This is a genomic window from Rhizobium etli 8C-3 (assembly GCF_001908375.1).
GTDB classification, from domain to species: domain Bacteria; phylum Pseudomonadota; class Alphaproteobacteria; order Rhizobiales; family Rhizobiaceae; genus Rhizobium; species Rhizobium etli_B.
The window spans coordinates 113,977-171,647 of the sequence record NZ_CP017244.1 but is presented as its reverse complement, the minus strand read 5'-3'; the positions used below and the strand labels follow the sequence as shown (position 1 = coordinate 171,647).

The 57,671-nt window shown below is 58.9% G+C and carries 54 protein-coding genes and 1 pseudogene (2 of these 55 only partly in view); 23 read left to right on the top strand and 32 right to left on the bottom strand.

Going from position 1 to position 57,671, the window contains the following annotated elements; all coding sequences use genetic code 11:
* The 6 genes from AM571_RS25650 to AM571_RS25625 form a co-directional block, all read left to right on the top strand.
* Positions 1-943: the 3' portion of an ABC transporter substrate-binding protein gene (locus AM571_RS25650; RefSeq protein ID WP_237358636.1), read on the top strand. 98 nt of this gene lie to the left of the window's left edge; the window shows 943 of its 1,041 coding nt (coding positions 99-1,041); the start codon falls outside the window, past its left edge; it ends in the stop codon at positions 941-943.
* Between the two features lie 17 nt (positions 944-960).
* Positions 961-2,010, top strand: coding sequence for an ABC transporter ATP-binding protein (locus AM571_RS25645; RefSeq protein WP_074063870.1), 1,050 nt, complete (start codon positions 961-963; stop codon positions 2,008-2,010).
* On the top strand, positions 2,007-2,876 hold the full coding sequence (locus AM571_RS25640) for an ABC transporter permease (RefSeq protein WP_074063869.1): 870 nt from the start codon (positions 2,007-2,009) through the stop codon (positions 2,874-2,876). The genes AM571_RS25645 and AM571_RS25640 overlap by 4 nt, the downstream gene beginning before the upstream one ends.
* Entirely contained in the window at positions 2,869-3,669 is an 801-nt protein-coding gene (locus AM571_RS25635; protein WP_074063868.1) for an ABC transporter permease, read from the top strand. Before AM571_RS25640 ends, AM571_RS25635 begins: the two co-directional genes overlap by 8 nt.
* A gap of 8 nt (positions 3,670-3,677) precedes the next feature.
* A complete protein-coding gene (locus AM571_RS25630) occupies positions 3,678-4,574 on the top strand; it encodes a 5'-methylthioadenosine phosphorylase (protein ID WP_074063867.1) in 897 nt (298 codons plus the stop codon).
* 414 nt (positions 4,575-4,988) lie between these two features.
* Positions 4,989-5,417 carry a CHRD domain-containing protein gene (locus AM571_RS25625; protein ID WP_196776379.1) on the top strand — a complete coding sequence of 143 codons (429 nt, stop codon included), beginning with the start codon at positions 4,989-4,991 and terminating at the stop codon, positions 5,415-5,417.
* A 397-nt stretch (positions 5,418-5,814) separates the two neighbouring features.
* Here AM571_RS25625 and AM571_RS25620 read toward each other — a convergent pair whose 3' ends face one another.
* Positions 5,815-7,266 (bottom strand): acetamidase/formamidase family protein, encoded by a 1,452-nt coding sequence (locus AM571_RS25620; RefSeq protein ID WP_074063865.1) that lies wholly within the window; start codon positions 7,264-7,266, stop codon positions 5,815-5,817.
* Positions 7,267-7,591: 325 nt separating this feature from the next.
* On the opposite strand from AM571_RS25620, the gene AM571_RS25615 reads away from it, so the two are divergent.
* Positions 7,592-9,907 (top strand): acetamidase/formamidase family protein, encoded by a 2,316-nt coding sequence (locus tag AM571_RS25615; RefSeq protein WP_074063864.1) that lies wholly within the window; start codon positions 7,592-7,594, stop codon positions 9,905-9,907.
* A 115-nt stretch (positions 9,908-10,022) separates the two neighbouring features.
* On the opposite strand, the gene AM571_RS25610 is transcribed toward AM571_RS25615, so the two are convergent.
* Positions 10,023-10,649, bottom strand: a complete 627-nt coding sequence (locus AM571_RS25610; protein ID WP_074063863.1) for a gamma carbonic anhydrase family protein — start codon at positions 10,647-10,649, stop codon at positions 10,023-10,025.
* Positions 10,650-10,679: 30 nt separating this feature from the next.
* Positions 10,680-11,060: a nuclear transport factor 2 family protein gene (locus AM571_RS25605; RefSeq protein WP_074063862.1), complete on the bottom strand. Its 381-nt coding sequence runs from the start codon at positions 11,058-11,060 to the stop codon at positions 10,680-10,682.
* Between the two features lie 90 nt (positions 11,061-11,150).
* Between AM571_RS25605 and ftrA the strand changes: the two genes are divergently transcribed.
* The gene (ftrA, locus tag AM571_RS25600) at positions 11,151-12,140 is read left to right on the top strand and encodes a transcriptional regulator FtrA (protein ID WP_074063861.1); all 990 of its coding nucleotides are present in this window, start codon (positions 11,151-11,153) and stop codon (positions 12,138-12,140) included.
* A gap of 121 nt (positions 12,141-12,261) precedes the next feature.
* Here ftrA and AM571_RS25595 read toward each other — a convergent pair whose 3' ends face one another.
* From AM571_RS25595 to AM571_RS25585, 3 genes are all read right to left on the bottom strand, one after another.
* Positions 12,262-13,287 carry an ABC transporter permease gene (locus AM571_RS25595; RefSeq protein ID WP_074063860.1) on the bottom strand — a complete coding sequence of 342 codons (1,026 nt, stop codon included), beginning with the start codon at positions 13,285-13,287 and terminating at the stop codon, positions 12,262-12,264.
* Positions 13,288-13,329: 42 nt separating this feature from the next.
* The gene (locus AM571_RS25590) at positions 13,330-14,871 is read right to left on the bottom strand and encodes a sugar ABC transporter ATP-binding protein (RefSeq protein WP_074063859.1); all 1,542 of its coding nucleotides are present in this window, start codon (positions 14,869-14,871) and stop codon (positions 13,330-13,332) included.
* A gap of 79 nt (positions 14,872-14,950) precedes the next feature.
* Positions 14,951-15,913, bottom strand: a complete 963-nt coding sequence (locus AM571_RS25585) for a sugar-binding protein (RefSeq protein ID WP_022713742.1) — start codon at positions 15,911-15,913, stop codon at positions 14,951-14,953.
* A 337-nt stretch (positions 15,914-16,250) separates the two neighbouring features.
* Here AM571_RS25585 and AM571_RS25580 point away from each other — a divergent pair, with 337 nt between their 5' ends.
* Positions 16,251-17,360, top strand: a complete 1,110-nt coding sequence (locus tag AM571_RS25580; protein ID WP_074063858.1) for a LacI family DNA-binding transcriptional regulator — start codon at positions 16,251-16,253, stop codon at positions 17,358-17,360.
* 299 nt (positions 17,361-17,659) lie between these two features.
* Here AM571_RS25580 and AM571_RS25575 read toward each other — a convergent pair whose 3' ends face one another.
* The 3 genes from AM571_RS25575 to AM571_RS25565 all read right to left on the bottom strand — a co-directional run bounded on the left by AM571_RS25575 (position 17,660) and on the right by AM571_RS25565 (position 20,476).
* Positions 17,660-18,577, bottom strand: a complete 918-nt coding sequence (locus AM571_RS25575; protein WP_074063857.1) for a sugar ABC transporter substrate-binding protein — start codon at positions 18,575-18,577, stop codon at positions 17,660-17,662.
* Between the two features lie 79 nt (positions 18,578-18,656).
* Positions 18,657-19,421, bottom strand: coding sequence for an ATP-binding cassette domain-containing protein (locus AM571_RS25570; protein WP_074063856.1), 765 nt, complete (start codon positions 19,419-19,421; stop codon positions 18,657-18,659).
* Positions 19,418-20,476, bottom strand: a complete 1,059-nt coding sequence (locus AM571_RS25565) for an ABC transporter permease (RefSeq protein WP_196776378.1) — start codon at positions 20,474-20,476, stop codon at positions 19,418-19,420. Before AM571_RS25565 ends, AM571_RS25570 begins: the two co-directional genes overlap by 4 nt.
* Positions 20,477-20,575: 99 nt before the next feature.
* Between AM571_RS25565 and AM571_RS25560 the strand changes: the two genes are divergently transcribed.
* On the top strand, positions 20,576-21,463 hold the full coding sequence (locus AM571_RS25560) for a GntR family transcriptional regulator (protein WP_074063854.1): 888 nt from the start codon (positions 20,576-20,578) through the stop codon (positions 21,461-21,463).
* A gap of 475 nt (positions 21,464-21,938) precedes the next feature.
* Here AM571_RS25560 and AM571_RS25555 read toward each other — a convergent pair whose 3' ends face one another.
* The 6 genes from AM571_RS25555 to AM571_RS25530 all read right to left on the bottom strand — a co-directional run bounded on the left by AM571_RS25555 (position 21,939) and on the right by AM571_RS25530 (position 28,411).
* Positions 21,939-22,688, bottom strand: a complete 750-nt coding sequence (locus AM571_RS25555; protein ID WP_074063853.1) for a ribonuclease activity regulator RraA — start codon at positions 22,686-22,688, stop codon at positions 21,939-21,941.
* A 21-nt stretch (positions 22,689-22,709) separates the two neighbouring features.
* Positions 22,710-23,873: a mandelate racemase/muconate lactonizing enzyme family protein gene (locus tag AM571_RS25550; RefSeq protein ID WP_074063852.1), complete on the bottom strand. Its 1,164-nt coding sequence runs from the start codon at positions 23,871-23,873 to the stop codon at positions 22,710-22,712.
* Positions 23,874-23,906: 33 nt separating this feature from the next.
* Complete coding sequence (locus AM571_RS25545; protein WP_074063851.1) at positions 23,907-25,004, bottom strand: ABC transporter ATP-binding protein; 1,098 nt, start codon at positions 25,002-25,004, stop codon at positions 23,907-23,909.
* Positions 25,005-25,014: 10 nt separating this feature from the next.
* Complete coding sequence (locus AM571_RS25540; RefSeq protein WP_074063850.1) at positions 25,015-25,905, bottom strand: carbohydrate ABC transporter permease; 891 nt, start codon at positions 25,903-25,905, stop codon at positions 25,015-25,017.
* Positions 25,902-26,858: a carbohydrate ABC transporter permease gene (locus tag AM571_RS25535; protein WP_074063849.1), complete on the bottom strand. Its 957-nt coding sequence runs from the start codon at positions 26,856-26,858 to the stop codon at positions 25,902-25,904. Before AM571_RS25535 ends, AM571_RS25540 begins: the two co-directional genes overlap by 4 nt.
* A gap of 74 nt (positions 26,859-26,932) precedes the next feature.
* Entirely contained in the window at positions 26,933-28,411 is a 1,479-nt protein-coding gene (locus AM571_RS25530; protein ID WP_074063848.1) for an ABC transporter substrate-binding protein, read from the bottom strand.
* A gap of 208 nt (positions 28,412-28,619) precedes the next feature.
* Between AM571_RS25530 and AM571_RS25525 the strand changes: the two genes are divergently transcribed.
* The 4 genes from AM571_RS25525 (at position 28,620) to AM571_RS25510 (ending at position 33,190) form a co-directional block, all read left to right on the top strand.
* Positions 28,620-29,330 (top strand): GntR family transcriptional regulator, encoded by a 711-nt coding sequence (locus AM571_RS25525; protein ID WP_074065569.1) that lies wholly within the window; start codon positions 28,620-28,622, stop codon positions 29,328-29,330.
* 50 nt (positions 29,331-29,380) lie between these two features.
* A complete protein-coding gene (locus tag AM571_RS25520) occupies positions 29,381-30,547 on the top strand; it encodes a mandelate racemase/muconate lactonizing enzyme family protein (RefSeq protein WP_074063847.1) in 1,167 nt (388 codons plus the stop codon).
* Positions 30,548-30,611: 64 nt separating this feature from the next.
* Complete coding sequence (locus AM571_RS25515; RefSeq protein WP_074065568.1) at positions 30,612-31,973, top strand: mandelate racemase/muconate lactonizing enzyme family protein; 1,362 nt, start codon at positions 30,612-30,614, stop codon at positions 31,971-31,973.
* 17 nt (positions 31,974-31,990) lie between these two features.
* The gene (locus tag AM571_RS25510; protein ID WP_074063846.1) at positions 31,991-33,190 is read left to right on the top strand and encodes a mandelate racemase/muconate lactonizing enzyme family protein; all 1,200 of its coding nucleotides are present in this window, start codon (positions 31,991-31,993) and stop codon (positions 33,188-33,190) included.
* A gap of 276 nt (positions 33,191-33,466) precedes the next feature.
* Here the strand turns inward: AM571_RS25510 and AM571_RS37990 are convergent, their stop codons facing one another.
* From AM571_RS37990 to AM571_RS37980, 3 genes are read right to left on the bottom strand one after another with little or no spacing between them, the layout of a single operon-like run.
* Positions 33,467-34,087, bottom strand: coding sequence for an amidase family protein (locus tag AM571_RS37990; protein WP_250638072.1), 621 nt, complete (start codon positions 34,085-34,087; stop codon positions 33,467-33,469).
* Positions 34,051-34,245, bottom strand: coding sequence for an amidase family protein (locus AM571_RS37985; protein WP_250638071.1), 195 nt, complete (start codon positions 34,243-34,245; stop codon positions 34,051-34,053). The genes AM571_RS37990 and AM571_RS37985 overlap by 37 nt, the downstream gene beginning before the upstream one ends.
* 58 nt (positions 34,246-34,303) lie before the next feature.
* A complete protein-coding gene (locus AM571_RS37980; protein ID WP_250638070.1) occupies positions 34,304-34,621 on the bottom strand; it encodes an amidase family protein in 318 nt (105 codons plus the stop codon).
* A gap of 802 nt (positions 34,622-35,423) precedes the next feature.
* On the opposite strand from AM571_RS37980, the gene AM571_RS25495 reads away from it, so the two are divergent.
* Positions 35,424-37,568, top strand: a complete 2,145-nt coding sequence (locus AM571_RS25495) for a TonB-dependent receptor (protein ID WP_074063844.1) — start codon at positions 35,424-35,426, stop codon at positions 37,566-37,568.
* Between the two features lie 30 nt (positions 37,569-37,598).
* On the opposite strand, the gene AM571_RS37975 is transcribed toward AM571_RS25495, so the two are convergent.
* From AM571_RS37975 to AM571_RS25450, 10 genes and pseudogenes are all read right to left on the bottom strand, one after another.
* Positions 37,599-37,961, bottom strand: a complete 363-nt coding sequence (locus AM571_RS37975; protein WP_250638069.1) for an ABC transporter ATP-binding protein — start codon at positions 37,959-37,961, stop codon at positions 37,599-37,601.
* Positions 37,958-38,278, bottom strand: coding sequence for an ABC transporter ATP-binding protein (locus AM571_RS37970; RefSeq protein ID WP_250638068.1), 321 nt, complete (start codon positions 38,276-38,278; stop codon positions 37,958-37,960). The genes AM571_RS37975 and AM571_RS37970 overlap by 4 nt, the downstream gene beginning before the upstream one ends.
* 60 nt (positions 38,279-38,338) lie before the next feature.
* Positions 38,339-39,002, bottom strand: a pseudogene (locus tag AM571_RS25485) (FecCD family ABC transporter permease).
* 50 nt (positions 39,003-39,052) lie between these two features.
* Positions 39,053-40,213 (bottom strand): ABC transporter substrate-binding protein, encoded by a 1,161-nt coding sequence (locus AM571_RS25480; protein WP_074063843.1) that lies wholly within the window; start codon positions 40,211-40,213, stop codon positions 39,053-39,055.
* Positions 40,210-41,442, bottom strand: a complete 1,233-nt coding sequence (locus AM571_RS25475) for an MFS transporter (RefSeq protein ID WP_074063842.1) — start codon at positions 41,440-41,442, stop codon at positions 40,210-40,212. The genes AM571_RS25480 and AM571_RS25475 overlap by 4 nt, the downstream gene beginning before the upstream one ends.
* Positions 41,439-43,319, bottom strand: a complete 1,881-nt coding sequence (locus AM571_RS25470; protein ID WP_074063841.1) for an IucA/IucC family protein — start codon at positions 43,317-43,319, stop codon at positions 41,439-41,441. Before AM571_RS25470 ends, AM571_RS25475 begins: the two co-directional genes overlap by 4 nt.
* Positions 43,316-44,458 (bottom strand): NAD/NADP octopine/nopaline dehydrogenase family protein, encoded by a 1,143-nt coding sequence (locus tag AM571_RS25465; RefSeq protein WP_074063840.1) that lies wholly within the window; start codon positions 44,456-44,458, stop codon positions 43,316-43,318. Before AM571_RS25465 ends, AM571_RS25470 begins: the two co-directional genes overlap by 4 nt.
* On the bottom strand, positions 44,455-45,465 hold the full coding sequence (locus AM571_RS25460) for a cysteine synthase family protein (protein ID WP_074063839.1): 1,011 nt from the start codon (positions 45,463-45,465) through the stop codon (positions 44,455-44,457). Before AM571_RS25460 ends, AM571_RS25465 begins: the two co-directional genes overlap by 4 nt.
* Before the next feature lie 11 nt (positions 45,466-45,476).
* Positions 45,477-46,841 (bottom strand): Y4yA family PLP-dependent enzyme, encoded by a 1,365-nt coding sequence (locus AM571_RS25455; protein ID WP_074063838.1) that lies wholly within the window; start codon positions 46,839-46,841, stop codon positions 45,477-45,479.
* Positions 46,838-47,260: a ParB N-terminal domain-containing protein gene (locus AM571_RS25450; protein WP_074063837.1), complete on the bottom strand. Its 423-nt coding sequence runs from the start codon at positions 47,258-47,260 to the stop codon at positions 46,838-46,840. Before AM571_RS25450 ends, AM571_RS25455 begins: the two co-directional genes overlap by 4 nt.
* 124 nt (positions 47,261-47,384) lie before the next feature.
* Here AM571_RS25450 and tnpB point away from each other — a divergent pair, with 124 nt between their 5' ends.
* The 3 genes from tnpB to AM571_RS36625 all read left to right on the top strand — a co-directional run bounded on the left by tnpB (position 47,385) and on the right by AM571_RS36625 (position 48,414).
* Positions 47,385-47,519, top strand: coding sequence for an IS66 family insertion sequence element accessory protein TnpB (tnpB, locus tag AM571_RS25445; protein WP_081377206.1), 135 nt, complete (start codon positions 47,385-47,387; stop codon positions 47,517-47,519).
* 322 nt (positions 47,520-47,841) lie between these two features.
* On the top strand, positions 47,842-48,075 hold the full coding sequence (locus AM571_RS36630; protein WP_155774538.1) for a hypothetical protein: 234 nt from the start codon (positions 47,842-47,844) through the stop codon (positions 48,073-48,075).
* Between the two features lie 126 nt (positions 48,076-48,201).
* Positions 48,202-48,414, top strand: a complete 213-nt coding sequence (locus AM571_RS36625) for a hypothetical protein (RefSeq protein ID WP_132549384.1) — start codon at positions 48,202-48,204, stop codon at positions 48,412-48,414.
* Between the two features lie 441 nt (positions 48,415-48,855).
* Here AM571_RS36625 and AM571_RS25425 read toward each other — a convergent pair whose 3' ends face one another.
* Positions 48,856-49,758, bottom strand: a complete 903-nt coding sequence (locus AM571_RS25425; protein WP_074063835.1) for a LysR family transcriptional regulator — start codon at positions 49,756-49,758, stop codon at positions 48,856-48,858.
* Between the two features lie 109 nt (positions 49,759-49,867).
* On the opposite strand from AM571_RS25425, the gene AM571_RS25420 reads away from it, so the two are divergent.
* Genes AM571_RS25420 through AM571_RS25405 form a run of 4 tightly spaced genes read left to right on the top strand, consistent with a single transcriptional unit; the run spans position 49,868 to position 53,605 of the window.
* Complete coding sequence (locus tag AM571_RS25420) at positions 49,868-50,950, top strand: 4-oxalomesaconate tautomerase (protein ID WP_074063834.1); 1,083 nt, start codon at positions 49,868-49,870, stop codon at positions 50,948-50,950.
* Between the two features lie 47 nt (positions 50,951-50,997).
* Positions 50,998-51,999, top strand: a complete 1,002-nt coding sequence (locus AM571_RS25415; RefSeq protein WP_074063833.1) for an ABC transporter substrate-binding protein — start codon at positions 50,998-51,000, stop codon at positions 51,997-51,999.
* A 15-nt stretch (positions 52,000-52,014) separates the two neighbouring features.
* Complete coding sequence (locus AM571_RS25410; RefSeq protein WP_074063832.1) at positions 52,015-52,845, top strand: ABC transporter ATP-binding protein; 831 nt, start codon at positions 52,015-52,017, stop codon at positions 52,843-52,845.
* Positions 52,829-53,605 (top strand): ABC transporter permease, encoded by a 777-nt coding sequence (locus tag AM571_RS25405; RefSeq protein WP_074063831.1) that lies wholly within the window; start codon positions 52,829-52,831, stop codon positions 53,603-53,605. Before AM571_RS25410 ends, AM571_RS25405 begins: the two co-directional genes overlap by 17 nt.
* Before the next feature lie 397 nt (positions 53,606-54,002).
* Here the strand turns inward: AM571_RS25405 and AM571_RS25400 are convergent, their stop codons facing one another.
* Both AM571_RS25400 and AM571_RS25395 read right to left on the bottom strand, forming a co-directional pair.
* Positions 54,003-55,607, bottom strand: a complete 1,605-nt coding sequence (locus AM571_RS25400; protein WP_074063830.1) for a GMC family oxidoreductase — start codon at positions 55,605-55,607, stop codon at positions 54,003-54,005.
* A gap of 198 nt (positions 55,608-55,805) precedes the next feature.
* Positions 55,806-56,597 carry an alpha/beta fold hydrolase gene (locus tag AM571_RS25395; RefSeq protein WP_074063829.1) on the bottom strand — a complete coding sequence of 264 codons (792 nt, stop codon included), beginning with the start codon at positions 56,595-56,597 and terminating at the stop codon, positions 55,806-55,808.
* A gap of 142 nt (positions 56,598-56,739) precedes the next feature.
* On the opposite strand from AM571_RS25395, the gene AM571_RS25390 reads away from it, so the two are divergent.
* Positions 56,740-57,207, top strand: a complete 468-nt coding sequence (locus AM571_RS25390; protein ID WP_074063828.1) for a MarR family winged helix-turn-helix transcriptional regulator — start codon at positions 56,740-56,742, stop codon at positions 57,205-57,207.
* Positions 57,208-57,225: 18 nt separating this feature from the next.
* Here the strand turns inward: AM571_RS25390 and AM571_RS25385 are convergent, their stop codons facing one another.
* A protein-coding gene (locus AM571_RS25385; protein WP_074063827.1) for an SDR family oxidoreductase crosses the window boundary here: on the bottom strand, positions 57,226-57,671 show its 3' portion. Its footprint extends 343 nt past the window's final position; the window shows 446 of its 789 coding nt (coding positions 344-789); its start codon lies beyond the right edge, outside the window; its stop codon occupies positions 57,226-57,228.

Below are 57,671 nucleotides of genomic sequence, written 5' to 3'. Positions count from 1 at the left end.
TGGCGACGCTGTCAAGAAAGCAATGTGGGAGCCGGCGGCGGCGGAGCTGGGATATACCGTGCGGGAGGAGACCCAGAGCGATGGCTTTGCCGCACTCAAGATGCAGGTCACGTCCGGTGCGGTGACGACCGACGTCATCCATCTCGGCTCCCCAGAGGGTGCACAGGCCGCTGAGCAGGGCATGCTTGAGCCACTCGATTACACGATCATCGACCCCCAATCGCTGCCACCTGGCGCCGAGTCCAAATATTGCTATCCCTTCACCTCTTACGGCACTGTGATGGCTTGGAATACCAAGGCTATTGGTACCAATCCTCCAGCCAACTGGGCGGAATTTTGGAATGTCGAGAAATATACCGGCAAGCGTGCGCTTCGTGCCAATGCGCAAGACCTAATCGAAATCGCCCTTCTTTCTGAAGGCGTGGCGCCGGCTGACATCTACAAGCAGCTCAGCGCCCCTGGTGGCCTCGACCGCGCCATCGCCCGGCTTGAGGCACTTAAGCCGAATATAGCGGTCTGGTGGACATCGGGCGCGCAGTCGGCTCAGATCCTGAAGGACGGGGAAGCCGATTTGGTCGTAACCTGGAACGGTCGTGCGGAAAGCGTCAAAACCGACGGTGGACCGGCGGATTTCAAGTTCCAGGGCTCGGTGATTGGAACGGATTGTCTCGCTGTGCCCAAAGGTGCCGCAAATCGCGAGGCAGCGATGAAGTTGATCGCAGCGATGACAACGCCGGAGCGGGAAGCCAAACTGACCGACTACATCGCCTACGGCCCCGTCAATCCGAAGGCTTACGAACTCAAGCTGATCTCCGCCGAGAAGATGAAGCTGCTCGCCACGGCGCCGGGCAATGTCGACGGTTCCGTGTTCTCCAATGCCGAATGGTGGGTCAAGAATGGCGAAACGGCCCAACGCGCTTTCGACGAGATGATCAGCCGCTAAGCCCGATAGGTGTGACAATGAGGGCAATCTCGCTCCCGATTTCCATCGCAGACCTCCGGAAGACCTACGGGAACTATTTGGCTCTCGACGATGTCACACTGGATATCGCCGCTGGCGAATTCCTTACCTTGCTGGGCCCTTCGGGGTCCGGAAAGACGACGCTGCTGATGGCGCTCGCGGGTTTCGTGCGGCCGGAAACCGGCGCGGTGACGATAGGTGGACAGAACGTAACCCGCCTGCCGCCCAACAAACGGAACATCGGCATCGTCTTCCAGAACTATGCTCTATTTCCACATATGAGCGTCTCGAGGAACGTCGAGTACCCCTTGAGGCTGCGTGGCGTTCCTAAAGCACAGGCCCGGGAGCGAGCGGAGGCGGCGCTTGTCAGGGTGAAGCTCTCCGGATTCGGGGCGCGCGACATCGCCGCGCTCTCCGGCGGCCAGCGCCAACGCGTTGCCCTGGCGCGCGCCCTTGTCTTCGAACCGCGCGTCATGCTGATGGACGAACCCCTATCGGCGCTCGACAAGATCTTGCGCGAGCACATGCAGTTCGAGATCCGCAAATTGCACGACGACCTCGGTGTCACCACAATCTATGTGACACATGACCAGCGCGAAGCGCTGACCATGTCCGACCGTATCGCGGTGATGGACGCCGGACGCATAGAGCAGATCGGGGCGCCACAGGACATTTATCGTCGACCGAGAAACCGCTTCGTGGCGGATTTCATGGGGGAGGCCAACATCGCGCCGACGAACAATCTCCAGGGCGCGGGCGCGGCGCGCATGCCGCGCGAACGCCTCGCAATGATCCGGGCGGAGTATTTCGAACTAGAACCGGCCGGCCTTGAGGAGGATCGGGTCGAAGTGACCGGGTGCCTCACCTCCAAGGCGTTCAGAGGTGAGAACTGGCTGCTGAACCTGGAAACCCCCATGGGAGATCAGTTCATGCTGAGTCTGGCGGCGAACCGGGCCGCCGGCTGCAGCGAGCTCAAGATCGGATCCAAGCTTCGCGCCTATGCGGAATTCGGCCACGTTCATCTTCTCGAAGGGGAGCGCTCCTCATGAGCGATCCCGGTCTCTTGCGTGAACAAAGGCGCGAGCGCCTTTTCTTCGTCGGCCTTGCCTGGCCGGCGATTGTCATCGTCGGCGTCTCGGCCATGGCGCCGATTTTCTGGATCCTCGGACAGTCTTTCCAGACGGTAGCGGGTGAGGCGACGCTCGGCAACTACGATAAAATTCTGTCGAGCGGCCTAACCTGGTCTTCTCTCGGCACCACTCTGGCGTTGTCGCTATCCACCTTGATCATCTGCGTGGTTCTGGGCGTTCCGCTGGCGCTAGCGTTGGCCAGTGCCAATCGACGCGTCGCAAACCGCGTGCTGATACTGATCATGTTGCCGCTGTGGACTTCGATCCTGGTGCGGACCTATGGATGGCTGGTGCTGCTGCGGCGAGATGGGCTGGTCAACTCAACGCTGGCTTGGCTCGGCGTGATCGACCAGCCGCTGCCGCTTGTCTACAATTTCACCGGGGCGTTGATCGGCATGACGCATTACATGTTGCCGCTCTTCGTACTGCCTGTTTATGCCGCCATGCGCGACATTGATGGCAATGTCGTGCGCGCCGCGGCGAGCCTCGGCGCGGGGTTCTGGCGCTGCGTTGCAACGGTCATACTGCCCCTCGCCTCGGGCGGCCTGACGTCTGGCTCGATGATTGTCTTCATCTACACACTCGGCTTCTTCATCACGCCGGCGGTACTTGGCGGCGGCAAGGTCAACCCCATCGCGATCCGCATCGAACGGACCTTATCGACATTCCAGGACTGGGGAGGTGCCAGCGCTCTGGGAATGCTGCTTCTGCTCCTCATTCTTATTGCCGGCTGCATGTTCGCCGCGATCCGCCGGCTGGCCCGTGAAAAGGTCCACTATGCTTGACGCCTATCAAGACAGCCGGCTTGCACGTGCCCTGATCTGGACGGTCGCGAGCCTGGTGCTCCTGTTTCTCATGCTGCCGACACTGATCGTCGTGCCGCTGTCCTTTTCCGCGTCCGATCTGCTCGAGTTTCCACCAAAGGATTGGTCGCTACGCTGGTACGAGACCTTCTTCGGCTCGGCCGTCTGGATGGCGGCCCTGAAGACCAGCCTTATGCTTGGTACGTTGACTGCCGCAATCGCCGTTCCCGTTGCCTTCCTGGCCTCGATCGCCATCAACCGGCTGGGCTCACCGCTCGCAGGAGGCGTCTACGGCTTTCTCCTCACGCCTTCGGTGACACCGGGAATCCTGCTCGCCATCGGTTTGTTCATCGTCTTGGCAAAACTCGGCCTGATCGGATCCTTCGTCGGCGTGCTTGCCGGACATGTGACGCTCGCCATTCCGGTGGCCATCGTGGTTTTGCAGCCGGCAGTGAACCGGTTCGACTGGCAGCAGGCGCAGGCGGCGCGAAGCCTGGGCGCCGGCTGGCCGAGAGCGATCGGCGGAATCATCGCGCCACAACTCGCCCTGAGCCTCGTCGCTGCTGGACTTATGGCCTTCCTCACTTCTCTCGACGAAGCGGTGATCTCCATTTTCGTCGCCAGCGGAGCGAACACGACGCTGCCCAAGTTGATGTTCATCTCGCTGCGGGATCAGATTGATCCCACTATCGCGGCCATTTCGACGTTGTGGACAATCTTCGTCGGGGCCGTCGTCCTGATCCTCAATGTGCGCTCCAACGATGCCTCAAAGTGAATGTGACAATGCCTGACAGACAGACAACCGCACCTATCCCCTCCGTCAGAACCGCTCTGATCACCGGGTCGGCCAATTGGGGCCTCGCCTTTCCGGAGGATGTGGGCATGGCCGGCGTCCGCGTGCTGGCGCGCGACCTCGCCTTCGACACACCTTATGGCCGGACGGAGAACTGGAAACTCCTCGAGTTCGACGCCTCGCTGACGGCGGAAGGGCGCACGAAACAGGTTCTGTGCATGTATTCCCATGGCAATCCGCGTGACCACATAGATCATTCTTGCCATCGACGCGCTTTTTCGGTCCTCATGCAGTCGGGCGTGCGTCGCGTCCTCTCCTGCTCGACGATCGGTGCCGTCAACAAGGCCATCCAGCCCGGCGACATGGTGATCAATGCAGATATCGTTGAACTCACTCAGACACCCTACTCCCTGCTTGAGGGTCGACAGCGGTTCGACTGCTCCGGAAAACAACTTGTCTGTCCGCAATGCGCCGCGCTGCTGGCGCAAACTGCGAAACGGCACTGGCCGGCTTCGCGCCGCATCCACGGCGTGGAACTAGGCCTCGTCGCCGCCCACTCATACGGGCCCCGATTGACCAGCCCGGCCGAAGCGATGGCCTTCCGCTCCATGGGCGCCGACGTAATCAACCATTCAATCGCACCTGAAGCCACGCTATCGCGCGAGATCGGCGCGTGCTTTACGCCCTGCGCCTTCGTCACGGCCGGTTTCAACGACTACATGGACCGAAATCGCGGTCAGCTTCTGCAGGACGACGTGATGCCGAGTCTGTCGGTGATCGCATCACGTGTGGCGCTGGAAACCGTCGCTCGGGTTCCCGATGATGAAAGCTGCATCTGCCATAAGCTGAAGTCACCCCAGCCCGCGGAACGATACGACCGTTTCTGAGCTCGCAACGGTGATGGGGCTGGGCTGCTTGAAGATGACCTGATGGCAATCGCCTTCACACCATCGGCATAGTGCTATCGCGGGAGAAATATCTCGGTGCCAGCACCGCCGGGCAGATTAAGTACCGCTCCTGGGAGCCGCCGTCGCATAATGTCCAATGTCGCCAGAATTCCTTTTCGAGGATCGACACGAAATTTGTTAACGGTGCAAAACGACGTAGTCGGTAAGTCTGCATCTCGGTTGTCCGACACAGACGTGGCAAGGGAGGACGCTAGCTCAGGCTGGAACTTCATCTTAGACGTATTAATAGTTTCGTCGGAACGCTCAGCGCCCCTGATCCGCTCGGCCGGCGGAACCCGAATCATTCTCAAGAGTTGAATGGCCGCCTGCAATACACGTGCTTCTTGGGAGGATATGATGATCCGGAAGAACTCTCTCATTACCGGCCTCACTGTGCTTGCTGTCATCGTTGCGAGCCCCGTTTCGGCCGAGACATTGAAATTCAAGGCTGACTTGAGAGGATCGAGTGAGGTGCCGCCTAATGACAGCGCGGGCAAGGGAACTGGCGACATAACCCTCGATACCGCCACTAAAAAACTGACATGGACTGTGACTTCCAGCGGTCTTTCTGGTGATGCCACTGCAGCGCATTTTCACGGTCCGGCGGCTGCGGGTGAAAATGCTGGACCGGTGGTCGATATCTCAAACGCCCTAGCTTCGGGATCTGCGGAAATCACCGATCAGCACATGACGGACTTGCAAGCCGGAAAATGGTATCTCAACATCCACACGGAGAAATTCCCTGACGGAGAGATCCGCGGGCAGGTGGGAAAAGCGCAATAGACAGCGCCACGTCGCTTCTCAAAATGTCGGGCGCGCCAACAGACATCGCGCGCTGCGGGTGTCCGACTGAACACGAAGCTTGCCTATGACCGTAATGGATCGAAACAGATAGTTCGGCTTCGCTACCTGACATAAAGACAATCCGCGGCTGATTGCGCCTTTGCAGCCACCGTGATGATTGCGCAAAAAGCCTGCCCCGAAGGGCAGGCCAAATCCACGTTAAGGAGTGGAGGGGGAATAACAATCGCGGAGGTTGGGCCGTTCAGTGTACACGTCGGGGCGGGCACCGCCGGCGCCTAGCGACCAGATTGACGGGGAAGGCTACCCACCGTACTTGCTCGACCACTCACTTCCAACAATCTTATGCGATGAGATTCGTTCGCTTCCCCAACACGTCTCAGGCGGCGCGGGCGCTGAAAATGTCCTTCTTCACCACCGCATGTACCCCCCAGTTTCCATCGACGACCTGGGTAATGCCGAAGTCTACTCCGATCGACATAAGAGAAATTGCTTCGTCCTCCGTGAGTCCTTTAGTTGTCATGAGGAAATGGCGCATCTTCCGGAACGCATCGCGCAGCGCTCTGTCGACGGACGACTTAGAATAGATGTCGCTCTGAGCGCTCGGTCCCAGTTCCTCGAGATAGTTGGCGTAGGAAAACCCGTGCACGAGCCAGTCGGTTTGCGTCTCGAGCATGGGGTAGTTGAGCTCCTGGAGCGGTGTGCCGGCAAGGTCCGCTTTCTTGTGCAAGATGAGCTGGAATGTACCGGTGAGCGAGCACTCGATCGCTGTGCCGCACAATTCGCTGTCGCCTTGGCTGGCATGAGGATCACCGACCGAGAGCAGCGCGCCGTCGACAGAGACCGGGTAGTACATCGTCGCGCCCTTGCCGATGCGCCAGTTATCGATGTTGCCGCCGGTGTAACTCGGCGGGATGGTGTCTACGAAGTCCGCTTCCTTCGGCGCCAGTCCAATCGTACCGAAATGCGGGCGAATAGGCAGTCTCACCCCCTTCAGCACGTCAAAGTTTCGATTGGTCAGGCTGTGGTCGACGGGAACCCCGGGATAATCGATCGTGTCATGTCTGACGCCAAACGGATCGGTCTGCGGCACCCATTGAAAATTGTAGACCGCTTCGGCCCAACTTTTACCGCCGGCGATATCGACTTCGTAGATGGTGACGACCTCGCGCTTGGTTCCGCCAAGGAGGTCATTGTAGTGAAAGCCCCAATTGGCCGCCGCGTTGGAGCCATATGACTTGCCGCTGAACTTGGGATTGCCGGACGGACGCGGCACGCAATCGAGAATCCTCACCTCCAGTATGTCGCCTGGCTCCGCGTTGCGGACATAGACCGGGCCGGTCATGATGTGCACACCCTGCCCCTCACCAGAACCTTTCTTGTACTTTGCCGGGTCAGTAGGGCCGGCACCGCGGCGGTCGACGCCCTTCTTCTCTTTCGTCCAGAGATAAACGCTCTCTGCACCCTCGTCGCCGTCGATCATGCGCTCCAGGTCGTCGCTTGCATGGTGGGTGAGCGCCTCGATCGTGACGATGTCGCCGGAACTGACCTCGATGCGCGGCTTCAGCGATTTGCTGAAGTAGCCCCAATGAACGGTCTCGGCGTTGGCCGGCAAATAGTGATAGGCGCGTTGGGCAGGCAGCTTCGATATCGTGGCCTGCGCCAGTGCGGGTGTGACCAGCGAGATGCCACCGGCGCCCAGCGCGGCCAGTCCGCTGGCCGCGAACAGGCCACTCTTGAGAAAACCGCGGCGCTCGGCATTTAGATCTTGCTTCAACTTCTTATGGTGAAGTTCGAAATGCGGACAGCTGGCATCATCGCCTTTGCACATGAAAAAATCCTTGTGTTTTGGTGGAAGGAATGTGCGCGACAGTATGCACCACACGCCCCACCGGCAATCCCACCTAACCGGCCACGAAATTCATCGGGTTACGCTGCCTGTGTAAAACATGTAATTATTTCAATTCGTTAACAGAACGCTCGCAGTTTCGACCAAGCTTGTGCTCCACCTATTGACCGCGTAAAGTCAAGAGATTGTTCGCATTGCGCACAAAGACTGTGGTCGGCTTCGGGATATAGTCGAACTGCGGCGGAGGGACGCCCGTTGTCGCGCACGGCGGCAGTTCTAGATTGGCCAACAGGGACGCTCTTCTCTTATGTTTGTGACACCGCGCTCGATCGACCAACTGCCCCTCGCTCACCGTCATAAGGCGTGGCTCGACTGGTTTGAGGAGCTATCCCTTTCCGCGTCGGTCGACGATCAGCCGATTCCGAGAGGCACCATGCGCCTGCGGGCAGCGAGCGCCACCACGCGCCTCGCCGACATCTCCGGCACACCGCAGCGTATCGTGCCTATGCGCCAGAGCCACGGGGTCCTCTTCGCGCTTATCGTTGCCGGGCGCGGGCGCCTTGTCGCCCCGCAACAGGCGGTCGATCTCGCGGACGGCGACATGATGGTGCTGGGTACAGCCGACGACTGGTCGTTGACCTTCCGCAGCGACTTCCGTGCGTTCCTGCTACAGGCGGCCGTCGGTCCGCTGGAGGCTCGGCTTGGCCGCAACGGCATCCGCTTACCGAAAGTGCTAGGTAGCACCGTTGTCGCTGCGGTCGCGAAGTCCGGATTGCGAACGCTGGGCTCAAGTCTCGAGACTTCCGGTGCCGCCGATCTGACCGCCGCCGGCGTGGCCTTGACGGAGCTCGTAGCAAGCGCCCTTCTGGGCGAGATACGTGAGCCCGCTGGCAGCCTGACCGGGGTGCAAGCGGCGCATTTCCGGCGCGTCGCGGCGGCGATCGACGCCCGTCTGTCGGACGCCGATTTAGCCTTGGCTGTCATCGCGAGACTAGAAGGGCTTTCCGTTCGTTACGCACAAAAACTGTTTGAGGCACGTGGGGAAAGCTTCTCCGATTATGTGCGCCAGCAGCGCCTCGAACATTGCCGCATAGACCTGGCAGATCCCAACCATGCACATGAAAGCGTGGCCTCGATCGGACAGCGCTGGGGCTTTCGCGATCAATCACATTTCAGCCGCGCTTTTGGCGCGACGTTTGGAATGAGTCCCAAGCAGGTGAGGCACGCTCGGGCGCAGACGGAGGAAACTTATCCGCTGCGCGGCAAACCGGGCGGCCGCAAGGTGGCGCCGGCGCGCAGCGCCCAGATGCTTCTGGCGCCCATGGATCGTCCACCAACCGCAATAGCTCGCGAACGCTTCGACCATTGGCATTTGCCCGCAACTGCGGAAACCGTGCATTGGGGCTTTTTCAGCCGTTCGCTGCCGCCGGTGCTGCGCGTAGATCCGGGCGACACAGTCACCGTCGAGACACTCACCCAGCACGCCGGCGACGACTGGCAGCGGATGGTGGCGGGCGACAGCGGGGCCGAAAGCGTGTTCGAATGGTCACCCGAACGCAAGCTCGTCGACCGTCGCGGTGCAGGTCCGGCCAACGCTTCGATTTTCGGGCGCGGCGCCGGCGAGGGATTCGGCGTTCACATCATGACCGGCCCGATCTATGTGCGCGGCGCCGAGCCGGGCGACGTGCTCGAGATCGAGTTCGTCGATATTCGGCCAAGGCCGAGCGCTACATTCCCCGGCAAGACTTTTGCATCGAACGTATCGGCATGGTGGGGGTTTCAGTATCACGACCTTCTGAACCCGGACGCCAAACGCGAAACGGTGACGATTTTTGAAATCGACACACAGTGCCCGACCGCCGCGCGGCCGCTGTACAGCTACGAATGGCAACCGCAGACTGACCCATTCGGCGTTGTCCACCCGACGATCGACTATCCGGGTGTACCCGTCGACCACAGCAAGGTATCGCACCGCGACTTGAGTGAAAGCACCGTGCGCATACCGGCGCGCATGCATTTCGGGTGCGTTGCCGTGGCTCCGCGCGAGGCCGACCTGGTCGATTCCATTCCACCGGGCTATTTCGGCGGCAATGTCGACAATTGGAGGATCGGAGCCGGTGCGAAGCTTTATTTGCCCGTTGCGGTTCATGGCGCACTACTCTCGCTCGGCGATGGACATTTCGCGCAGGCGGACGGCGAGATCAATGGCACGGGACTTGAGTGTTCGCTGACGGGCGACATCCTTATCAAGCTCCATAAGACAGGTGACGCGTGCCCAGCTTTCCTGCGCGGTCTTAACTCGCCGCTCATAGAAACCGAGCGCAGCTGGGTGATACAGAGCTTCAGCCACCCCAACTATCTCAAGGACCTGGGCAGCAACGCGCAGTCTGACGTATACAAAAAATCCACCATCGATTTGGCGTTGCGCAATGCCTTCCGCCAGACGCGCCGATTCATCATGCAAACATACGATCTCACGGAAGACGAGGTGCTGAGCATCATGTCTCTGGCCGCCGATTTCGGCATCACGCAAGTCGCCGACGGAAATTTCGGCGTGCATGCGACAATTGACAAAGCTGTGTTTGGGCAGCGGCATCACAGCCGGCGTACCGCTCGCGGCTGACTTTTCGAGCCGCCTGCTGATATTCGGAAGTGAGTTGTAGGACCTTTGGGCCGAACTCCCCTGGGAGGCACCCGACCCGGCCCGAGAGCAAAGGACACTGCTGCCTGCGCCGGTGCTACTGTGGCGCGAGGCCCGACACTCCACTCAAGCCCTTTTCGGCTCGATGAACTACAAGAGCATCGGACAAGCGTGACGTAATCGTTTTCATCACATCGGGCGAGCTTCTATCGACGTTATAGACGAAGCCAGGAAAATCCAGTGTCTTCTGGAGCGCCCAGATGGCTTCGTGCTGATCCGGCGGAAGAACTTGCACTGGGTCACCGACAGCGACCCATCCGATTGGCACCGTCGAGCCTGGCTCCAGCCGCGTTCGCAGGTGTACGGTTCCGTTGATGCGGACTTCCGACCCGCTTCCGATTTGTGCCCCGTGAAACACGGCTGCCCCAGTGGCGAGGAAAACTTCGACGTCAATCTGGGCGCCAGCCACATGGCTGTTGGGGCCAATTATGCAGTGATCTCCGATGGAACAGTCATGGCGACTGGTGGCTCGGATCACCGCATTCTCGAACACGATGCAATTCCGCCCGATGCGGATGGAGCCGCCGGCTTCTGCCACCAAGCGAGCACCGTGCATGATTCTGCTACCCGCACCGATCGCAACATCGCCACATACGGTCGCGTCCGTCGCAACCCAGGCATCGGCATCGATCGATGGCGACCGTTCGTCGTACGATAAAATCATGGCCTTACTCTCCTGCCTCTATCCTGGCCGCTACGATGATGCCCGCATACTTTCGAGATGCCAGACCTTGGCGACAATCCGCCAGCCTTCAGTGCCTTTCAAGAAGCAAAGATAGTCGATGAAGACGTTCGCGTGGATCCGCAGCCTGACCTTCACGGTGGCCGCAACCGGCGACAGCCAGTCAATCAAAATGATCTCGTCTTCGCGTTCCTGCGAGCGGCTAGCGGGAGGTTCGCGCTTCGCAATCACCTGGCGATAATCTGCAATCGGGTCGACTGCGACTGCGCCTTCGTCAGCGTCGAAGAGGCTGCAGGCAGGATGAAAGATCCGGTCAAAGAGTGAAAGATCGCAGGCGTAAAGGGCATCGAAATAGGTTTGTATCGCGTCTAGCAGGTCCGTATCGCGGCTCATCGTGTTCTTCCGTAATTTGTTGGCGAGTACCGTGTCGCATGGCCGGCGCCCGCGTTGCCAGCGGCAGGATTGCCAGATAAGACGGCATTCATGCCAAAAACTGAGAACTTACGCCTTCCTGAAAACAGCCGTGTCGTCAGCCTCGTCTATGACGGCCTCTGTACCTTCGAGTTCGGAATCACTGCCGAAATCTTTGGCCTGGATCGCCCTGAAGCAGGACCGAACTGGTATCAGTTCAAATCGGTCTCGCTGGAGGGTCAGGTTCTTCGTGCCTGCGGTGGCCTGACGGTTGCAGCAACAGGGACCGAAGCCGATCTGTACCGGGCCGGAACGATCATCGTCCCCGGCTGGCGCGGCCCCGATGAGCCTGTACCGGATAAGATCTGTAACGCATTGGCCCGCGCTCATGAGGGCGGCGCCCGCATCGTTTCCATCTGCGGGGGCGCCTATGTGCTCGCAGCCGCCGGCTTGCTAAATGGCCGTAGGGCCACGACGCACTGGCGTTTTGCCGAGGGCATGGCTCAGCGTTTTCCTGCTATCGAGATCGACGCGAATTGCCTCTATGTCGATGAGGGCGACATTCTTACCTCGGCCGGCAGTTCGGCAGGCATCGACCTGTGCCTGCATATTGTCCGCTCGGATTTTGGAGCGGAACTCGCCAATACGGTGGCGCGTCGCCTGGTGATGTACAGCCATCGCCAGGGAGGACAATCCCAGTTCATCGAGCGCCCCGTGCCCCTGAGACGGGAGGCAGATCGATTGTCATCGATCCTGGATCGCATTCAGGCGAATCTTCAACATGCACATACGGTCAGTTCCCTGGCCCGCCATGCCGGCATGAGCGAACGAACCTTTCAGCGTCGCTTTCGCTCGTTTACGGGCTTGCCGCCGCTCAAATGGATCTTGAGGGAGCGGCTGGAGCAGGCTCGCATCATGCTCGAGACCAGTTCGTCCGCGCCCGACGACATCGCGCGGGTGACCGGACTTGGAAGCGCTGAAAACCTGAGGCTCCAGTTCGGTCGCCGATATGGTGTTAGCCCATTGGTCTACCGCGATCGGTTTGCCCAACGACCGGGATAGCCAAGTGCTCTGAAGCACACTGGCCCCGATCAGAATCGGAGACACAAAGGAACCAAGCTGCGCAAGCAAATTGTGTTCTCTCACCGGAAGAGGTCACGTACACCGTGGCCCGTCGACGGAACTAGTCCTGATTGGCGACCACCGGCAGGCTGCTTTCGTTCGAAAGACGGGTTTCGGCCTGCCGGGCGGCAGAGACGAGGCGTCGCTTTGCGCGGATCGCGTGCCATTGTTGGTCGATCAGGACGCCGATGAGGATCACGCCACCCATAACAGCGAAATTCAACGACGAGGGGATACCGAGTAAATTCACGAGATTCTGCAACTCCTGGAGCAGCACCGTGCCCAGCACGACGCCGACGATCGATCCCTCGCCGCCGCGGAGCGAAAAGCCGCCGAGTACGGCAGCGGCGATCGCGTAAAGTTCGTAGAACTGACCATGGCTCGCCGGCGAGATCGAGCGCGTGTACATGGCGAAATAAATCGCCGAAAGCGCCGTGAGCAGCCCGCAGATGACATAGGCCGTCATGACCATGCGGCCGGTGCGGATCCCGGAATAGCGGGCCGCCTCCTCGTTCTTGCCGATTGCGTAAAGATAGCGCCCAAAGACGGAGCGATGGAGCACTACCCACATGACCACGGCAATGATGACGAGCGCGATGAAAGTGTTGGGAACGCCGTAAGACCGCCCAGCGGTCAGGAATTCGAGCTCGGGGAAATTTTGGCCAAAAGCAAAACCCGCCGTTCCATCGGCCGTATAGAAGCGCGCCGCCCCACGATAAATCAGGAGGCCGCAGAGGGTGACGACGAAGGGCTGCAGGTTAAGCCGGGTGATCAGCCAGCCGTGGACGGCACCTATGACCGCACCGAGCACGAGAATGAGCGGCAGCGCCAGCATCCATGACATATCCTGGACCGCGACGAAATCGACGAACAGCACGCCGAGAAGCGCGACGAGCGAACCCACGGAAAGCTCGATACCACCTGTTATGATAACAAAGGCTTGGCCAATCGACAGGATGCCGAATAGGCCGATCAGGTTGGCGGTGTTGGCCAGGTTGATCGGCAGCAGGAAGCGCGGGTTGATGATGGCGACGACGATGCCGACGACGACGATCAAAAGCAGCAGTCCGAGATCTTTTTTGATCATTCGAGATCCATCCCCGATACTTATTTGTATTGGCCGCAGCCGCTATTTTACGCGTTTGCCGACAGCAAGCAAAAGGACGCTTTCCTGGCTGATTTCGTCCTCTTCCAATATGCCGGCGATCTGGCCTTCGTGCATGACGGCGATGCGGTCAGAAACGCCTATCACCTCTTCCATGTCGCTGGAGATCATCAGGATCGCCACTCCGGCATCGGCAAGCGCTCGCATCAGGCCGTAGATCTCGTTCTTCGCGCCGATATCAATGCCGCGCGTCGGCTCGTCGAAGATCATCACCTTGGGGCTCATCGATAGCCATTTGGCAAGCACCACCTTCTGCTGATTGCCGCCGGACAGAGTGCCGGTTCGCGTCGAAACGGAGGGCGCCTTGATACCGAGGCGAACGCGCTGCTTTTCGGCCGCCGCCCTCTCCCGCTCAGCGGAGAGCATGAAGCGGCTGGAGAGCTTGGGGAGATCGGCAAGGGTTATGTTCTGGGCGATCGGGAGATCAAGAAGAATGCCGTTACGCTTGCGATCCTCCGGGACGAGGAAAATGCCACGAGTGACAGCGTCCCGGGCAGAGTTGACCGCAATTTGCCGACCGTCCTGCAGAATGGCTCCGCCGTAGCTCCGGTCAATGCCGAAGAGTACCCTTGCAAGCTCGGTGCGGCCCGATCCCACGAGCCCTGCAAGCCCCATGATTTCTCCATACTGAATTTCCAGATCAACGGGACGGCCGGGGTAGGCCTCAGTACGCACGCCGCTTACCTTTAGCGCAACCGAGCCGGGCGAGCGCTGCGGTTTTGCGGTCCGGGCCGCAAGCACCCGGCCGATCATCAGCTTGACCATCTGATCGTGGCCGATGTCCTTCTTGGCGAGCGTGCCCACCAGCGCGCCGTCGCGCAGGACTATGACCCGGTCCGCGACGCGCTCAACCTCGTGAAGGCGATGCGAAATAAAAATTACACTGATGCCATCCGCTTTCAGCAATCTGATAATGCTGAGGAGCCGCTCGGTTTCGGCCAGCGGCAGGCTGGACGTGGGTTCGTCGAAGATGACGAGCCTGGCGTTGATGGACAGCGCTTTGGCGATTTCCACCATCTGCTGCTCGGCAAGGGAAAGCAATGCCACGGGTGTGTCGGCGGAAAAATGAGCCCCTACCCGCTTCAGGAGCGGTTTCACCATTTCTCGCAGCCGATCGCGATCGACGAGCTTGAAAGGTCCAGCCTTCAGCGGTTCGCGGCCCAGGAAGATATTGGCAGCAACGTCGAGATTCTCAAAGAGATTGAGTTCTTGGTGCACGAAGGCGATGCCTGATGAGATGCTCGATTCCACAGTAAGGAAACGAAGCTCTGCGCCGTCGAGCAGGATCGTGCCCCGGTCGGGTGCGATCACGCCGCCAAGAATCTTCATCAGCGTCGATTTTCCAGCCCCGTTCTCGCCAACGAGGCCGATGACCTCTCCCGGCATGATGTCGATCGACAAGCCCTCGAGCGCAACGACGCCTGGATAGGTCTTGCCAATGCCGGAAAGCGAGAGGAACGGCGTTGCAAGCGCGTCCGGTGACGGGATGTCGGAGCTGTGGTTCATCGCCTGTCCATGGCTGCTAATGCTGTCGGCATGAGACGTCCTTCGCGGCGGCGGCAAATGCCCCCGCCGCGAAGGAGGGTTATTTTCCAGCCATGGCCTTCAGGTTGGTGGCATATTTGTCGACGTCATCCTTGCCGATGATCACCGTCGGGATGATGATCAAGCCGTTGCTGGGAACGCCGGACTTGTCGCCCTTGAGGTAGGCCGCCATCAGCTTCATGCCCTGATATGCCCATTCGAACGGCTGCTGCACGACGGTCGCTGCGATCGTGCCTTCCTTGACGCCGCCGAGCGTGATCGGATCGTCATCAAAGCCGACGACGGTGATCTGGCCGAGTTTGCCGGCGTCGCGCAGCGCCTCATAGATGCGCGGCGTGTTGTAGGAGTAGAAACCGACCATGCAGGTGACGTCGGGGCTGGCCACCAGCGCGTCCTCGACATTCTTCTTTGCGCGCGTCTGGTCGATATCGTCGCCGCGCACATCGGTCAGCTCAATCTTCGTGCCTTTCAGGCCGTCCTTCATGCCCTGGATGCGTTCCTTGGCGTTGTCGGCGCCGAGCAGGCCAACGAATCCAATGCACTTGCCGCCATCCGGCATCGCCTTCTTGGCGATTTCGGCTGCCTGCAGGCCAGCGTCGATGTTGGATGAACCGATATAGGCGACGCGATTGGTCTGCGGCGCGTCACTGTCGGTGGTGAAGAGAGCAGTCTGCGATCCGATCTTGTTCAGGCCGTCTGTCTGGGTCTTGGGATCGACCGCAGAGACCATGATCCCTTTAACACCGGCGCTGACCAAGTCTTCCATCAGGCGTTGCTGAACGGCGACCGATGCCTGCTCAGGGTACTTCAGCTCCATCTGGTAGTCTGGCATTTCACCCTGCGCCTTCTTCACGCCCGCTTCGGCGGCTTTCCAGAAGTCGGACGCTCCGTTGACGACGAATGCAAGCGTCGGCTTGTCGGCGGCATGGGATACCGCGATCGGCGCCGCGCTCAGCATCAATCCGGCGAAGAACAAGGCTGCATTGCGTTTCAGCTGCTTCATAACATACCTCCCGAGGGCCGCGGTTTCATGGCCCGTTTGCGATTTGCGGCCGGCCGGATGCGCGCCCCCTCCTAGGGCCGTCGCGAAAGCGACGAAGGGCATAGGTTCCGATCGCACCGGCGACGGTATACAATAATCTTAATTAGTAAATAGTATTATCAAAGCGCATCAAAACAATTGATCACAGCTGACTTATATGCAGTTTTTTTACTGGGAAACTGCTGCAATTTAAAGCGTTGTAATAAATTCATGCGATTGTCAGCACTTTCGATGGACTGCTAATATTTATTAGCCAACATGCCTAAATCCATTCATTCTGACGGAGACAGTTCCACGAATGCGAAAACCCAGGACCCAAAAGAAGAACAGGCACGCCGTCGATAAGCCCGTCCGCGTCACGATGATGGACATTGCCGCGGCGGCTGGCTGCTCGCAGGCAGCCGTTTCCTTCGTCCTCAACGACACGCCCGGCACCCGTATCTCGCAGCAGACGCGCGACCGGGTTTTGGAGGCGGCGCGTGCGCTCGGCTACGTGGGGCCGACTTATACGACCACGGCCTCTTATTCGGGAACGGACAACGTGATCGGTTTCGCCGTAGATCAGCTTGCCACCAGCCCGGAAGCGATCGTCGCGATCGAAGGCGCGCGGCAAGCCTCCTGGAACGCCGGCAATGTCCTTTTGGTAACCCAGACGCTCAGTGATCCCATCATGGAGCCGAAGGCAATCGAGGCGTTGACGAATGGGGGCATATCGGCACTTATATATATGACGATCTATACCCGCCAGATCGAGCTTGCTTCTTATATTTATAAACTGAACATCCCGACAGTGCTGCTGAACTGCTATACGGCGGACCATGCCTTTCCTGCCGTAGTGCCGAGCGAGATCGCCGGAGGGCAGACCTCGACCCGGCACCTGATCATGCACGGTCATCATCGCATCGCAACGATCACCGGCGAAATCTGGATGCAGGCTGCGCAGGACCGGCTCACGGGATATCGTCGGGCGCTGGCCACCGCCGATATACCCTTCGACCCAGACTTGGTGGTTGAAGGCGACTGGTCGGCGGGAGCCGGCTATGCCGCCACGATGAAACTGCTTGCCCTGACAGAGCCGCCGACCGCGATCTTCTGCCAGAACGACCGCACTGCCATCGGGTGCTACGAAGCGCTGAAAGACGCAGGGCTCCGCATTCCTCAGGACATGTCGGTGGTGGGTTACGATGACGAGGAGATTTCGCGACATCTCGTACCCCCGCTGACGACGTCGGTTCTTCCACATCTCGCCATGGGGCAATGGGCGATCGAACATCTCAATCCGGAAAGTACGCCCGGCAAGCGCTATCCAATTGCGAAGCTCGAATGCTCGCTCGTTAAGCGTCATTCCGTCGCCGTGCCGCGGGCCGAAGCACGGCAGATCCACGATGGAGCACATCCTCAGCCATAGGTCTCGGGTCTGCACCAGCGCAAAATGCCGCCGGCGTTGGCCCGGCAAATTGACCCGCTCTTCCTGGCTTCCAGCGACTACGTTGAGAAAGGCGAAAGGGACAACGGGTGCGGCAGCGACGACAAGTCGACAACGGGCAAAGGTCAACTGCGGTATCGGGGATCGGCATATCGCGTGCCGAGAAAATTCAAACCGGCTGAGGAGACGATTGAAATCCGGGCACAAGGAGCGGTCACGCGTCCGGCCCGTCCGCGAAGGACAGGCCGTTTGCTTGATCCAATACCCACAGGGGCAACGGTTCACTGGAATTTTGCCATGTTCTCAGGCGTCACCAGGGCAGCGCCCGAGTCGATCAAAGACTCGACCTTCTCTCCGCGAATCGATTTTACCAGCGCATCCACACCGAGTTCAGCCATCTTGGTGGGGAACTGTGCCACCGACGCATCCTCCACTCCACTCTTCAGCGCCTCCTCTTCACCGCAGCAGAAGTCGAAACCGACCAGCACAATCTTGTCATTGGCAGTGCCGGCGTTCTTGATGGCGCGCGCCGCTCCAGCAGCGGGCGGGCCGCAAGCGGCATAAATGGCCTTGAGGTCCGGGTTCTTCGTTAGCAGATCCTCGGCGACGCTGATCCCGAGTTCCTCGCTGCAGTTTGTTGCGCCTTTCCCGACGATCTTGACGTCTAGACCGTTCAGTCCTTCAAGCATACCCTTCACACGGTCATCCAGCGCTGGCACACCGGGCACGCCCTCAAGTATCCCCATCGTGTCGCCGGCCCTAAGAACAGTTTTGAGGTATTCGCCGGCGATTTTGCCTGCAGCGAAATTATCCGTCGTGGCAAGCGCCGTCCTGCCTTTCCAATCCGGAATATTGTTATCCATCAGCACGACCTTGATACCGGCCGCCACTGCCTTGTCCAGGGCAGTTGACACGGTGGGATCGACGGGCGTGATGGCAATGCCCTGCACCCCTTGTGTCACCATGGACTCGATCTGTGCAATCTGGCCCTCGATGTCGGTTGCGGACGAACCCTGGCCGTAGATGATCTCTACGCCGGGATTTCTCTTGGCATATTCTTTGGCTGCGTTCTCCATTGTTGCGAAGAACGGTACGGGGAATTTGGTTATAAAGCCGAGTTTCACCGGCTCCTGCGCCAAGGACGGCACTACGGCGACGGCCAGGAGCGTAAGAGCTCCCAGCAGGGATTGCGGTTTCATGATACACCTCCCACGTTTTCGACCGCCCTCCTCTAGAGCGATCTCGTTGTCCGCTGCTCCAACGAAGCAGCGATCTCCCTTAAGCCTCGGCGCCGACAATCATCGCGACAACGTCCTGCTTGTTTGCTTCCGTTGGCTTCAATTCGCCCACCTTGCGACCCTGCCGCAGCACAACCGCTCGATCGGCGATTTCGACCACATGCTCCATGTTGTGCGTGATGATGATCACGGCATTGCCGTCGGCTTTGAGCTGATTGATAAGGTCGAGCACCTGACGAGACTCGCGAAGACCGAGGGCGGCCGTTGGTTCGTCAAGGATCACCAGCTTGCGCGCAAAAACTATGGCGCGCGCCACCGCGATTGCCTGTCGTTGTCCGCCAGACATCAGCGCGACCGGCGCATCGAATCTCGGCAGTTTAACCTTCAGGCGATCGATGACACTCGCTGCTTCCCGCCTCATCACGCCCGTGTTGAGGAAGCGGAGCGGACGCGGCAACCAAGAGGGAAAAGCGATTTCCCGTCCGCAATAGAAATTCTGTACGGGGGTTAGGTTGTCGAAAAGCGCCAAATCCTGGTAAACGGTTTCAATACCGGCGCGGCGAGCGGCCGCCGTTGAATGGAGCGATACGGGAGCACCATCCACGAGGATCTCTCCTTCGTCGAGACTATGAAGCCCGCTGATACATTTGACGAGCGTCGACTTGCCGGCGCCGTTGTCACCCAAGAGAGCGGTTACCTCACCCGAATAGGCATCAAAGCTCACATTTTTCAGGGCTTGGATTGCGCCGAAGCGTTTCTGGGCATTTCGAACCGAAAGTGCCGGTGTGGTGGATGTCGGGTTCATTGTCGGCTCGCCGACTGAAGGACGCGTGCGCGCGCTTCGAGATGGTTACGAAGCACGTCAGCCTCTACGGCGATGACGATAACGAGCCCAATCGCGATCATTTGAAAGAACACGTCGACGCCGAGAAGGTTAAGGGCGTTGCGGATGACGCCGATCAGCACGGCGCCGATCAGGGCGTGGCCGAGATGGCCTCGTCCGCCAAGGAAGCTGGCGCCACCGATAATCACCGCAGCAATCGTGTCGAGCTCCAAAAGATTGCCGTAGATTGGCGAGGCGGCAGAAGTCCGGCCCGCGAGCAGCATCGCGCCGACACCTGCACAAAAGCCGGAAATAATATAGGTCGAAAGCAGAACGCCCCTTACCGGTATACCCATGCTTCTGGCAGCATTCGGCGAGCCGCCGACTGCATAGATCCATCGGCCAAAGACCATCGACTTCGTCAGGATGAGAAAAAAAAGCCCGAACATGCCCACGACAAAAAAGGAATTGGGCACACCAAGCGTCGTACCGCCGCCGATCGCAGTCACAGCATCGGGCATTCCGCGCATAGTGGTGTGACCGGGCGCCAATGCAAGTGCCAGGCCGCGGCAGATACTCAAGCTTGCAAGTGTAATGATAAAGGGATGTGGCAGCCGCCCGTAGACAAAAACTACACCGTTGAGCGCACCGACGGCAGCACCGGCAAGTAGCATGGCCATAATGACCACGACCGAGGAATCGACCTGCTGGTAGATGAGTCCGCCGATGACTGTCGCCAGCGCAAGATTCGAGCCGACAGACAGATCAATGCCGCGCGTCAGGATAACGAGCTGCTGCCCCATTGCCACAACGGCAATCACTGCCGTCTGCGCCAAGATGTTCCCCAGGTTAACAGGCTTTAGAAAAGCCGGCGTGATCAAACTGACGACGGCGATGAGCAAAATCAAGATCAACAGCGGGCCAAGGCTCAATAGCTTCAGTCCCAATGTGATGCCAGATTGTCTCGGGTGGAAGGTTGCATCTTGCAAACCACCAGGCCGTGACGAATTCTGAGGCAGAATCCCGGAGTCTTCCAAATTCCCCTAGCCTCCTTTGTTTTTTATACATAAGAAACATATGATACACGTACGTCAACTTGTTTTTTATGGATATGTAACCATACTGAGAGTTGCATCATGAGAACCGATACGACCTTCAAGCGGGCATTTAATGATATGCTCGAGATCATTCAGACGCTCGATCTTGGGGAGGAACTGCCGTCCGAAAATGCACTGCGCGCCCAGCTTGGCGTGAGCAGAACAACGGTGCGCAAGGTACTGGCGGGAATGGCCGCACGTGGGATCATCATATCTGAAGGGCATCGGCGGATCATGCGTAAGCAGCCGCGGCAGAAAGAGCGCTATCCGAAGGAAGAGACCTTAGCAATTTCGGAACAGGTCGAGACGAGCTTCATGGAATGGATGCTGCGCGGTGATGCCTCTCCGGGCACTGAAATCAATGAGACGGAATTAGCTCGGAAATTCGGCGTCGCGACAACGATTGTCCGTGAGTTTCTCAATCGATTTCAAAAATATGGGCTGATTGAGAAGCGTCAGAATGCCGGCTGGGTTTTTAAAGGGTTCACAGCCAGTTTTGCGCTCGAACTGTTCGAGATCAGAGAGATGTTCGAAATGCGCTCCGCACGGCTGTTCGCCGCCCTGCCCGACGGGTCGCCCATCTGGAAACAGGTCCAGGTTATGCGGGCGGCACATTTGGAACTGCTCACAGATATAGACGCTCGATATCAGGATTTCTCGGAGCTGGACAGCCGATTTCACCGGCTGATTACGGCAGTCGCGCCAAACCGCTTTATCGAAAGCTTCCAAGACGTGATCGCCATGGTCTTCCACTATCATTACCAGTGGAACAAGCGCGATGAACGCGCGCGGAATGAGGTTGCCATCAAGGAACATCTCGCGTTGATCGAAGCCCTTGAAAGCCGCAACGTCGCTTCGATCGATCGCGCTTGTCGGCTGCATCTGACTTCCGCCCGCGAGACTTTGCTTCGCTCGATCATGCAATAGCCTTGCCTGATGAGATGCACGCGGCACTCATGGTCCAATGCGGAACAGGCACGATCCCCGGCCATACACTCGGCTGTGACATCGCCGGATCCGTCGTCCGCTCAACGTCATCGCGGCGTTGAGGGACGTGTCCTGGGCATGCTTCAAAACACTGTCGAAGGGTCGCTCTTGCGAGGCAATCAGCGAAGGTCTCTGACGGGCTTGCCTGAACGCGCCCGCTCCTCGCATTCCCTGGACGGCACGTCTGGGGGGCGTCGGAGAAGATGTTCCCATCACACCGCCGAGCATGTTCGTCCATTGCAAGGATTGGACTGACCCTTCATAGTTGCGCTTGATGTGAGGGTGGTAGTAATGCTTCGACAGACGTACGATCCGAAGGTGACGCGGGAACTCGCGGTGATGAGGATCGTGTTTCCATTGGTCGGATTAGTGATTTGCATATCCGCATTGCTGCTCGCCTCGGGTAATCCATAGTCTAATTTCGGTTCTCCAAGCGGTTTGTTTTGCGCCACTCTTCATACTCTCCGCGGGCATCGTCATGCAGCGGATAGTAGCGCTGCAACGACCCGCCCTCCATAAGCTTCACTCTCGAGAATTCCTCCCAATCGTGATGCTTTTGCGACTCTTCGATTACCTTCGAGGCCATTGCGAGAGGAAGCACCACCACCCCGTCGTCGTCGGCGACGATGATGTCGCCGGGGATTACCGTGACACCGCCGCAAGCAATCGGAACGTTGACGGCATTGGGATAGATGCTGGTCTGCACATGGTAGTTGGGAGTCCAGCCACGCAGCCATAGGGGGAGATCTAGCTTCTCGACGTTGGGCCGATCGCGCATGCACCCGTCGATTACGATGCCAGCGCCGCCTCTGCCTTTGAAATACGTCGACATCATATCGCCAAAGACGCCCGAGCTCATGTCGGCGCGCGCGTCGACCACGACCACATCGCCCTCCTGCGCGTGATAGAGCACGTGCCGGTGCAACTGCGTCTCCGGATCGGCATATTCTCCCTCGGTGAAGAGGTCCGGCCGCTGCGGCAAGAATTGAAGCGTGAGCGCCGGCCCGACGATCGACTTCCCGCGGTTCTGCGACACCGGACCGACCATGTGCGGATTGCGGAAGCCCATGTGGCCAAGTGTGCCGGCAACCGTCGCGGCGCCGATTTCCTTCAGTGCGTCAATCAGGTCTTTGGGCGGTCGCGTAATGTCGGGAGTATGGGTCATTTTAGACTCCGGTGGATGAAACTACCAGTTCGTAACAGAACCGTCGCGGCGCTTCAGGTGAGGCGCTTCCCAGAAACGAAAGCTCTCCGCCTTGATCGCCTCTTCGTTGACATCGACGCCAAGCCCCGGCAGATCGCTGACCGGGTAGTCGGTGCCGTCGAGCCGTGGTTGCACGGGGAAGAAGTCGGAATTATCGAAGCCCAGCTTTGTTTCGGGCACCCTGGTCTCGAGCCAAGCGAAATTCGGCACAGCGGCGGCGAGATGGATGGTCGCGGCCGTGCAGACTGGGCCGAGCGGATTGTGCGGCATCAGGTCCACATAGTGCGCCTCGCTCCAGCCAGCCACCTTCATCGCTTCGGTGAGCCCGCCAACATTGCAAACATCGAGCCGGTTGAACTGATGGATGCCACGCTCGATGTAGGGCAGGAATTGCCATTTGCTGGCAAATTCCTCACCGATGGCGAACGGGATGTCGGTCATCGTGCGCAGGGATTCGTAGGCCTCGGGTGTCTCGTCCCGTATCGGCTCCTCAAGGAAATCAAGCACGCCACGGCCGAGCTTGTTGCAGAAGCTCGCCGCCTCTGCCACCGAGAGCCGATGATGATAGTCGATGCCGAGGACGACGTCGTCGCCCAGCGCCTCGCGCGCCTTATTCAGCATCGTTGCGGTCGCGCCGATCGACTCGCGCGGCTCAAAGATGTCCTTGCTGTTTTGCCCGATGGGGAAGAAGCGGATCGCCTGCCATCCTTGTGCACGTAGTTCGCGGGCGCGTTCGATCGCTACTTCGCCCTCGGCCTCGTCGCCGGTCGAGGCGAAGGTGGGAATGCGGTCGCGCTGCTTGCCGCCCAAGAGTTCGTAGGCCGGCACCCCCAGCGCCTTGCCCTTGATGTCGTGAAGGGCAATGTCGAGGGCAGAAATCGCCGCCTGGAGAACGCGCCCGCCTTCGAAGTATTGGCTGCGATAGATTTCCTGCCAGATCCGACCAATCTGCATCGGGTCGCGGCCGATGAGAAACTCGCGATAGTGCTCGATCGCACCGGCCACGGCCTTCTCGCGACCGCTGAGGCCGCTCTCGCCCCAACCGAAGATGCCATCGTCGGTCTCAACCTTGACGAGCATCTGGTTGCGTGTTCCTACCCATACTGGATAGGGCTTGATCGCCGTGATCTTAAGCTTCGTAGTCATCCACACCCTCGTTCCAGACGCATCGGCTCTGTCTCAGTTGGCCTTGAGGGCCATTTCTGTTTCGCCGTCGAACAGATGCATCCGCTCCTGGTCGAATTCGAGCCAAATCTGTTCGTCGGGCGCGACGGCAATGGTCGGCGGCACGCTGACGTTGACGATGGCGCCAGACAGGAACGCCTGTACGAAGGTGACGTCTCCGGTCGGCTCCACCGTGTAGGCCTTGGCAGGAATGCTTCCTGGCACCGCACTCTTATGCAGTTTGATCGTCGAGTGACGTGCGCCCAGCACGACTTTCTTGGTGGTTGCCCTCGCGATCTTCCGGGCGTTGTGTGGCGAGAGCTCGAGGCTCCAGCCTTCCGCGCTGGTCAATACAGTATTGCCGCCTACCGTTGATGCCTCCAGCGGAACAAGGCTCATCGCCGGGCTGCCGACGAAGCTGGCGACGAACATGTTCACCGGATGGGCGAAGACCTGCGCCGGTGAATCGTATTGCTGCAGGTAGCCGCCGCTCATCACCGCCATCCTGTCGGCCATGGTCACGGCTTCGAGTTGGTCGTGCGTCACATAGATGATCGTTGCCTTGAGGTCCTGGTGGAAACGCTTGATCTCCGACCGCATCTGCACGCGCAGCTTCGCGTCGAGGTTGGACAGTGGTTCATCCATCAGGAATACCGCCGGATCTCGAACAAGGGCGCGGCCCAGGGCCACACGCTGCTGTTGCCCGCCCGAAAGTTCGCGCGGCTTGCGTTCGAGCAGCTGCGTCATGTCGAGCACTCGCGCTGCTTCCTTGACCTTCCTGTCGATCTCGTCCCTTGGCAGTTTGCGCATCTGCAGCGGGAACGCCAGATTCTTATAGACCGATTTTTGCGGATAGAGCGCGTAGTTCTGGAACACCATTGCGATGTCCCGGTCCTTGGGGTCGAGGTCGTTGACCACCCGGTCCCCGATGACGATGTCGCCCGATGTGATGGGGATCAGCCCCGCTACGAGATTGAGCGTGGTTGTTTTGCCGCAGCCTGAAGGGCCAACGAGCGCTACGAATTCGCCGTCATTAACCGTCAGCGAAACATCGTTGACAGCTTTGAAGCTGCCATAGGTTTTGACAAGATCTTTGAGGACCACGTGGGCCACCGGCAACTCCCTAGTGCTTAACTGCGCCTTCTGTAAGGGCGCGTACGAAGTATCGTTGCAGGACGAGGAACAGGACCACGACGGGAACGCTCATCATGAAGCTGGCCGCCATCAGGCCCGGAAAGTCTGTCGTATTTTCAGAGAAGAAGCGCTGTATGCCGACCGGCAGCGTCAACTGCTCGTTCTTGGAGAGGAAGGTGTAGGCATAAATGTACTCGTTCCACGCGCCGATAAAGGAATAGATCGCCGTGGCGATGATTCCCGGCGCCGAGAGCGGCATTACGATCAGGACAAAGGCCTGGAATCGCGTCGCTCCGTCGATGCGCGCCGCCTGCTCGAGCTGCACCGGAATGTTGTCGTAGAAGCCCTTGAGGAGCCAGATTGCCAGCGGCAGGCCGAATGTCAGGTAGGTGAGAATGAGCGATCCATGCGTGTTCACCAACCCGATCGCGCGCATCAGGATGAAGAGCGGCACGAGAAAGATCACCGCCGGGAACATGTTGCGAAGCAAAACGGCGAAGAACAGAAAGTTCCGGCCCGGGAAGGTGAAGCGCGAGAACGCGTAGGCCGCAGGAACCGCCACGATCACCGAAAGGATGGTCGTGGCCATGGAGACGAAAAGGCTGTTCCAGAAGAAGCGCAGGAAGTCCTGGCCGACGCTGTTTTGTGGATCGAGCAGCTTCTGGTAGCTTGCGAGCGTGGGCTGGTCCGGCCACCATTGCGGCGGGAACTGCATCGCAGCGAAGCCTGACTTGATCGATGTGATTAGCATCCAGATCATCGGCAATGCGGTGTAAAGCAGCATGAAGAGCAGGAAGATGCGTCCGCCCCACCGCCATCCGTCGATGCGCACACGGCGACGCGCCTGACCTTTATGAGCAGTCTCTGCAATCGTGCTCATTCGCTTGCGTCCTTCCGCTCGTTACCGCTTAGCGCCCGGACGTAGAAGTAGCCAAACGACATCAGGATCAGGAACAGCAGCACCGAGTAGGCCGATGCCACTCCCCAGCGTTGGCGGCCAAAGGCGAGTTCATAAATGTGGGTGATCCAGATATGAGAAGCGTTCGACGGCCCGCCGCCGGTCATGATCCAGGGGATGATGAACGAATTGAAGTTGGCAACTGCCAGCAAAAGGATCGTCACCGTCGAGACATTCCTGACATGTGGAAAGGTGACGTGCCAGAACCGCTGCCACGCATTCGCACCGTCGACCTTTGCGGCGCGCAGCAACTGGTCGGGGACCGTCTGCAACCCCGCCATCATCATGATCATGGCAAACGGGAATTCTCGCCAGATATTGACGACGATCAGCGAGGGAAGCACCGTACTCACGCTGTCGATGAAGTTCGGCGGGCGGTCGGCCAATCCCAGGCCGACCAGGACCGCGCCGATGATCCCGAAGTCCGAATGGTAGATCCATTTCCAGATATAGGATGCGGCAACCGCGCTGATGACCCATGGAATGATCAGGATCGCGCGCAGGATGGCGCGGCCGGCAAAGTCACGATGGAGCGCCAGCGCGCAGGCGAATCCGAGGACAAACGAGACGAGCGTCGATCCAATCGTCCAGATAACAGTGTTCGAGGTGACGGTCCAGAACACCGGACTTTTGAGGATGGCCGTGTAGTTGTCGATCCCGACGAAAGTCTTGTCCCGAAGCTGCAGGCCAGGCGGCGTATTAAAGAACGACAGCTCGATCGTGTAGTAGATAGGGTAGGCTATGACGATCAGCATCACGGCGATCGCAGGAAGTACATACGCATAGTCGGCGCGATGCTCCCAGGTCTTTCGCAGCACACTCGACCTGACACGCAGTCTTCGGGGAGCTTCGGCCTTTCCAGTCAAGATCGTCACTGTGCTGAGCCCTCATCCATGGGAACGAAACCGGCTGCAACCGATGCGCAGCCGGTCAGATCGTCGGACTTGAACTAGAGCCCGCCGTCCATGAGCTCTTTGACCTTCTTGGCAGCGTCGTCGGCTGCCTGGTCGACGGTCATGGCCCCAGTCAGGGCGTTCTGCAGCATGTCCGGGATTATGATGTTCATGATCTCGGGCGACTGTGGCAATGCCGGGAACGGGATGCCGTATGGCAGCATCGATGTCGTGACGTCAAGGAACTTGATGCTTTCGAGGCGTTCCTTCATCCATTTGGTCTTGAAGCCGTTGAGGTTTCCAGGGTTCGAGCCTGCATAGGCCATCTTCAACGACCATTCCGGGCTCGTCCACATGCAGACCATGGCCTTCGCAGCCGGCTCGTCTACCTTGCCGCCCTCCACATATTCCGGCTTCAGGATATGTATGTTCGAGCCACCAAACACCACGGCGCGCTTGCCGTCGGGGCCAGTCGGAATCAGGCCGTAGCGCATATTGTCGATGACCGTCTGCGCCTTCTGCTTGTCGGTGTCGGTTGCCTTCTTCTGCAGGTCAAGCATGACGTCGTAATCCGAAGGATGGGAGATCATCATGCCGAGCTGGCCAGCCAGGAAGAGGGGCTGGTTGTCGGCCTGCTGGTTGGTGAGCGCCGAAACCGGAACCGACTTGTCGCGTACATACATGTCGTAGGAGACCTGCAATGCCGCCTTGCTTTGCGGGCTATCGAGTGCGACCGTCTTATAGGTCGGATCGGCGGTAGCCTCGTCGAAGACACCGCCGCCATAGGCCCAAAGCTGCGGCATGAAGCGGTAGGGCGTGTTGCCTGCATTCTTGCGAGCCACGAGGCCATAACCGGCAATGCCGAGCTTGTCGTGGATCTGCTTGGAATACTTGACGATATCATCCCAGGTCGCCGGAGCCTTGTCGGGATCAAGGCCGGCACGCTTGAAGATATCGGCGTTCCAGATGAACGCCATCGTCTCGTTGTTGGTTGGAATGCCGTAGGTCACACCGTCCCAGGTGACGGCTTTCATCGCGCCTGGCCAGAAGTCCTCGCTCGAATACCCCACATCCTCCGGCTTCAGAGGCTGCAGGTAGCCCTTTGACGCAAACTCGGTGCCACCCAGGATTTGCAGGCGGACCGCCATCGGCGCGGCATTGCCAAGGAGCGCGGTCCGGAACTTGTCCAAGAGGTCGTTATAGGTGAGGGCTTGTTCCTCGAGCTGGATGTTTGGATAGGTCTTGCGGAACGCCGCGAAGAAATCCTTATAATACTGGCGCAGCAGATCGGGGTCGCCCTCGAACACGCCCTGATACCAGAAAGTCAGCCGGCCTTTGTAGTCAAGCGGGGTGACCTTGCCGCAATCAGCCGCGGTGTCAAACTCCTGCGTACCGGCAATGGAGCGGACATATTGCGGCGACCACTGGCTCAGGTCGACCGGCGCGGCGAGCGCAGACGCAGACATCAATGATACCGTCAAAGCAGTGGAGACAGTGCCGCGCAGGACGGCACCTCCGAGTGAAATCCTCGTCATAGGTATCCTCCAGGTTTCTCTCCCATGCCGCTCTGCATCAAGGCGACCGGCCGTTGCTCGACGGCTCAGGACCTCCCAGTCAATGTATTCCTTCGAGCAGATCATACGTTTTCAGATCGTCGAACATCTGTCAATGAGGGAAATCGTACATTGTTTGCGCAAGATTTGCGTGATATGCGAGGAAGAGGTGTATTAATTGGAGATTATTTTGACCGATCCGAGCGACTTCAGGGCGAATCCACCCGAGGGCATCGACGCTGACGGGGCATCCAGCCAGGGCGCCTCGCTCTACCAACTGATCCGGGAAGATATCATCGAGGGGCGGCTCGCTGCCAACGAGCGGCTGGTGGTCACCGATCTCGCCCGGCGTCACGGCACCTCGACCAACCCAGTGCGTGAGGCTCTGCAGCTGTTGCGCGGGGAGGGCTTCGTCACCTTTCTTCCAAACCGTGGAGCGCGCGTCCGGCCGATAGATCAGGATTTTGTTCGCGATATCTACGAGATTGGAGTCTTGATCGAGCCGGCACTGACAAGGTGGTTCGTAAGCATGGCCACCGTCGAGGACATAGCTGAACTCGAGCGCATTCAAGGCCTGATCGAAGAGAACAACTTCGCGGATACCTTCAGGCACAGCGAGCTCGACACTGCCTTTCACACTGTGATGTACCAGAAGCACTACAACCGCCACGCAGCCGAGCTTTGGTGGAAGCATCGCGAAGTGCTGCGCGCCGTGAGCCGACGTTTTGACTTCACGCTTGCCCGCCGTGCCGCAATCCTGAGCGAACATCGCGAGCTCATCGCGCATGTGAAAGCGGGAAATGCGAACGAGGCGGCCGAACTCATCGCTCGCCATGTCGAGGGCTCCGGCCGCCACATCCTCGAACATATGCGTGCGCGCAACGCCGCGCGCGCAGGATAAGACCCGCCTGGAACCTTGTTATCCCGAACACTTCAGCAAAGGCAGTTGAGATGAAAATCACCAGCGTTCGCCCCTGGCTCATCAGGTCTGATGCTTCTTACTGGGGCGAATATCTCTTTGTCGAAGTGACGACCGACGAGGGGGTGAGCGGATGGGGAGAGATCACCACGACGACAAGGCTCGCCAATCGCGCCCTCTGCACGATCCTGCGGCAGATTGGTGCCGCTCTGGAAGGCGAGGACCCGGCGCGTATCGAATATCTCTGGCACAAGATATTCCGCAGCTTCACCTACATGGGCAGCCGCGGCGCTGCAGTCGAATGCGTCAGTGCTATCGACATAGCCCTTTGGGATATCCGAGGCAAAGTCCTGGGCAAGCCAATATACGAGCTGTTGGGCGGAGCGGTGCGGGACGAAATCGCGCTCTACACCCACCCCAATCAGGCCAAGTTTACCAGCAAGGAGGCTGTGGTCAGGGAAATCCGAGACATCGTCGAGTCCGGCCACACTGCGCTCAAGTTCGATCCTTTCCCCCTCCAGGGCCGCACCGCCGATGGACAGCCTCGCGAACAGCGGGACGGCTATCTCGATGGCAGCATGACCCGCAAGGATGAGCGCGAAGCCGCCGAACTTACGGAGCTGATCCGAGAGACGGCGGGCCCTGATGTCGACATCCTCATCGATGCGCATGGCCGGTTCGACGTTCCCACCGCCATTCGCCTTTGCCGAAGCCTCGAGGAAGCGGGTCAGATCGACTGGTTCGAGGAGCCCTGTCCACCGGAGAGCCTCAATGCTCTGAGGCAGGTCCGCGAGAAGGTCAGTGCCGCGATCTCGTGGGGCGAGCGCGGCCATACGAAATGGGATTTCGTCGCGGTGCTCGAAAACAGGCTAGCCGATTACATCATGCCAGATGTCACCTGGACCGGCGGCATCACCGAACTCAAGAAGATCTCTGCCCTGTGCGAGGCTTACTACATCCCTGTCTCCCCGCATGATGCCGCAGGGCCGATCAACGTGGTTGCGGGAGCGCAGGTGATGATGACCGTTCCCAACTTTTACAAGCTTGAAACGTCGGAATGGAACTTGGACAAATATGACGCGCTCATCGATAGACCCCTAGACGTCTCGAACGGCAGCCTCAAGCTTGCGTCAAAGCCTGGCCTCGGCATCGAAATGAACCGCGACTACCTTCAAAACCACGAGATAGAACTGGACTAGACAACGTTTTACGCCGCGCCTGCACGTGGCGAGGAGTCCCGCTTTTTTGAACGAGGATCAAATGATGCTAAAGGCAGATGCAGCCGACGAGGCGCTCAATCGGATAAACACGCGTTCCAGGCCGTCTGACCTTCGTATCACCGACATGCGGGTCGCCGAAATCGACGGCGCGCCGTTCACCTCGGCGCTACTCAAGATCTACACCAATCAGGGCATCGTTGGGCTTGGTGAGGTGCGCGACGGTGCGAGCGCCACCTATGCGCTGATGCTGAAGAGCCGGTTGCTTGGCGAGAACCCATGCGACATCGATCGGCTGTTTCGTCGGATCAAACAGTTTGGCGGACACGGCCGCCAAGGCGGCGGCGTCTCCGCGGTTGAAATCGCGTTGTGGGATCTTGCCGGCAAGGCCTATGGCGTCCCCATCTACCAGATGCTCGGTGGCCGCTTCCGCGAGAAAGTGCGCGTCTACTGCGATACGGACGCCACCGTGCCGAGCGGCTTCGAGACCGGCAGGCGCCTCAAGCAGCGCATCGAGCTCGGTTTCACCTTCCTGAAGATGGATCTCGGACTGATGCAGATCGCGGACGTCCCCGGCGCGGTCGTGTTTCCTGCCGGTTCACTCGAAGGATACCACAACCATCCCTATCGCGGACCGCTGAAGACGATTGAAGAGCGGCGTGCCCGCAATGCTGCGTATGATCTGCATAACGTCCAGCACCCGTTTACCGGCCTTCACTTCACCGACAAGGGCCTCGACCTGCTTGAGCAGTACATCGCCGAGGTTCGTGAAGTCATCGGCATGGATGTGCCCCTGGCGATCGACCATATCGGCCATATCTCTATGCAGAACGGCATTCGCCTGGCGAGGCGAATTGAAAAATACGTGCCTGCCTGGCTCGAGGATGTGATCCCATGGCAGTATACGCAGCAGTACCGGCAACTGCAGGACGCGACGACTGTGCCAATCTGCACTGGCGAGGACATCTACCTCAAGGAGGGCTTCGAGCCCCTGCTTGACAGCGGCGGCGTCTCCGTCATCCATCCGGACCTGCTCACCAGCGGCGGCATCCTCGAGACCAAGAAGATCGGCGACATGGCGCAAGACCGCGGTGTCGCGATGGCGATCCATATGGCGGAAAGTCCGATCGCCGCAATGGCGGCGGCGCACGTTGCGACGGCGACCGAGAATTTCATGGCGCTTGAATACCATTCGGCCGATGTTGACTGGTGGGACGATATCGTCACGGGCCTTCCCAAGCCGCTCGTAAAGGACGGCTTCATCACTGTTTCGGACAAGCCGGGACTTGGGATCGACGACGTCGTCGACGAGGTGATCTCGATGCATCTACAGCCGGGCGTGGCTGGCATCTGGCAGCCCACGGATCGCTGGGACGATGAGTATTCGTGGGACCGCACCTGGAGCTGAGGCAAGAAGGAACGAAGATGAAGATCACCGATCTCCGCTGTGCCGTTATCGGCAGGCACCCGATTGTCCGCATCGTCACGGACGAGGGCCTCTATGGCCTGGGCGAAGTCGAATTCACCAAGTCCTACCTCAAGCCCTGGGTACTTCATTTCCGCGAGGCGCTGATCGGCGAAGATCCGACCGATGTCGAAAGAGTGATGCTGAAGATCCGCCAGCGCGGCTCTTTCAAGCCATACGGTGCCGCAGTGAGCGCTATTGAGCATGCGTTGTGGGATATTGCCGGCAAGGCCGCGGGCGTGCCCGCCTACAAACTGCTCGGTGGCAAGGTACGGGACAAGGTGCGCGTCTATAACGGCTCGGTCCGCCAGAAACGCGCAGGTGACCGGCCGGAGGATTACGCCGCCGACGTCAAATGGATGATGGAGCAGCCGCAGAACTTCTTCATGATCAAGCAGGGGATCTCCTTTCACTCCAACATGAAGGATACCGTCGAGGGCTTCCACTACGGCGTGACGCAGAAGAAGGCCGGCTATCACGGCGCCATGGATCAGGGCGTGATCAGCGAGCGCGGTTTCAATCACATGCTCGACTGCGTGATCGCGATGAAGGAAGTGCTGGGCGACAAAGTCAGCCTGGCGCTTGACTGCGGTCCGGGCTGGATGCTGCCCGATGCGATCAAGTTCGCTCGCGCGGTAGAGAAGTACAATTTGATGTGGCTCGAGGACATGCTGACTGGCGACTACGTGCCGTGGGTCAATCCGCAGGCCTATCGGGAACTGACCATCTCCACCTCGACGCCAATCCACACTGGCGAGCAGATCTACCTGCGGCACAATTTCAAGGAACTGATCGAGACGCAGGCGGTGCGCGTCATCGGCCCCGATCCAGCTGATGTTGGCGGTATCGCCGAACTCAAATGGGTCGCCGAGCACGCCTACTTGCACTCGATCCTAATGGCACCGCACGGGACCGCCAACGGCCTGCTAGGCCTCGGCGCGTTGATCAATGTCTGCGCCACCTTGCCTGCAAATTACATCGCGTTCGAATATCCGAGCGCCACCGACCCCTGGTGGGAGGACCTGGTCATCGGCTTGCCGTCGCAGATTGTGAAGGACAGTATGGTGGACATACTGGAAGCGCCGGGGCTAGGCCTCGATATCGACGCCGAAGCGGCCAGGAGATATCTCAGGGAAGAGGATGCGGGCTTCTTCGACTGAACCCATTGAGACGTTCAGATCTTCGGCACTCGGACCAATCTAGCCGATCCCGCAGCATGCCGTGGATTTCCCGCATCACCTCGTGACGGCAGCGCGCCCAGCTGAAGTGCGCCGAGAGTGTTCCGGACCTGCGCCTCGCTCTTGAAGCCCGCAGAGCGTCCCTCACTCGCGGTATTCGTTGCCGTCCAGCGAGATGGGCCGCTGTTCCGCGTCTCGCCTGACGATCCGCGCGATTCCGCGATGCGCGAGTCCTTCGCGCTGGGCGCCGAGCCTATGTCAATGCGGGTGCTTTTCCCGCCAAATAGCGCGTCGGTTCGTGCCTATTCCAGTGCGGGGTGGCGTCGGTGCCAGTCCGTCGCTGTCTGGAACGCGTGGCCGGCACGCAAACGGCCTCTCCCAATTTCGGTGCGACAATCTGCATGCTGAGTGGCATCCCGGAATCGGGCCCATAGTCGCTCGCCCGTGCCGGATAGGTCGCCTCATGGGCAGGGCGGTCTCGATGGAGCACATCATTATCCAGGAGGCCGCCAGTTCTTCATATTCCGGGAAATCGATCTCGAGGGAAGCAAAGATCTCGATCGCCTCGCTCATCGCGTAAGCGACCTCGCCGTGGATCCCCGAGAGCGCGTAGCGCCGATCGATGCCGATACCCAGATCGCGGATACTCTTGCCGATCTCGGCCATATAGTCTGGAACGGGCGCGTCGATGCTTGTTGGGTCGCTGGCATCCCAGCCTGCCACGGCTTGCAATATTGCCGCGCAGTCTTCCGCAGAGCGCGTCATTGGACCGACGTGATCAAGCGAATCTGCGAGCGCAAACACGGGCCGGCTTACCCGGCCCCAGGTCGGCTTGAGTCCGGTCAGGCCACAGGTAGCCGACGGAAAGCGTATGGCCAATGGCCCCCTGTGTCGCTGCCAAGCGACCCGTAGCAAAGCCCCGCGGCTGTTGCGACACCCGAACCGGTCGAGGACGATCCAACCCAATGGTCCCCGCTCCAGGGGTTCGCGGATGCCGGAATGTCTGGATGGTGGCTGGTATATGCCCCCTCAGTCATCGTTAATTTGCCCAGGATTACCGCACCGGCAGTTTCGAGCCTATCGACGACCGTCGCGTTATGGCGGCAGGAACCCGGCATGAACCTTCGTTCCAGCGGCCGTTGGAGCATAGGTCCTATAGCAAAGGTCTTTGACCGCAACGGGAACACCGTGAAGGAGCCCCTTCCAGATGCCTCTCGAAATCTCCTCGTCCGCGACCGCTGCGCGCTCCAGAGCGCGTTCGCGGCAGACCTCTACGTAACTGCGAAGTGCCGGGTCTATTCGATCGATCCTCTCGAGCGTCGCTTGCGTCGCAGCAAGGGATGTGACCGCGCCCGTTCGAATGAGGTTGGAAATCTGGTCAAGGGTCATGAAATGCAGTTCAGGAGCGAGCATTGATCCTATCCATTGTTTTCCGCAAAGAAGCTCTCCCGGTGCTTAAACGGGATCGCACGACGAATGCGCAATCGTAAGGAATATGACGCAGGCGCGCTTGCGCGATGCGGACAACAATGTTGCATCTGTTGGCCATGATGGGCCGGCGAAGGCAACCTTTCCCGTTTTGCGCTGCGCGAGCATGCCACCAACGCGGCCGGCGCAGACGCGGCGGATTGGCTTCATGGGACGATGCCAGGCTATCCCGGCCTGCGGTCGCCTGACATCATGATCGATCGGAGCATTCCGGGCTGATGCTTGTTCACCCCATTGGTCAATGCAAATGCCATGTGGTGCTGCGTTGGAATGCAGCCGCAGCCGTAAAAAGCTCAGGTTCGCCAAGGCGGCGCCCGTAAAGCTGCATGGCGATCGGCAACCCCTTTGTGTCCATGCCTGCAGGCAGCGTGATCGTTGCGCTTGCTCTCGCCGTTCAAGCGTTCGATGGGTTTGTGCTATGGAGCCGGTACAGTGCTGCCTATGAAAGGTCATGTAACCCCGCACGTGCTGTTCGGCGCTGTCCATCAGGGGGCGAGTTTCGGCACTTTCGGCCCGGTCTCGTCGGCGACACTTCCCAGAATGCCGCGCTAGAAGCTAGCGGCCTCACAGATCTACGTGGGAATGACGCGGTCGGCATTCGAGTGTCGTGGTTTCAACCACATATACGCCCTATAAATCTTGACAATTTTTATCATGTTATTTAGCGATTTTGTGCTGATGGTCACGGCTCACGGGATCAGGCGTCGACTGATTAGGGGATTTTTACATGAAGTTTATGTTGGGCTGCACAGTCGTTATGAGCGCTGTGGCAAACGGTGCCGCATACGCACAGAGTGCCACGCAATTGGCACCAATAGAGATTACCGCGACGAAAGAAGCCACGTCCACGATCGGAACCCTGCCGGAAGAATATGCAGGCGGCCAGGTCGCGAAGGGTGCCCGATTGGGCCTCCTGGGAAACCGGGATTTCATGGAGACTCCCTTTAATGTGACGGGGTATACGTCCCAGACGATCGAAGACCAGGGTGCCCAGACCGTGGGCGAGGTGATGGACAACGATCCGTCTGTGAGAAACACCCACTCCGCCGGCGGGTTGCTGGACTCCTTCTACATCCGCGGCTTTCCGGTCGGCGAAGGCAACGCCGGCGAAATCGCATTTGATGGCGTATACGGCATCGCCCCCACCTACCGGGTCTTCACCGACTATGCGGAGCGGGTGGAGGTGCTAAAGGGTCCGACCGCCTTCCTTTACGGTATCTCTCCCAACAGCGCCGTCGGCGGCACCATCAATATCGTTCCGAAGCGAGCGCTCGATGAGGATTTGACGCGGCTGACGACAGATTACGCTTCCGACTTTCAGGGCGGTGTGCATGTCGACATGTCGCGGCGGTTCGGCGACGAGCGGCAATTCGGCATTCGATTGAACGGCAGCGTCCACGGTGGGGACGCGCCGATTGATGATCAGACAAGGGACTTTTACGTTGGGGCCCTGGCTCTTGATTATCAAGGGGACAATCTTCGAGCCACGCTCGACATAATCGGACAGCGCGAAACTTTTGACGCCCCACAGCGTCCCTTCTTTCAAACCACCGGTTTGATCGTGCCGAGCGCACCCGACGGATCGCTCAATGTTCAGGAGCCGTGGGAATGGTCGAAAAGCGCGGACCGCTCGGTCTTGGGCAGGGTCGAATATGATCTGACCGACGATATGACCTGGTTTGGCGCCGTGGGTGGCGGCAATTCTCACGTGCATCGCCTTTTTGGCCTGCCCACGATCCTGAACTCGGCGGGCGACGTCAGCATCACGCCACAGAATGCCGTGTTCGACGTCGACAGACTTACAGCAGAAACGGGTATCCGCACCAAGTTCGACACCGGGCCGATCTCCCACACGATGACGCTGCAGGCGAGCTATCTCCACCAGAGCCTCGATCGTGCGATCGTTTCAGGCACTGCCCAGCTCAGCAATATCTACGACCCTGTCCGTCGTATCGAACAGTTCGTCGCCGATCCGAGTTCAGTGCCGAAGGTCTCGGAGGCCAGGCTTTCCGGCGTCGGCCTGTCGGACACTTTGTCGATGCTCGACGAGCGCGTGCAGCTCATTCTTGGTGGCCGCTTCCAGCAAATCGACTCGAAGAACTTCAATACAGCAACGGGTGCGGTTTCGTCGTCTTCGGATGAGGACGCCCTTACGCCGCTTGTTGGCCTCGTCGTCCGCCCCTGGGAGGAGGTTTCCTTCTATGCCAATTACGCGCAGGGTCTGAGCATCGGCGATACTGCTCCCACGACAGCCATCAATGCGGGCGAAACGCTCGCTCCATACAAGACGACACAATACGAGATCGGTACCAAAATCGACCTCGGACAGATTGCCATGACCGTCAGCGCATTCCAGATCGAGAAGCCCTTCGGCCAGTTGGAGCCAAGCGGCAGCGGCCAGCTCTTTACCGCTGGCGGGGAACAGCGCAACCGCGGCATTGAGTTCAACCTGTTTGGCGAGGTCACGGACGATCTGCGCCTGCTTGGCGGCTTGGTGCTGATGGATGGCGAACTGACGAATACGTCGAGCGCTGCGATCCACGGCAAACGCCCGATCGGCGTACCAAAAATCCAGGCGAACATCGGGGCGGAATGGGACGCCTCTTTCCTCGAAGGCCTGACGCTGACGGCCAAAGTCATTCATACCGGCGAGCAATACATCAATACGACGAACACGTTGAAGATCCCTTCCTGGACGCGGTTTGACCTCGGCGCGCGCTACAAGACGGAGATCGAAACTAGGCCCGTCACCTTCCGGGCCTCCGTCGAAAACGTCTTCGATAAGGATTACTGGTCTGGGGTCGCAAGCTTCAGCACCATCGCCCAGGGTGCGCCGCGGACCTTCAAAGTATCGATGACCACAGACTTCTGAAGTTGTTGACACCGTTGGTTAAGGCAGGCTTCAAACGGCATCATCGACGATCAGGTGAAGCTCGCCTTGAGAACATGTCTCGAGACGGCTTTTCACACGAAAAGCCGTCTCGAGGTTTTCTGGCGTCAGCAATTCGGTGACCGGGCCGAAAGCGTGCAGCGTTCCATTCGCAAGAGTAGCGATCTTGTCGGCAAACTTCATCGCAAGGTTCAGGTCATGCACCGCGATGACGACGAGCAGTCCCTTTTCCTTTGCCAGCGACCTGACATGCCTCATCACGTCGAACTGACGATGGAGATCAAGGGCACTCGTCGGCTCATCGAGAAGCAGCACTGTCGGAGTGCGGACAACGCATTGCGCAAGCGCGACGAGCTGGCGCTGACCGCCACTCAACTCCGAAACATATCGGAGGCAAGATTTGCGATTTGCAAGGCCGCCAATGCTCGGACCTCATGGAGATGTGCATCAGCCAGCTTCCAGCCACTGGTCTGCTTGCGCGCCAAAAGCACGGCTTCGAAGACGGTCAAAGCAGCTGCGCTCACCTGATCCTGCGGCATGTAGGCGATCGCCGTTTCGCAATCGTCAACGCCCGCCAGCCGACATTCTCCCGCACCGCGAAGGATGCCGGCTATGCGATGCAGAAGCGTTGACTTGCCGGCCGCGTTGGCTCCGATAAGCGCGATGATTTTTGCTCCGTGGCATGGAGGCAATGATACCTCACTGAGGACAGATCGCGCGCCGTACCGCCCCTAGCGAATTTGTGCTGAGTACTACCATGTTTCCCGCCCTCCCTTCAGGATAAGATAAAAGAAGCGGCAGGCCTGTGACGGCGGTGATGACGCCGATCGGTAAAACCGCGCCTGGCACGAGAACTTTCGCCACCGTGGAACTGGATGACATGATCAGAGCTCCGATCATGGCACTGGCAGGAAGCAAGCGCCGCTGATCCTCACCCACAAGCATTCTTGCGATGTGTGGCGCCACAAGTCCGACAAAGCCGATCGTTCCGAGGAATGCGGCCGGAATGGACGACAGGAGCGATATGAGCACGAGCGTTTCCAGGCGAAGGCGACGAACACCGGCAACCGGAATGAAGGACAGGCCGAACGCTAGAGCCAAAGCCGCGCCGAAGCTTGCTGCCGACGAAATCCCAAGAGTAAAAGGGCTCGCGAGCGGATTGTTGAGCACCGTCTGCATCTGAACGCCGGCGGTCGCCAATGCCATTTCGACGGCAACAGCCATAAGGGCTGACGGCATACGGATGGACCAGATCACGACGCGCATCTGGGCTTGCGCATCCGCAGGCATCAACACGGTCTTCAACACATCGTCCAGCCCGTACCAGGCTGGGCCGGTGGCAATATCGGCGAGAAACACAAGGACTGCCGCTGCAAGCAGCAGACAAAGCACAAGATGTTTTCTGAGATTTGCCAGTCGCTAGCGGTCGACCGCATTAGCGTGGCCCATGGCTGTCTGGGTCTCGGTCATTGCTCTTGGGCATCCAAGCTGACGGCGTAGCCGGGCTGATAGGCGATCGGCAGAAAGCGCTTGTGATATTCAGCAAACGTCTTGTCCGGGTCGAGATCGGTGAAGAGATCGGGATGGAGCCACTTTGCGATCCATTGGACTGCGATAAATTCATAGGGGCTGTTGTAAAACTGGTGCCAGATGGAGTGGAAATTGCGCTTCGTCTGCGCCGTTGTTCCGGCATAGGCATCCCGCATCGTATACCACTCGAGCTTCTTCCGCGAAGCATCCAGGTCTGCATTCGGGCCGACCGGAATCCAGCGGCCGCCAGGCACATAGGCCTGCCAATCGGCGCTGGTGACAATGACATGATCGGGATTGGAGACGACCACCTGTTCGGGACTAAGCTGTCCGAATGTCGAAGGCAGAAAATCCCTGCCAATATTGTGTCCGCCGGCCAGATCGACATATTTGCCGAAATTCTCAGCGCCGAATGAAAGGCAGCAGTCCTCCGTGTATCCGCCGATGCGCTCGATGAAAACCTTCGGGCGGTCCGGCTTTGTCTTTGCAACCACGTCCTCGACCCGAGCGATCGCCTGTTTGCGGAATGCGATGACGTCTTCGGCTCGCTGCTCGCGCCCCATGATCTTGCCGAGCAGGCGGATGGTGGGGTCCGTGTTCTGAAGCGGAGAGTGCCTGAAATCGATATAGAGGACTGGTATGTCAAGGGATGCGAGTTTCTCGATATACTGGGCGTCTTCATTGGCCTGTTTGGCTTCGAGGTTGAGGAGAACTACGTCGGGTTTCTTTACGATCGCGGATTCGATATCGATCAGACTTCCTTCATTTCCCTTGAAGGTCGGCAATTTCGCAAGCGCGGGGAATTTGTCGAGATATTGCTTGTAGGTCGCGGGATCGGCTTCGATCAGATCGTTGCGCCATGCGACGATGCGTTGCAGCGGATCTTCTCTGTCGAGCGATGCGACCAGATAGAGTTGCCTGCCTTCTCCGAGCAGCATCCGGGAGACGGGCACCTTAACTTGCACATCCCGCCCGGCAATATCCTTGACGGTAACAGTCGTTTGCGCAATCGCATCATTTTCGGCGCGAGCAGAAAGAGCAGCAAATGGCGCCAACAACAGGATTATCGCAAACGCGTAGAGACGAAGGCATGTCACAAGGAATCTCCAATAGGTAGGCGCGAGCGTGCAAGGAACCACAGGCCGACGGCAGTAAAGAGGGATGCCGCATAAAGCAGCGACGCGAGAGGGAAAACGCTTGTAAGTCCGAATATCTGGGTAGTGCCCGCGCCGGTGGCTATCCCTGCCACAGATCCAATCTGCTGCCAGGACTGGGCAGTGCCGAGCACCGAACCCTGACGACCATCAGCCGTGGCTGCGGACATGAGGGCCACGAGGATGGGTGTCGTACCGCCCAATAGACCGCCCCAGAACAGATAAATCAGAGAGAAATATTCGACGGAACGGGTCAGGCCGGCAAGAATGGTAAGCAAGGCGCATCCACCGGCAATTAGGATCATCCAACCAAGGATGTAACTTGCCGGACGGTCGTTGAAAAATTGCGCCCAGAGCGGAGCCGCCACGACAAAGCCGAGCGCCAGAAGGCCATAGCTGAAGCCAGTGACCCAATGAGGAGCTCGAAAGACCTCTGCCATGTACAGCGCGAATGGCACCTGCAAGACCATTCGGCTGGCAAGCATCATTCCCGTCAGTGCCAATAGGCCCCAGACAGGTGCGGTAGCTTTCCCCTTGAATGCTTGATTTTGGCGAACCTGCCCCCCACCGTCTCCGCTCGTTTCTGCCGCAGGCCGAGGCAAGATCGCCCAGGCAGCGGCGGCGCACACAGCACAGATGAAACCGGCCGTCAGGTTGATCGTCGCAAAGGACGAGGCGTCCAAGATGAGTCCGCCGAGAAATGCTCCACCAAGCGAACCGACATTGGTCGCCACCTGAAGCCAGGTCAGAAGCACCCCTCGGTTACGGCCGCCTGTAATCTGGATGCCATAGGCCTGGGCCGGGGCGATATAGCCAGCGCAACATCCCTGCAGAAACCGCAGGAGCAGGATCATCCAGACATCCTGAGCGAAGGAAACGAGGATCTGGATGAGCGCAAGGCCGGCAAGCGCTCTGACCATCATCAGGCGGTTGCCGTAGCGGTCACCCATCCGTCCCCACAGCGCGCTTGTAAGAGACACCCCAACCATCGGGCACACATAGACCCCGATTCCGGCCAACGCGAATATGCCGCCAGAGGAGGACAATTCCTCGATGCGCAATGGCCAGAATGGGCCGCTCATCTCCATGGCCCCCATGGAGATGAACTGCAGGCCAAAGAGAATAGCGAAGACCGGCCCGAAGCCTCGGACAACCGCAATAGTCCCCGTCATGGCGTCTCAGTCAGCGGGTTTGGCAGTTCATGCTCCAGACGATAATTGCGATATCGCTCAAGATGCATACGCAAGACAGAACGGGTCGGCCAGGGGCGATCGAGAAACGCCTTTCGCTCTTCCAGCCAAAGTTCGTCGGACAGAACGCGGGGTCGTACCCGATCAAACGCTTCTTCAGTCTTCTGCCTCAGGATCGACCATGCCTCGCTGAGGCCGAAGTGTTCGTTCAGGCAAAGCGCCACTTCGTGAAGGTGGCAAACGAAGCACGCATCGATAACGAACGACCGAACAAGAGCGATGTCGTCATTGAAGGTGGTCGGCAAGATCCCCGCGCGGCTGAATGGCTTTAGCGAATATCCTCGCGCCTCGAACAGGGGGGCGAAGCTCCGGCCATCACCGAAGTCGCGAATGAGCAACCGCTGCGGGCGTCCTGACGGATCCAAGAGTACGGTACTGTTCTGCTGGTGAGCTTCGAAGGCGATGCCATATAAAAGATACATGGCGATCGTTGGCCTAAGAACGACCTCGACATAATTGCGAAAAAACTCTGCGGCCGCTGGCCGATCATCGCCCAAGCGTGCGACCAGTTCGCAGATCAGCGGTCGGCCGTCGACGGGACTTGCGGCCAACAAGGCGGCCACCGTGACGGGCATCAACCCGTCTTTGCGCGAGATGGCGTCCACTTCGCGATAGACGACCGAGAGGAAACGGCCGGGATGTTCATCGCCTGTGTCGGGATGATGGAGGATCGCACCCAACTCTTCGCGGAAGAACTCCAGTTCGCTGCCAAGGGCTTGATCTGCAGCGAGAATATCGGAGATCAGGGTGCTGAGCCTCGGCCCCATGTGAATGGACTTCGCCTGCAAGGTCCGCATTTCGCTCGTCATCCAGATGGCGACCGGCAATTTGATAAACGGCCTTGCTTCTTCGAGGTCCGGCAGCATCGTGCGAAAGGACATGGAGGGGATTGTGGCAATCTCCGGTCCATCGACCAGAAGCACGCCGGAAGCGATCTCGTCGGCAAATTCCCGGTGGACAAAGTGATCCAGATGCCAGGAATGAATCGGCAAGGGCAGCCAGTCGGCAGGTGTTTGCCCCCTTTCCGTCAAAGCCTTGACCCAGGCGTCCCAGAGCTCGGGGTAATTGTCGTGGAACCAGCCGTTGTAGCTGTCCACATGGGGCATCGCCTCCACATAGGCCCAATCCTGCCGCAGAGCAGCTATGCGTAGATTGACGCGCGCGCCGAATTCCGGCGACAAGGCCTCGACCTCCTGCGCCGTGAGGCCTGGCTTCGACTTCCAGGTCGGGTAAAAAGGATGTCCTTCCAAGGCCCCCCACTGGTCCAGCATCATGGCTGCCTGGTGTACAGGGCGGGTATGCCGAAGATGGGCAATGAGGCCCGTGTTGCCGCCAGCCGCTAATTCCCGGTTCAGCGACGCAGTCCATTCCCGGCGGTGACGACGGATCAGCGCGTCGTTCTGCATGCTGTTTTCGATATCGGCGAGCAGACGCGAAATCCCATCCGAGGCGGGTTCGACCGACCAGTCCGATGAACTCTCGGCGACCAGATCGGCTGGCGCTTCCAGCCTTCGCCGCCTGCCCCTGTCATCGATGATTTCGATCGCGCCGCTATTCAACATCGTATTGGCTGGCAAACGGCGCAGGTCTGCGAAATGGAGTACCTTTCTGGCAGACCACAAGGGAAGCCATGCCTGGGTCCCATCTGCTGACCAAAGCAAGGCGTCGGGATTGAGAATACGTTCGGCGAGGAGGCATCGCACAAGGCGCGCTAGGGCGTTGTGCGATGCCTGTTGGTGAAGCAGCGGGTCGAGCCCATCTCTTCCCCCTGCGTAGGAATTGACGATATTTTCATTCATCCGATTGCCTCAGCCCATTTCATCGGAACAAAATTCAGAGGAGGTTGGGGCAGATTGCCGTGGTAGGCCCGCGCCCAATGATAAGTCGTTTCGATAGTGGGCACCGGCACATCCAGCCGCTTGGCCATTTGAAGAAGCAGGGCCTGACCGAAAGCGATGTCTTCATGAAAGGCACGGCTTTCCCGGTCGATCACCAGACCCGGTCCATCCGGATTGGCAACGAGGGGCGCACGGATTCCGGCATAGGCGCTGTTGGTTCTCAACAGGGAATACATCGTGCTGTCATCGCCGATTTGGTCGCCATAAGCCTCGATCAACTCTTGCTTGAGCGGCTTTACGCTTGCAAGATTGACCTTGAGCCGCCTTTCGGCGGCGTGCTTGAGCACCTGATTTTCGGCGTCACACGCCTCCAGCATTTCCGCGCCGGTGCGCGGGCAATCGCTCCACCAGCAGATTGGCTCATCAAAGGGGCGTTCCTCCCATGGGGCACCGGGGCCGACAAGCCCGTAGAGCACAGCCGGATGCATCAAAGCATTGCCTGGGGTCAGCGTGATCTCGAGATAGTCTTCGAGGATGCTGATCGGCGCTTCGTACAGCGGGCCGAGCAAATCCGACAACTCTTCTTTCGCAGCTTTAGCCTCGCGACGATGAAGCGCCGCATAGAGTTGAGCCTTCGCGCCACCCATGCGCACTTGGCTGCCCGCAATAAGATTATAAGCGGTATGGGGCACGTCCTTCATCCCCCAGATCATGACATTCTCGCGACCGCCTAAGGCAGCCTCGGCAAGCCAGTCAAACCCGCAAAACCCCGGAATGGCTCCCACGGAGACCCGTTTATCGTCCGGCAGATGGGGGGCTACCTGCCGCAACAGCGCTGGACGCGCGTGGGCGGGTTGCGTCACAACGACCAGATCCGTACCGGCAAGCGCGGTGCTGGGATCGATGCCGACATGATCAATCCGTCCCGCCAGAACGCTGCCATCGGACAAAGTCGCCCGCCAGATCTGCTCTCCATTCGACCATTTCCCAGCAAGCTGTGCCGATGATGTCAGAACGGACACTTCCACACCGTCGCGCTGTTTGAACAGGACAGCATTTAGATGGCCGGTTCGTCCGGCCCCGCATATTGTAACCTTCATGCTGCGCGTGCCTGTCCGAAAAGCCAGGCATCGAGCTGGACGGCAATGGACGGGTCGAACAGGTCGCGCTTTGCCATCCAGTCATCGTCGAACACCGAACCGAGATATTTCTCCCCTCCGTCGGCTACGGTCGTCACGACGGTACCCTGCAACTTACCGGAAGCGATGAATTCGAGAGCCTTGTAGATCGCCCCGCCTGTCGATCCGCCAACGAGCAGCGCCTTGTGACGGGCAATATAACGCGCCGTTTCGAAAGCCTGCGCATCGGTAACCTGTACGCCCTCGTCAATGCAGCTATAGTCGAGGACCTTGCCGACGTCGTCGCCGGCCGGCGTGCCGGTTCCAGACTGGTAATAGGGATGTCCCGGTTGTCCGAACACGATGGAGCCCGCAGGCTCCACGGCGATCGTGCGGATCGTGGGAAAGCGCTTCTTGAGCCGCTGCGAGATGCCGGTCATCGAGCCCCCCGTACCCACGCATCCCACGAATGCATCGATGCCGTCGGGAAGTTGCTCCATCAGTTCATCAACATAACCGGCATATCCCTCGGGATTGGCCGGATTGTCGGACTGGTTCATGAACATGGCGCCTGGCAGCTGCGTGCCGAGTTGCGCTGCCAGTCTCTGCCTGGCGACCACGGCGACTTCATCCTCCCTGAAATCCCCTTCGACGTAGCGGATATCGGCGCCGATCGCTCGCATCATGCGGATTTTGTCCGGCGCAGCATGATGATCCACGACGGCAATGAAATTCAATCCGAACTCGACCGCCGCCAGCGCCAGGCCGATACCGGTGTTTCCCGAAGACGATTCGACGATCGTGCCTCCCGGAGCAAGCCGGCCATCCTGCAAGGCCGCCACGACCATGCTGCGCGCCATGCGATCCTTCATCGAACCGCCGGGATTGTTCTTTTCTATCTTCAACACCAGTCTGGAAGTTCGGCTCGGGATCTCGATCGACATGACCGGGGTGCGCCCAATCAATTGGGTCACAGTCGTAGGAAGCATGGTGTTCTCTCCTAGTTGTCGGGATAGATCGATAGTTCGCCGGCTGCGCTCTTTGTGACGCATAACCGCTTGGGCATCGGGTGCCGATGGAACTCATTTTCCAGCAGATCCATCTGATAGCCGCCTGTATTGGCCCAGACGAGAACGTCTCCGGCCTCGGGAACATGGGGAAAGCCAAGCCAGCGATTGCTCAGGACGTCTTCGTCAAGGCAGCTGTGACCGGCAATGTAGGCCCGGAAAGCCTCACCCGGGGGAGCCCGGTCGTTCCGGGGTAGCAGGATGGGATCCACCATGAATTCGGAAGCAAACCAGGTCTCGCAGGCGCTGAAACTGCTGCCTTCGACGAAGATCACGCCATTTCCGCCGCCGAGATCCTTCACGCGTGTGATACGGAAAGCTGAAATCGCCGCCTGATCGACAAGGGAGCGCCCCGGCTCCATCGCGAGCGTTAGTTTGCGCTCTCTGAAATAGTCTTCAATAGTCTGGCCCGATGAGAGCAATGCGTTCAAAAAGCGACGAAGCCACGCCGCCGCCGATAGCGGACCGCCATAGGGATAAAAGGAAGCCGGAACTTTACCCGTCCGGTAATTGTCGGCGCTTTGGCGCTGCAGATGTTCTCCCCATGCCGCCTCAGACACATATTGTGCCGGCAGTCCGCCGCCGATATCGATCATTGTTGGAGACAATCCGATTGCGCGTGCTTCCTCCATCAGCTTGGCGGCCTCCTCAAACGCGACCGACCGATCCTGAAAGCGGTATCCGCTCAAATGGAAATGTATGCCGTCGAACCGGAGACGATCATCGCCAACGATGCGCGACAGGCACGCTCGTACCGTGTCGGCAGCCATGCCAAAACGGCTCTTCTCATGTCCTTTCGGCTGCAGTCGCAAGAGGACAGGCTGCTTTGCGCCATTTGCCGGCAGCCGCCTCGATATGTCGGCGAGCTCCTCCGGGCTATCAACCGAGACAAGAGCCCTGATGCGGACCAGCTCGTCGTGAAATCGCGCCGTCTTTGCGGGACCGGTCGCCACGATATCGTCACCGCGAGCCCCAAGTTTCACAGCATCACGAAGCTCGTAAACACTCGACACGTCGATTCCTGCGCCCGCCCCGAGTGCGGCTTGCAGAAGGGCTGAAGATTTATTGACTTTCGACCCATAATAGATCGCGTGCCCAACGCCCCGATCGTCGAGAACGTGGCGCAGGGCTTCGACATTTGCAGTGAGTTCCGACGGAAGCACGAGGTGAAGCGGAGACCCGTACTCTTCGATCCATTTGTGCAGGAGCGGCGCGCCCTCGGTCAATATGTCAGCAGCAAGAGGAGACAGAATCGGAGACAAGTGCGCCCCCGCGACTGGGATGATGTGGGACGTCATCCGGCGAGCCTCTCAGAACCACCCAGAGGCTCGTACCACTGTCGAAGATCATCAAGGCTCACATCGCACGCCGGGAGATCGTCCAAAGCAATGTGTCGGGTGGTCTTGATCGGAAATTTTCGTCGGCTGCGGGCCATGTCGTAAACGTCGGCTGGCGCGATCGTCTCACCGGCCCTCCAGGCTTCGACGCGTACGCTGCTGTAGTCGAGGAGAATGACTGGGACGGCACGCAGCTGAAGCCGGAGCGCGACCTCCAAACGGTGATGGCCATCCATCACGAAAAGTGCGTCCTTCTCCACCATGATAGGGACCGTCCAGCAGCCGGCCGTCGAAATGAGGCCATGAACTTCATCGACCCTGCGTGAATCGGTCTCCTCGGTGGGAATCAACTTATTCGGGGGTAGCAAATTGAATTTCATGGTTTCAGCTACCTTTCGTTGTCTTGTTTGACGAAGATTGGATCGTAAACTTGATTCTTGTACTCAAGTTATATCCGCACCCTTAACGCGCTCATGACAATTCTGTCAACGAAGGGTTTTTATTTTGCACGACGGCCAGGGTGCCTGCCTGATCATGAAGAAGCTAGAACGCGCCCGCTTTATCTGGCCATCAGCGGCCGACGGGACGGTGGTGATTACGCGTGCGCAGCTCGGCTATCTGCTCGACTACGCATGTTGATGCCCCTCCTGGTGAGGCTGAATGATTCTCAGATCGAGGTGATGAATGGTGCGGTTGCGAAGGTCGCGACCCGCGTTGACGACCGCTGGGGAATTTTGGAACAACTATGCTCCGGTTGCCTGCTGGTCGAGGAGCAGGCGCTTCCGCCTGATTTGGACGTAAATCCAATTGACGGGGATATCGAGCGTGGCGGCCAGTTGTACGGCGCTGAGCAAAGTAGGTTCATGCGTCCATCTGTTGCGCGGCGCCTTTACCTTGATCCCGCTGCAAGGCGGAGACGTTGCACCGTGATCGGCAAGACCTTGTCCTCGCAATTGGGTGAATGGTGTCCTTCGCGCGTCAGTATTTCAGCGATTTCATCGTCAGGCATGCCCGTCCGAGCGAGCTCCAGCAGACGCGCGCGCAGTTCTTCACCGCGTGTGAGCTTGGCGACAGAATTGACTTTCATTTTGACGCGGAGATCAGTCACGGCGCCGCCACGCCACACGATCCTCGCCAAAGCAATGTCGCGCTCACCGCGGTCAATGACGACTTTTTCGATGAGGCACCGCAATAGTGCCTTGCGATGAGCGTCGGTCGTCGCATCGGCCCAGATTCGGGGAAGGCTATCGAATAACGCAACGACCTTGTTGTTGAGGTCTTTGCTAAACCCAGTGCGCTTGGCGGGTTCAGGCGATGCACGTTGGGCAACGGCATCTTCAGCAGCGCGAAGTTCCCTCAACGCTGCTTCCCATCGACGCTCGAGTTCGGAGGCGACCAGACGATTATCAGGGTCAACGCGATTGAATTGGCGTTCTGCCAGCGCCGCGGCGTAGCGCTTGCGCTCAAGCTCCCGTTCAGCGCCAGCGCGCAAGGCTTTATTGACCTGCTGTTGTGCCTGCCGAGCCCGCGCTAGCGCGTCAAGCTTCCCAGGCGCCAACGCGGCCAGGAAAGCGTCCGCCACAGCTGCATCGATCTGAGCCGCACGGTCATGCTGGCAGTCCGGCAGGCCAGAGTGAGAATGCAGGTCAGCGGCAGAAACTCGCTTCCAAACATGTGGCGATTCGCTGTCGTGCTTTCGACTGTCCTTTCCTATTTTTCCCTTCTATACCTCTTCGGTCTGGCCGCCACCCTAGACCGGAGCGGTCGCTGGGCTGCCGTCGCTGGATCCGCAAACCTGATGGGATTTGCCGTCGGACCAATCGTTGCAGGAGCAGAGATCGCATCGTCGGGCTATACCACCCTGGCAGCCGTCTCCGTCGCCATGATTGGCATTTCATGGGCCCTTTTATAGCTCTCACGATGGCGACCGGTACGCCGAGCGTGGCCTTCTCGCCAACATAAACCCGTTTGCCGCTCAGTTTCCTTCTGCCCACGTCCCAATCAACATGGTCATGAAGCGCTCTGCCGCCGGCGAAAGCGTCCCGCCGCGACGGCGCACGATGCCAATCGTTCGCGAGATTTCAGGATTGCGAATAGGTCTCGTGACGAGGAACGGGTGGTCTTCCTGAGGTGTAGCGAGTTTCGGCAAAACCGAAATTCCAAGCCCTGCCTCCACCAAGCCAAGCGATGTTGAAAGATGTGTGACTTCGTAGGACCAACGCAGTTTCAAGTTCGATTTCGCCAATGCGGCGTCAAGAAGCGTACGGTTGCCGCTGGACCGGTGAACTGTAATCAGTTGATAGGGCGCCAGATCGTCCCATTCGAGTTCGCTCTTCGCTGCCAGCGGATGATCCTTGCGTGCCGCCAGAACGAATGGATCTTCGATGAGCCTCTCGAAGACGAGGTCGGGATCTGAAAAGCCCATGATATTGATGCCAAACTCCACCTCGCCGCGGGCGACTGCCTGCAGACCGTCGGTGGCCGGCAAATCGAGAATGCGAAAACGAATACTCGGATACTCGGCGCTGAACTGCTTAATGACGGTCGGCAAAAAGTAGAAAGCGGCCGTTGGCAGACATGCGATCGTCACAAGGCCGCTGCGCTGAGATCCGACATCGCGCACCGCAAAGAGCGACGTGTCGAACTCCTCGAGCATGCGCCGCACCAACGGGATCAGCTCCGCGCCAAGGGCGGTTGCCGAGACATGACGTGTGGTGCGCTCGAGCAAAGGCGCCCCGATTGCCAGCTCCAGCTTCTGAATCCGACGGCTGAGTGCCGGCTGGGACAGATTGAGCGCTTCCGCAGAGCGGTGGAAGTTTTCCAGTTCGACGACCGAGAGAAATGCGCGCAGATCCAGTATCTCGCAATTAATGCTCATAACGCATCATTCCCTCTGATATTCGCATTTCACATATCAATCATTTTGCCGCTTACTGCAACAAAGAAGCTGATTGATATTTAAAACACATCAGCATGCGAGCACAACCATGAACGACCTGATGTCCATTCCCTGTGTTCTGATGCGAGGTGGCACCTCCAAAGGACCGTTCTTTCTCGCATCCGATCTTCCATCGGATCCGCGTCAACGCGATCAGGTCCTGCTTTCGGTCATGGGCTCTGGTCACCCATTGCAAATCGATGGAATCGGCGGTGGCAATCCGGTCACCAGCAAGGTCGCCATCGTTGGTCCAGCAACCGTACCGGATGCCGATGTGGACTATCTGTTCGCCCAGGTTCGCATCGATCAGCAGTTCGTCGATACCTCTCCCAATTGCGGAAACATGCTGGCAGCCGTCGGGCCGTTCGCGATCGAGGCCGGATTGGTCAAATCGACGACCGGCGTAACCCGCGTGCGTATCCACAACGTCAATACCGGCAAACTGATCGAAGCCGAGGTTCCGACCCCCGATGGCCGTGTCGCCTATTTGGGAGATGCTTCGATCGATGGTGTGCCCGGCAATGCAGCACCGATCGCCTTGACGTTCATGGACGCGGCCGGGGCACGCACAGGCAAGCTTTTTCCCACCGGCAACCCGCGCGACAGCATTGACGGTATCGATGTCACCTGCATCGACTGCGCTATGCCGATGATGTTGCTGGAAGCCACCGCCCTCGGCGTGACGGGCGACGAAGCTGCAGCTGAGCTTAATACCAACGGCGCATTGCTCGAACGGCTCGAAACTCTGAGGCTCGAAGCCGGCCGACGCATGGGTATGGGTGACGTCAGCAATCAGGTCACGCCAAAGCCGGTTCTGATCTCCAGGCCCAACAACGGCGGCGATCTCGGCGTGCGCTATTTCATGCCGCATCAGTGCCACCCATCTCTCGCAACGACCGGTGCGGTCGGCATAGCCACGGCCTGCATCAGCGACGGAACCGTCGCCTCGCGGCTGATCGGAGATCGCAAGCCACCGGTTGTTCTCGTTCTCGAACATCCAAGCGGCCGTTTGGAAGTGAAACTGGATATCCGCAATGGCAAGACAGTTGCTGGAATCCTGCGTACGGCCCGGCGCCTCTTCGAAGGCCACGTCTTTGCAAAACCTATCGCGCAAATGGTTTGCGCGGCATAATCGAAAGTGGTCGCCGGGAGGGCGCCACGCTTCAGGGAGGAATGCACATGCGTAAACTATTGCTCGCACTTGCGGCAACGGTCGCTTTCGCCGGTTCGGCTATTGCGGAACCCGTCCGCATCAGCGTCGGGTCCTACAACCTCAACAACCTGCCCTTTCCAGTCGCAGCTGGCCTGGGCCTCTACGAGAAGGAAGGTCTTGAGGTCACCGTCGAAAACTTCGCATCGGGCGGTTCCAAGACGCTGCAGGCGCTCGTTGCCGGCTCCACGGATATCGCCGTCGGCTTCTACGACCACACCATCCAGATGCAGTCGCAGAACAAGGCTGTTGTCGCCTTCGTGCAACTGGCCCGCAATTCCGGGCTCGTGCTTGCCGGTGGAAAGAACGCTGCGTTCGATCCTGCCAAACCTGAAACGATCAAGGGCGCGAAAATCGGTATCACAGCGCCGGGCTCGTCTTCAGACTTCTTCGTACGCTATTATCTGCAGCGCCACAGCCTATCGGCTGATGACGTCTCGTTGATCGGGGTCGGCTCCGGTTCAGCTGCTGTTGCGGCGCTCGAGCAAGGGAAGGTTGATCTATTGGTCAACTACGATCCGGCAGCAACCTTTATCGAAGCCAAGGGTGTCGGCAAGATTTTGATCGACGCCCGTAGCGACGAGGGTGCCACGGAGATCTACGGTGGGATCTACCCGACCTCCGTCCTTTATGCGACGCAGGCCTATATCGATGAGAACCCGGAAACCATCCAGAAAGTCACGAACGCGACCGTCAAGGCACTGGCATGGATGAACACGCACAGCGCTGAAGAGATCGTCGAAAAACTGCCGAAAGAATTCATCTCCGGCGACCGGGACACATATGTGAAGGCCGTCCAGAATGCCAAGCCGATCTTCTCGGTGGACGGCAAATTCAACGAGGCGGACACGCAGACGCCGTTGGCCGTTCTCAAAAGCTTCAACGAAAAGGTTGCTGCCGCGACCATAGATCTTTCCAAGACCTACACGAACGCTTTCGTGGCCAAGGTGACGGATAAGACCACCAACTGATCCTAGGAGGAGGCCATGTCTTTGGCTGTCGTAAAACCCATGTCCGTTCCGTCGGGCGAGCTAAACAAAAGGCCAATGGTATCGATCGACGCCGTCACGATGTCATTCGGCTCCTATGTCGCGGTGCAGGACGTGAACCTGACAGTTGCCGATGGCGAGTTTCTCGCCATCGTGGGACCGACAGGCTGTGGTAAAAGTACCATTCTCAACGCCATTGCCGGTCTTCTGAAGCCTGCCAGCGGCACCGTGACGATCGACGGAGCTCCGGTTAAGGGCGTCCAGAACGATATCGGCTATCTCTTTCAGCAGGACGCACTGCTGCCCTGGAAGACATCGATCGAGAATGTCGAGCTGGGACTGCTGTTCAAAGGTGTGCCGAGTGCAGAGCGGCGCGAGCGTTCTATGAACTGGCTTGCGAAAGTCGGGCTCAAAGGGTTCGAGCATCGCTATCCGCATCAGCTTTCGGGCGGCCAGCGCAAGCGCGTCCAGATGGCGCAGGCCCTAATCTCCGGCCCCAAAGTCATCCTGATGGACGAGCCCTTTTCGGCCCTCGACATCCACACACGGCACCTCATGCAAAACGAACTCCTGCGTCTGTGGCAGGAAGAGCGCAGGGCTGTGGTAATGATCACGCATGATCTCGAAGAAGCAATAGCCCTCGGCGACCGGGTCGCAATTCTTGCAGCGGGCCCCCGTTCACGGGTCATCGAAAGCTTCCCGGTGGAACTCGAGCGCCCCCGCGACGTCGCGGAAATTAAACTCGATCCACGCTTTATGGATCTGTATCGAAATATCTGGGCTTCCCTGCGCGGCGAAGTGGAGAAAAGCTATGAACGTCGTGACTGAACGCATCATCCAGCTCGGGATGCTAATCTTTATCCTCGGCGGCTGGCAGCTTGGCGTGACCGCCGGCTTCATCGATGTTTTCTTCTTTCCAGCCCCGCTCGACATCTTCAACCAGATGATCAGCTGGATTGTTGACCCCAGCTTCTATCGTCATGTGTCAATCACCCTGACGGAGACTGTGCTCGGCTACATCATCGGCACGGGCCTTGGCGTCGCAGCTGGTGTATGGCTCGGTCTCAGCCGCAGTGCGGCACGGATTTTGGACCCCTTCATCAAGGGCCTGAACGCCATTCCGCGCGTCGTGCTTGCCCCCATTTTCGTGCTTTGGCTTGGTCTCGGCCTATGGTCGAAGGTAGCGCTCGCGGTAACGCTTGTCTTCTTCATCACCTTCTTCAACGCCATGCAGGGCGTTCGCGAGGTCAATCCGGTCGTCCTCGCAAACGCAAGGATCCTCGGAGCCAACCGTTCCGATCTGTTGCGACATGTCTATTTCCCCGCAGCGGCAAGCTGGATCCTGTCGTCGCTTCGCACCTCCGTCGGTTTCGCGGTGGTCGGCGCCATCATTGGTGAATATCTCGGCTCCTCTGCAGGGCTCGGTTACCTGATCGCGCAGGCGGAAGGCAACTTCGACGCGGTTGGAGTGTTTGCCGGCATCATCATCCTGGCCGTGTTCGTGCTCATCATCGACCGAATTCTCGATGTTCTGGAAGGCCGGCTGATCAAGTGGAGACCGAACGCCGCAGAAGAAAGAGCGACGTAACTAATCGGATCAGTTTCCATGTGAGTTAGAGTTGGGGTGCCGCCATCGGCACCCCAATCTTTTTTTGGCCTTGTGTTCGAAGTGCAAGCAGCACCGGCTTTATGCTCAATCAAAGTTAAAATCGTGGCCATTTCTAGCGGCAAAACTTACTTGGATTGGTCGGGCACTCCCAGCCTTTCGCTCTAAATCCAAAATCAATGATGGAGGTCTTGAACGGGTACGAACCCGTAACCTGCAAATTCCCGATAGCTCAGCGCGCTGAGTATTCATGTCCTTTGTCATTCATATAGGATTGGGCATCCTATGGCACGCTCGCCGCTAAAGTACGGAGGCACCTGTGCAGGTACCGCCGTACTTTATAAAAGCTCCTCTTAGACGGATCGATAAAGGCGTCCGCTCAGACCATAAGGCCATGAGCCGCCCGGATCAGATCAGCCGCCCGCTCCCCGATGACGACGCAAGGCGCCATCGTATTGCCGGTGGTGATCCGCGGCATAATCGAAGAGTCAGCTACGCGAAGGCCGTCTATGCCGTAGACCTTGAGTTCATTATCGACCACCGACACGCTGTCGCGTCCCATCTTCGCCGTGCTCGTCTGATGCCAATAGGTGACCGCAGCCCGCCGGATAAAATCGATCAGGCCCGACCTATCGCGCGCGCCCGGAGCTGTCTCGCCTGTTACCAAGGGGGTGAAGGCATCGCTATTTCCGAGCTCGCGACATAATTCCACCGCGACCAAGGCCGCAGCCATGTCTTCCGGCTCACTGAGAGAATTCGGTTCGATCAGCATCGCATCGTTTACGTCGGGTCCAGAGAGCCGCAACCGGCCGCGGCTTTTTGGCTGGGCGAGGCCGTTGAACATGGTCCAGCCGTGCTCAGGCGTTTGAAGACCTGTTTCTATCGGCGAAGGTACCGCAAACTCCAATTGGCACTGAAGAATATCCGGTTGGGAAAGCCGTGCGTCGCTCTTCCAATAGAGTTTCGCTTCGCAGCCGGTCCCGCCTACGGCTTCCGCTTTTCGATATGCCCATGTGCAGCCGAAGGCGATATGATCCTGATGATTACGACCAACGCCAGGGAGGTGTTGAACTACAGGAATGCCATGAGCTTTCAGCTCATCTTCCGGGCCGACACCCGATTGCATCAACACTTTTGGCGTGTTGATTGCGCCAAGCGATAATACCGTTTCGCAACGCGCCGTGAACTGGCGCATCTGGCCATCGACAAGGACCTTGACCCCCGTCGCGCGCTTGCCAGTGAAGACGAGGCGTGTGACCAATGCATCTGTAAGCACTGTCAGGTTTGGCTGCGACAGGAGCGGACGGACGTAGGATCCGAACACGGATTCCCGCTTTCCGTCCCGAATCCGCAGCTCAGCAATCGAGGCGCCGCCCGGACTCTCCATCATTTCACCGTTCGGGCTGTCATAGACTGGAATGCCGATCGTGGATGCCGCACGCAACATAGCCTCTGCGACTGGCTGGGGCGCCTGTGGCTGCGCAACGTAGGCCGGCCCTCCCACTCCTCGGCGGGCTGGGTCCGGTGCTCCCTGCCAATCTTCGATCCGGCGATAATAGCCGAGAATAGACTGATACCCCCACGCATCGTCACCGGCCTCAGCGGCAAAGTGATCCCAATCGCCCTTGTGCCCTCTGGCCCATACCAAGACGTTGATGCTCGAACCACCGCCAAGCCCCTTGCCCATGCTGAGAGGAAGACGTCGCCCATCGAGACCAGGAGCCGGTTGCCCGACGAAACCCCAGTCCCGGCTAGTGCCAAGATTGAGTGGCCACTGCGCTGGGTTTGAAACGGTCTCGGCCGCGTCGTCGCCCCCGGCCTCAAGCAGGAGAACGCTTGCAGTGCCATCTTCCGCCAGTCGCGCAGCAACAACGGAGCCGCTGGAGCCAGAACCGCAGACGATGAAGTCAAAAACATCACCAAATTCACCCCGCGGGTTGAGTGAGCTTTCTGGTGCGTATTGGTCATGAGTATCCGGGGTCAAGTGATTACCTCCATGAATGGATTCAACAAAAACTAAGGGAGTGCCGCAGGGTCTTGAAACGAAGGGGCGCGGCTGGTCTGATACACCGATCGGTCGGTCCGTTATGGGTCGCTTCTGTCCTACTCCACCAGGATCGACGGAGCGGTTCGTGTCATCGGGACAGTGGGGACTGTCCCGATGACCGCGCTGGGTCTGCCACTACTTCTTCGCCGATACGGCCTTCGCGGCCTCATCGATCGTGTCTGCGACGACTTTTGGCTGTGTCATGAACAGGGCGTGGCTTGCCGACACTTTGGTGACCTTCGCTTTGATGCGCTCTGCCATGTGGATCAGCATTGCCTGGTCGAATGCCTTGTCTTCAGTCGCGATGACTGCCCAGCTCGGCTTGGTGCGCCAGGCAGCGTTTTCAAGTTTCGTGCCGAACGCCGACATGTTGATCGGCACCTGCGCGTCCCTCATGAACGCAACATCGGCGTCACTGACATCGTGAGCGAAACCGGCCTTGAACTTTTCCGGGCTGACATAACCAAAACCATCCTTGGTGGTCTCGATGACGAATTCGGATGCGGGAGCAAATCCTTCGTATTGCTGAACAGTCGTCTCGCCTGCATCGGGGGAGAGAGCGGAGACATAAACAAGCCCTGCGACCTTTGCATCGACACCAGCTTCCGTGATGACAGTGCCGCCCCACGAATGCCCGACCAGAATGACAGGACCGTCCTGCCGCTCCACCTCACGTTTGGTGGCGGCAACGTCGTCGGCAAGAGAAGTCAGAGGATTTTGGACAATGGTGACGCGATAGCCGCGCTTCGTGAGGATGTCGTAGACACCCTTCCAGCCTGAGCCGTCTGCGAAAGCGCCATGAACGAGTACGACGTTTCTGACTGACTGGTTCTGAGGAATGATATCAGCGGCACTTGCCGGAATTGCGGCAGACAATGCTGCGGCAGCTGCAATGGCAGCAACGGGGGTCGTGGTCTTGCGTGTCATGGCTGTCTCTCCTTCAATCGCGATAACTGTTATCGCGATATATATAAACTGTCAGAGTTTAGATTTTGCGTCAAGATAATTCTTATCGCGATATTTAATTTTGTTATTGCATAGGCTATATGAAGTTCGACAGGAGCCCAGAATGACCGAACGCCATAACGATCCACCTCCCCTGCACGACCAGTTGTGCTACGCAATCTATACGGCCGGCATCGCTATCCAGCGCGCCTACAAGCCTCTTCTCGACGAGCTGGGTCTGACCTACCCGCAGTATCTCGTGCTCAACGTGTTATGGAGTAGCGACGGGCAAACGGTCGGCGCCATTGCCAACGCCCTTGCCTTGGAATCCAGCACGCTGACGCCGTTGCTGAAGCGGCTCGAGACATCTGGCCTGCTGCGCCGGACCAGAAACCTCAGCAACGAGCGGCAGGTGGTTATCGGGTTAACCGACAAAGGACGTGCCTTGCAGCACAAGGCCGGCTGTCTCAGCGATACCTTGCTTGCAGCCTCGACCCAAACGCCGCAGGAATTGGCCACCCTGAACCGCGACATCCGCCATCTTCGAAATGCAATTTATTCCCAGATCGACGGGTGGGGCGCACCCGCCTGATCAAATTGTGACGTGATATCAGACCGTCGGAACAGTGCCGCCGTCGATGACGAACTCGGCGCCGTGAATCGCGGCAGCGCGATCTGAGGCCAGGTAGGCGATGAGGTCGGCGACCTCATGAGGGTCGGCTGGACGTCCAATGGGGATACCGCCCAGGCTGTCAAGAACGACTTGCCGCGCGTCCTCGATCGTACCGCCATTGGCGGCCTGCAGACGTTTCAGCAAGTCCTGGGATGACTCTGTCATGATCCAGCCGGGGGAAACGACATTGACCCGCACGCCTTTCGGCCCAAGCTCCTTGGAGATGGACTTGCTGTAGGTCTTGAGCGCGGCCTTGGCGGAAGCGTAGGCGGTGGTCGCCTCGGGCAGCGGAAGGACTGACTGGATGGAGGTCACGTGAACCACTGCGCCGCTGCCCCGTGCGATCATCTGCGGGATCAGGAGACGATCCAGGCGGACGGTGG

Excerpts from the sequence above, each read along its gene's own strand:
- AM571_RS25420 (WP_074063834.1), top strand. The coding sequence starts at position 49,868 with ATGAACGACCTGATGTCCATTCCCTGTGTTCTGATGCGAGGTGGCACC.
- AM571_RS25470 (WP_074063841.1), bottom strand. The coding sequence starts at position 43,319 with ATGAATGAAAATATCGTCAATTCCTACGCAGGGGGAAGAGATGGGCTC.
- AM571_RS25410 (WP_074063832.1), top strand. The coding sequence starts at position 52,015 with ATGTCTTTGGCTGTCGTAAAACCCATGTCCGTTCCGTCGGGCGAGCTA.
- AM571_RS25580 (WP_074063858.1), top strand. The coding sequence starts at position 16,251 with ATGCGAAAACCCAGGACCCAAAAGAAGAACAGGCACGCCGTCGATAAG.
- AM571_RS25510 (WP_074063846.1), top strand. The coding sequence starts at position 31,991 with ATGAAGATCACCGATCTCCGCTGTGCCGTTATCGGCAGGCACCCGATT.
- AM571_RS25395 (WP_074063829.1), bottom strand. The coding sequence starts at position 56,597 with ATGACACGCAAGACCACGACCCCCGTTGCTGCCATTGCAGCTGCCGCA.
- AM571_RS25620 (WP_074063865.1), bottom strand. The coding sequence starts at position 7,266 with ATGTGCAAAGGCGATGATGCCAGCTGTCCGCATTTCGAACTTCACCAT.
- AM571_RS25460 (WP_074063839.1), bottom strand. The coding sequence starts at position 45,465 with ATGCTTCCTACGACTGTGACCCAATTGATTGGGCGCACCCCGGTCATG.
- AM571_RS25595 (WP_074063860.1), bottom strand. The coding sequence starts at position 13,287 with ATGATCAAAAAAGATCTCGGACTGCTGCTTTTGATCGTCGTCGTCGGC.
- AM571_RS25455 (WP_074063838.1), bottom strand. The coding sequence starts at position 46,841 with ATGACGTCCCACATCATCCCAGTCGCGGGGGCGCACTTGTCTCCGATT.
- AM571_RS25635 (WP_074063868.1), top strand. The coding sequence starts at position 2,869 with ATGCTTGACGCCTATCAAGACAGCCGGCTTGCACGTGCCCTGATCTGG.
- AM571_RS25590 (WP_074063859.1), bottom strand. The coding sequence starts at position 14,871 with ATGAACCACAGCTCCGACATCCCGTCACCGGACGCGCTTGCAACGCCG.
- AM571_RS25520 (WP_074063847.1), top strand. The coding sequence starts at position 29,381 with ATGAAAATCACCAGCGTTCGCCCCTGGCTCATCAGGTCTGATGCTTCT.
- AM571_RS25390 (WP_074063828.1), top strand. The coding sequence starts at position 56,740 with ATGACCGAACGCCATAACGATCCACCTCCCCTGCACGACCAGTTGTGC.
- AM571_RS25630 (WP_074063867.1), top strand. The coding sequence starts at position 3,678 with ATGCCTGACAGACAGACAACCGCACCTATCCCCTCCGTCAGAACCGCT.
- AM571_RS25585 (WP_022713742.1), bottom strand. The coding sequence starts at position 15,913 with ATGAAGCAGCTGAAACGCAATGCAGCCTTGTTCTTCGCCGGATTGATG.
- AM571_RS25640 (WP_074063869.1), top strand. The coding sequence starts at position 2,007 with ATGAGCGATCCCGGTCTCTTGCGTGAACAAAGGCGCGAGCGCCTTTTC.
- AM571_RS25610 (WP_074063863.1), bottom strand. The coding sequence starts at position 10,649 with ATGATTTTATCGTACGACGAACGGTCGCCATCGATCGATGCCGATGCC.
- AM571_RS25575 (WP_074063857.1), bottom strand. The coding sequence starts at position 18,577 with ATGAAACCGCAATCCCTGCTGGGAGCTCTTACGCTCCTGGCCGTCGCC.
- AM571_RS25570 (WP_074063856.1), bottom strand. The coding sequence starts at position 19,421 with ATGAACCCGACATCCACCACACCGGCACTTTCGGTTCGAAATGCCCAG.
- AM571_RS25405 (WP_074063831.1), top strand. The coding sequence starts at position 52,829 with ATGAACGTCGTGACTGAACGCATCATCCAGCTCGGGATGCTAATCTTT.
- AM571_RS36630 (WP_155774538.1), top strand. The coding sequence starts at position 47,842 with ATGGTGTCCTTCGCGCGTCAGTATTTCAGCGATTTCATCGTCAGGCAT.
- AM571_RS25550 (WP_074063852.1), bottom strand. The coding sequence starts at position 23,873 with ATGACTACGAAGCTTAAGATCACGGCGATCAAGCCCTATCCAGTATGG.
- AM571_RS25555 (WP_074063853.1), bottom strand. The coding sequence starts at position 22,688 with ATGACCCATACTCCCGACATTACGCGACCGCCCAAAGACCTGATTGAC.
- AM571_RS37985 (WP_250638071.1), bottom strand. The coding sequence starts at position 34,245 with ATGACTGAGGGGGCATATACCAGCCACCATCCAGACATTCCGGCATCC.
- AM571_RS25540 (WP_074063850.1), bottom strand. The coding sequence starts at position 25,905 with ATGAGCACGATTGCAGAGACTGCTCATAAAGGTCAGGCGCGTCGCCGT.
- AM571_RS25605 (WP_074063862.1), bottom strand. The coding sequence starts at position 11,060 with ATGAGCCGCGATACGGACCTGCTAGACGCGATACAAACCTATTTCGAT.
- AM571_RS25425 (WP_074063835.1), bottom strand. The coding sequence starts at position 49,758 with ATGAGCATTAATTGCGAGATACTGGATCTGCGCGCATTTCTCTCGGTC.
- AM571_RS25415 (WP_074063833.1), top strand. The coding sequence starts at position 50,998 with ATGCGTAAACTATTGCTCGCACTTGCGGCAACGGTCGCTTTCGCCGGT.
- AM571_RS25560 (WP_074063854.1), top strand. The coding sequence starts at position 20,576 with ATGAGAACCGATACGACCTTCAAGCGGGCATTTAATGATATGCTCGAG.
- AM571_RS25625 (WP_196776379.1), top strand. The coding sequence starts at position 4,989 with ATGATGATCCGGAAGAACTCTCTCATTACCGGCCTCACTGTGCTTGCT.
- AM571_RS25515 (WP_074065568.1), top strand. The coding sequence starts at position 30,612 with ATGCTAAAGGCAGATGCAGCCGACGAGGCGCTCAATCGGATAAACACG.
- ftrA (WP_074063861.1), top strand. The coding sequence starts at position 11,151 with ATGCCAAAAACTGAGAACTTACGCCTTCCTGAAAACAGCCGTGTCGTC.
- AM571_RS25450 (WP_074063837.1), bottom strand. The coding sequence starts at position 47,260 with ATGAAATTCAATTTGCTACCCCCGAATAAGTTGATTCCCACCGAGGAG.
- AM571_RS25615 (WP_074063864.1), top strand. The coding sequence starts at position 7,592 with ATGTTTGTGACACCGCGCTCGATCGACCAACTGCCCCTCGCTCACCGT.
- AM571_RS37980 (WP_250638070.1), bottom strand. The coding sequence starts at position 34,621 with ATGCTCGCTCCTGAACTGCATTTCATGACCCTTGACCAGATTTCCAAC.
- AM571_RS25645 (WP_074063870.1), top strand. The coding sequence starts at position 961 with ATGAGGGCAATCTCGCTCCCGATTTCCATCGCAGACCTCCGGAAGACC.
- AM571_RS25530 (WP_074063848.1), bottom strand. The coding sequence starts at position 28,411 with ATGACGAGGATTTCACTCGGAGGTGCCGTCCTGCGCGGCACTGTCTCC.
- AM571_RS25465 (WP_074063840.1), bottom strand. The coding sequence starts at position 44,458 with ATGAAGGTTACAATATGCGGGGCCGGACGAACCGGCCATCTAAATGCT.
- AM571_RS25495 (WP_074063844.1), top strand. The coding sequence starts at position 35,424 with ATGAAGTTTATGTTGGGCTGCACAGTCGTTATGAGCGCTGTGGCAAAC.
- AM571_RS25475 (WP_074063842.1), bottom strand. The coding sequence starts at position 41,442 with ATGACGGGGACTATTGCGGTTGTCCGAGGCTTCGGGCCGGTCTTCGCT.